At 33.6% G+C, this 57,671-nt stretch carries 53 protein-coding genes (1 of these 53 running past the window's edge); 12 read left to right on the forward strand and 41 right to left on the reverse strand.

Features of this window, described 5'->3' with window-relative positions:
• Nucleotides 1–63: 63 nt before the first annotated feature.
• Genes IW20_RS06850 through IW20_RS06860 form a run of 3 tightly spaced genes read left to right on the forward strand, consistent with a single transcriptional unit; the run spans nucleotide 64 to nucleotide 3,704 of the window.
• Nucleotides 64–1,449 carry an MATE family efflux transporter gene (locus tag IW20_RS06850; RefSeq protein ID WP_035620234.1) on the forward strand — a complete coding sequence of 462 codons (1,386 nt, stop codon included), beginning with the start codon at nucleotides 64–66 and terminating at the stop codon, nucleotides 1,447–1,449.
• Between the two features lie 27 nt (nucleotides 1,450–1,476).
• On the forward strand, nucleotides 1,477–1,704 hold the full coding sequence (locus IW20_RS06855; protein WP_035620235.1) for a hypothetical protein: 228 nt from the start codon (nucleotides 1,477–1,479) through the stop codon (nucleotides 1,702–1,704).
• Between the two features lie 56 nt (nucleotides 1,705–1,760).
• The gene (locus IW20_RS06860) at nucleotides 1,761–3,704 is read left to right on the forward strand and encodes an LTA synthase family protein (RefSeq protein ID WP_035620237.1); all 1,944 of its coding nucleotides are present in this window, start codon (nucleotides 1,761–1,763) and stop codon (nucleotides 3,702–3,704) included.
• A gap of 37 nt (nucleotides 3,705–3,741) precedes the next feature.
• On the opposite strand, the gene meaB is transcribed toward IW20_RS06860, so the two are convergent.
• From meaB to IW20_RS06875, 3 genes are all read right to left on the reverse strand, one after another.
• Nucleotides 3,742–4,863: a methylmalonyl Co-A mutase-associated GTPase MeaB gene (gene meaB, locus IW20_RS06865; RefSeq protein ID WP_051885622.1), complete on the reverse strand. Its 1,122-nt coding sequence runs from the start codon at nucleotides 4,861–4,863 to the stop codon at nucleotides 3,742–3,744.
• A gap of 274 nt (nucleotides 4,864–5,137) precedes the next feature.
• Nucleotides 5,138–5,779, reverse strand: a complete 642-nt coding sequence (locus IW20_RS06870) for an NAD(P)-dependent oxidoreductase (protein ID WP_035620239.1) — start codon at nucleotides 5,777–5,779, stop codon at nucleotides 5,138–5,140.
• A gap of 56 nt (nucleotides 5,780–5,835) precedes the next feature.
• Nucleotides 5,836–6,243, reverse strand: coding sequence for an Rrf2 family transcriptional regulator (locus IW20_RS06875; protein WP_035620240.1), 408 nt, complete (start codon nucleotides 6,241–6,243; stop codon nucleotides 5,836–5,838).
• Between the two features lie 115 nt (nucleotides 6,244–6,358).
• Here IW20_RS06875 and IW20_RS06880 point away from each other — a divergent pair, with 115 nt between their 5' ends.
• From IW20_RS06880 to IW20_RS06890, 3 genes are all read left to right on the forward strand, one after another.
• On the forward strand, nucleotides 6,359–7,270 hold the full coding sequence (locus IW20_RS06880; RefSeq protein WP_035620243.1) for an AEC family transporter: 912 nt from the start codon (nucleotides 6,359–6,361) through the stop codon (nucleotides 7,268–7,270).
• A 32-nt stretch (nucleotides 7,271–7,302) separates the two neighbouring features.
• Nucleotides 7,303–8,520, forward strand: a complete 1,218-nt coding sequence (locus IW20_RS06885) for an MFS transporter (protein WP_035620245.1) — start codon at nucleotides 7,303–7,305, stop codon at nucleotides 8,518–8,520.
• A 99-nt stretch (nucleotides 8,521–8,619) separates the two neighbouring features.
• Entirely contained in the window at nucleotides 8,620–9,258 is a 639-nt protein-coding gene (locus IW20_RS06890) for a peroxiredoxin (protein WP_035620247.1), read from the forward strand.
• A gap of 55 nt (nucleotides 9,259–9,313) precedes the next feature.
• On the opposite strand, the gene IW20_RS06895 is transcribed toward IW20_RS06890, so the two are convergent.
• The 4 genes from IW20_RS06895 to IW20_RS06910 all read right to left on the reverse strand — a co-directional run bounded on the left by IW20_RS06895 (nucleotide 9,314) and on the right by IW20_RS06910 (nucleotide 14,573).
• Nucleotides 9,314–11,551, reverse strand: a complete 2,238-nt coding sequence (locus tag IW20_RS06895; protein ID WP_035620251.1) for a cation:proton antiporter domain-containing protein — start codon at nucleotides 11,549–11,551, stop codon at nucleotides 9,314–9,316.
• Between the two features lie 178 nt (nucleotides 11,552–11,729).
• Nucleotides 11,730–13,076 carry an adenylosuccinate lyase gene (gene purB / locus IW20_RS06900; protein WP_035620254.1) on the reverse strand — a complete coding sequence of 449 codons (1,347 nt, stop codon included), beginning with the start codon at nucleotides 13,074–13,076 and terminating at the stop codon, nucleotides 11,730–11,732.
• Between the two features lie 92 nt (nucleotides 13,077–13,168).
• A complete protein-coding gene (locus IW20_RS06905) occupies nucleotides 13,169–13,861 on the reverse strand; it encodes a sterol desaturase family protein (protein WP_035620255.1) in 693 nt (230 codons plus the stop codon).
• 13 nt (nucleotides 13,862–13,874) lie between these two features.
• The gene (locus IW20_RS06910) at nucleotides 13,875–14,573 is read right to left on the reverse strand and encodes an SIR2 family NAD-dependent protein deacylase (protein ID WP_035620258.1); all 699 of its coding nucleotides are present in this window, start codon (nucleotides 14,571–14,573) and stop codon (nucleotides 13,875–13,877) included.
• Between the two features lie 183 nt (nucleotides 14,574–14,756).
• Here IW20_RS06910 and cysC point away from each other — a divergent pair, with 183 nt between their 5' ends.
• From cysC to IW20_RS06925, 3 genes are all read left to right on the forward strand, one after another.
• Nucleotides 14,757–15,293, forward strand: coding sequence for an adenylyl-sulfate kinase (gene cysC / locus IW20_RS06915; RefSeq protein WP_035620261.1), 537 nt, complete (start codon nucleotides 14,757–14,759; stop codon nucleotides 15,291–15,293).
• Between the two features lie 119 nt (nucleotides 15,294–15,412).
• On the forward strand, nucleotides 15,413–16,384 hold the full coding sequence (locus IW20_RS06920) for a sulfotransferase family protein (RefSeq protein WP_035620263.1): 972 nt from the start codon (nucleotides 15,413–15,415) through the stop codon (nucleotides 16,382–16,384).
• A gap of 104 nt (nucleotides 16,385–16,488) precedes the next feature.
• A complete protein-coding gene (locus IW20_RS06925) occupies nucleotides 16,489–17,151 on the forward strand; it encodes a TrmH family RNA methyltransferase (protein ID WP_035620265.1) in 663 nt (220 codons plus the stop codon).
• Between the two features lie 100 nt (nucleotides 17,152–17,251).
• Here the strand turns inward: IW20_RS06925 and secA are convergent, their stop codons facing one another.
• From secA to IW20_RS06945, 4 genes are all read right to left on the reverse strand, one after another.
• On the reverse strand, nucleotides 17,252–20,593 hold the full coding sequence (gene secA, locus IW20_RS06930) for a preprotein translocase subunit SecA (protein WP_035620267.1): 3,342 nt from the start codon (nucleotides 20,591–20,593) through the stop codon (nucleotides 17,252–17,254).
• A 91-nt stretch (nucleotides 20,594–20,684) separates the two neighbouring features.
• Complete coding sequence (locus IW20_RS06935; protein WP_007138072.1) at nucleotides 20,685–20,906, reverse strand: DUF2795 domain-containing protein; 222 nt, start codon at nucleotides 20,904–20,906, stop codon at nucleotides 20,685–20,687.
• A 149-nt stretch (nucleotides 20,907–21,055) separates the two neighbouring features.
• Entirely contained in the window at nucleotides 21,056–21,625 is a 570-nt protein-coding gene (locus IW20_RS06940) for a cob(I)yrinic acid a,c-diamide adenosyltransferase (RefSeq protein WP_035620270.1), read from the reverse strand.
• A gap of 234 nt (nucleotides 21,626–21,859) precedes the next feature.
• Complete coding sequence (locus tag IW20_RS06945) at nucleotides 21,860–22,552, reverse strand: ABC transporter ATP-binding protein (protein ID WP_035620272.1); 693 nt, start codon at nucleotides 22,550–22,552, stop codon at nucleotides 21,860–21,862.
• A 314-nt stretch (nucleotides 22,553–22,866) separates the two neighbouring features.
• On the opposite strand from IW20_RS06945, the gene IW20_RS06950 reads away from it, so the two are divergent.
• The gene (locus IW20_RS06950) at nucleotides 22,867–23,517 is read left to right on the forward strand and encodes a DUF6565 domain-containing protein (RefSeq protein ID WP_035620274.1); all 651 of its coding nucleotides are present in this window, start codon (nucleotides 22,867–22,869) and stop codon (nucleotides 23,515–23,517) included.
• Nucleotides 23,518–23,593: 76 nt separating this feature from the next.
• Here IW20_RS06950 and IW20_RS06955 read toward each other — a convergent pair whose 3' ends face one another.
• A complete protein-coding gene (locus IW20_RS06955) occupies nucleotides 23,594–24,373 on the reverse strand; it encodes an O-methyltransferase (RefSeq protein ID WP_035620276.1) in 780 nt (259 codons plus the stop codon).
• A gap of 154 nt (nucleotides 24,374–24,527) precedes the next feature.
• Between IW20_RS06955 and IW20_RS06960 the strand changes: the two genes are divergently transcribed.
• Complete coding sequence (locus IW20_RS06960) at nucleotides 24,528–26,078, forward strand: SDR family NAD(P)-dependent oxidoreductase (RefSeq protein WP_035620278.1); 1,551 nt, start codon at nucleotides 24,528–24,530, stop codon at nucleotides 26,076–26,078.
• Nucleotides 26,079–26,201: 123 nt separating this feature from the next.
• Here the strand turns inward: IW20_RS06960 and IW20_RS06965 are convergent, their stop codons facing one another.
• The 27 genes from IW20_RS06965 to IW20_RS07085 all read right to left on the reverse strand — a co-directional run bounded on the left by IW20_RS06965 (nucleotide 26,202) and on the right by IW20_RS07085 (nucleotide 48,851).
• Nucleotides 26,202–26,648 carry a GNAT family N-acetyltransferase gene (locus IW20_RS06965; RefSeq protein WP_051885609.1) on the reverse strand — a complete coding sequence of 149 codons (447 nt, stop codon included), beginning with the start codon at nucleotides 26,646–26,648 and terminating at the stop codon, nucleotides 26,202–26,204.
• A gap of 137 nt (nucleotides 26,649–26,785) precedes the next feature.
• Complete coding sequence (locus tag IW20_RS06970; RefSeq protein ID WP_035620281.1) at nucleotides 26,786–27,256, reverse strand: FKBP-type peptidyl-prolyl cis-trans isomerase; 471 nt, start codon at nucleotides 27,254–27,256, stop codon at nucleotides 26,786–26,788.
• A gap of 170 nt (nucleotides 27,257–27,426) precedes the next feature.
• A complete protein-coding gene (locus IW20_RS06975) occupies nucleotides 27,427–27,795 on the reverse strand; it encodes a four helix bundle protein (protein ID WP_035620283.1) in 369 nt (122 codons plus the stop codon).
• Nucleotides 27,796–28,041: 246 nt separating this feature from the next.
• Nucleotides 28,042–29,904, reverse strand: coding sequence for an ABC-F family ATP-binding cassette domain-containing protein (locus IW20_RS06980; RefSeq protein ID WP_035620285.1), 1,863 nt, complete (start codon nucleotides 29,902–29,904; stop codon nucleotides 28,042–28,044).
• Between the two features lie 143 nt (nucleotides 29,905–30,047).
• Nucleotides 30,048–30,215 carry a MerR family transcriptional regulator gene (locus IW20_RS26195; RefSeq protein WP_165571409.1) on the reverse strand — a complete coding sequence of 56 codons (168 nt, stop codon included), beginning with the start codon at nucleotides 30,213–30,215 and terminating at the stop codon, nucleotides 30,048–30,050.
• 11 nt (nucleotides 30,216–30,226) lie between these two features.
• Nucleotides 30,227–30,535, reverse strand: a complete 309-nt coding sequence (locus IW20_RS25745; protein WP_081912443.1) for a hypothetical protein — start codon at nucleotides 30,533–30,535, stop codon at nucleotides 30,227–30,229.
• 14 nt (nucleotides 30,536–30,549) lie between these two features.
• A complete protein-coding gene (locus tag IW20_RS06985) occupies nucleotides 30,550–31,605 on the reverse strand; it encodes a hypothetical protein (protein WP_035620288.1) in 1,056 nt (351 codons plus the stop codon).
• Between the two features lie 29 nt (nucleotides 31,606–31,634).
• Complete coding sequence (locus IW20_RS06990) at nucleotides 31,635–32,438, reverse strand: hypothetical protein (RefSeq protein WP_035620289.1); 804 nt, start codon at nucleotides 32,436–32,438, stop codon at nucleotides 31,635–31,637.
• Between the two features lie 28 nt (nucleotides 32,439–32,466).
• Nucleotides 32,467–33,312, reverse strand: a complete 846-nt coding sequence (gene traN, locus IW20_RS06995) for a conjugative transposon protein TraN (RefSeq protein ID WP_035620293.1) — start codon at nucleotides 33,310–33,312, stop codon at nucleotides 32,467–32,469.
• A 17-nt stretch (nucleotides 33,313–33,329) separates the two neighbouring features.
• Complete coding sequence (gene traM / locus IW20_RS07000; protein WP_035620295.1) at nucleotides 33,330–34,607, reverse strand: conjugative transposon protein TraM; 1,278 nt, start codon at nucleotides 34,605–34,607, stop codon at nucleotides 33,330–33,332.
• Nucleotides 34,608–34,611: 4 nt separating this feature from the next.
• Entirely contained in the window at nucleotides 34,612–35,106 is a 495-nt protein-coding gene (locus IW20_RS07005) for a hypothetical protein (RefSeq protein WP_035620298.1), read from the reverse strand.
• Between the two features lie 13 nt (nucleotides 35,107–35,119).
• On the reverse strand, nucleotides 35,120–35,728 hold the full coding sequence (gene traK / locus IW20_RS07010; protein ID WP_240478464.1) for a conjugative transposon protein TraK: 609 nt from the start codon (nucleotides 35,726–35,728) through the stop codon (nucleotides 35,120–35,122).
• 30 nt (nucleotides 35,729–35,758) lie between these two features.
• Nucleotides 35,759–36,955 (reverse strand): conjugative transposon protein TraJ, encoded by a 1,197-nt coding sequence (gene traJ / locus IW20_RS07015; RefSeq protein WP_035620301.1) that lies wholly within the window; start codon nucleotides 36,953–36,955, stop codon nucleotides 35,759–35,761.
• A 16-nt stretch (nucleotides 36,956–36,971) separates the two neighbouring features.
• The gene (locus IW20_RS07020; RefSeq protein ID WP_035620303.1) at nucleotides 36,972–37,601 is read right to left on the reverse strand and encodes a hypothetical protein; all 630 of its coding nucleotides are present in this window, start codon (nucleotides 37,599–37,601) and stop codon (nucleotides 36,972–36,974) included.
• A 6-nt stretch (nucleotides 37,602–37,607) separates the two neighbouring features.
• Complete coding sequence (locus IW20_RS07025; RefSeq protein ID WP_035620305.1) at nucleotides 37,608–38,225, reverse strand: hypothetical protein; 618 nt, start codon at nucleotides 38,223–38,225, stop codon at nucleotides 37,608–37,610.
• A 14-nt stretch (nucleotides 38,226–38,239) separates the two neighbouring features.
• A complete protein-coding gene (locus tag IW20_RS07030) occupies nucleotides 38,240–38,929 on the reverse strand; it encodes a conjugal transfer protein TraI (protein ID WP_035620306.1) in 690 nt (229 codons plus the stop codon).
• A gap of 26 nt (nucleotides 38,930–38,955) precedes the next feature.
• Nucleotides 38,956–41,427: a TraG family conjugative transposon ATPase gene (locus IW20_RS07035; RefSeq protein ID WP_035620308.1), complete on the reverse strand. Its 2,472-nt coding sequence runs from the start codon at nucleotides 41,425–41,427 to the stop codon at nucleotides 38,956–38,958.
• A gap of 43 nt (nucleotides 41,428–41,470) precedes the next feature.
• Nucleotides 41,471–41,788, reverse strand: a complete 318-nt coding sequence (locus IW20_RS07040; protein WP_035620310.1) for a DUF4133 domain-containing protein — start codon at nucleotides 41,786–41,788, stop codon at nucleotides 41,471–41,473.
• Between the two features lie 12 nt (nucleotides 41,789–41,800).
• Nucleotides 41,801–42,145 (reverse strand): DUF4134 domain-containing protein, encoded by a 345-nt coding sequence (locus tag IW20_RS07045; RefSeq protein WP_035620312.1) that lies wholly within the window; start codon nucleotides 42,143–42,145, stop codon nucleotides 41,801–41,803.
• A gap of 131 nt (nucleotides 42,146–42,276) precedes the next feature.
• Nucleotides 42,277–42,765: a hypothetical protein gene (locus IW20_RS07050; protein WP_035620315.1), complete on the reverse strand. Its 489-nt coding sequence runs from the start codon at nucleotides 42,763–42,765 to the stop codon at nucleotides 42,277–42,279.
• 329 nt (nucleotides 42,766–43,094) lie between these two features.
• Entirely contained in the window at nucleotides 43,095–44,186 is a 1,092-nt protein-coding gene (locus tag IW20_RS07055) for a tetratricopeptide repeat protein (protein ID WP_035620317.1), read from the reverse strand.
• Nucleotides 44,183–44,707: a hypothetical protein gene (locus tag IW20_RS07060; RefSeq protein WP_035620319.1), complete on the reverse strand. Its 525-nt coding sequence runs from the start codon at nucleotides 44,705–44,707 to the stop codon at nucleotides 44,183–44,185. The genes IW20_RS07055 and IW20_RS07060 overlap by 4 nt, the downstream gene beginning before the upstream one ends.
• Nucleotides 44,704–45,201: a hypothetical protein gene (locus IW20_RS07065; RefSeq protein WP_035620322.1), complete on the reverse strand. Its 498-nt coding sequence runs from the start codon at nucleotides 45,199–45,201 to the stop codon at nucleotides 44,704–44,706. Before IW20_RS07065 ends, IW20_RS07060 begins: the two co-directional genes overlap by 4 nt.
• A 368-nt stretch (nucleotides 45,202–45,569) precedes the next feature.
• Nucleotides 45,570–46,118, reverse strand: a complete 549-nt coding sequence (locus IW20_RS07070) for a hypothetical protein (RefSeq protein ID WP_123869494.1) — start codon at nucleotides 46,116–46,118, stop codon at nucleotides 45,570–45,572.
• Nucleotides 46,119–46,148: 30 nt separating this feature from the next.
• Entirely contained in the window at nucleotides 46,149–46,832 is a 684-nt protein-coding gene (locus IW20_RS07075) for a hypothetical protein (protein ID WP_035620327.1), read from the reverse strand.
• A gap of 109 nt (nucleotides 46,833–46,941) precedes the next feature.
• A complete protein-coding gene (locus IW20_RS07080) occupies nucleotides 46,942–47,802 on the reverse strand; it encodes a helix-turn-helix domain-containing protein (RefSeq protein WP_035620330.1) in 861 nt (286 codons plus the stop codon).
• Between the two features lie 323 nt (nucleotides 47,803–48,125).
• A complete protein-coding gene (locus IW20_RS07085) occupies nucleotides 48,126–48,851 on the reverse strand; it encodes a hypothetical protein (RefSeq protein WP_035620333.1) in 726 nt (241 codons plus the stop codon).
• A gap of 351 nt (nucleotides 48,852–49,202) precedes the next feature.
• Here IW20_RS07085 and IW20_RS07090 point away from each other — a divergent pair, with 351 nt between their 5' ends.
• Nucleotides 49,203–50,888 carry an AraC family transcriptional regulator gene (locus IW20_RS07090; protein WP_035620336.1) on the forward strand — a complete coding sequence of 562 codons (1,686 nt, stop codon included), beginning with the start codon at nucleotides 49,203–49,205 and terminating at the stop codon, nucleotides 50,886–50,888.
• A 73-nt stretch (nucleotides 50,889–50,961) separates the two neighbouring features.
• On the opposite strand, the gene IW20_RS07095 is transcribed toward IW20_RS07090, so the two are convergent.
• Together IW20_RS07095 and IW20_RS07100 are read right to left on the reverse strand one after the other, a co-directional pair.
• Nucleotides 50,962–55,626 carry a hypothetical protein gene (locus IW20_RS07095; protein WP_035620339.1) on the reverse strand — a complete coding sequence of 1,555 codons (4,665 nt, stop codon included), beginning with the start codon at nucleotides 55,624–55,626 and terminating at the stop codon, nucleotides 50,962–50,964.
• Between the two features lie 126 nt (nucleotides 55,627–55,752).
• Nucleotides 55,753–57,671: the 3' portion of a TonB-dependent receptor gene (locus tag IW20_RS07100; RefSeq protein WP_205625902.1), read on the reverse strand. The gene runs 538 nt beyond the window's last position; 1,919 of the gene's 2,457 nt are visible here — the last part of the coding sequence; its start codon lies off the right edge, out of view; its stop codon occupies nucleotides 55,753–55,755.

A 57,671-nucleotide genomic window follows, 5' to 3' on the forward strand; every position in this document is an offset into this window, starting at 1 on the left:
ATTGAATAATAGAGAAAGAATTGAAAGGTTCTAATTATCTTTGCAGACTTAAAAAAATATAAAGTGAACTTTTCTCAATACACCAAAGAATTTTCTTATAATTTAAAATTAGCATATCCCATAATACTAGGAATGGTAGGACATACTCTTATCGGTATTGTCGATAATATTATGGTCGGAAAACTAGGAAGCACAGAACTTGCAGCAGTATCATTAGGAAACAGTATGATTTTTATTGCAATGTCATTAGGAATCGGATTTTCTACAGCAATTACACCTATAGTTGCCGAAGGAGATGCAGAGAAGAATGACAAAAAAATTCGCAACGCATTTCATCACGGATTATTCCTGTGTACTATTTTAGGATTAATGCTTTTTGGAGTAATTGTTTTGGCAAAGCCAATAATGGAATTACTAGAGCAACCAGCCGATGTAATTGCACTTGCAAAACCTTATCTTGATTGGGTAGCTTTCTCATTGATTCCCTTAATCATGTATCAAGGATATAAGCAATTTGCCGATGGACTTTCGCTTACAAAATATTCTATGTATGCTATGGTTATGGCAAATGTACTACACGTAGGTATAAACTATGTATTGATATATGGTATCTGGATTTTTCCTAAAATGGGAATTGTAGGGGCAGCACTTGGAACAGTAATTTCGAGAATATTCTTGGTAATGTTCATGCATATTATGATATCTAGGAGAGAAGAATTAAAGCATCATTTTCAGAATTTTAGTTTTTCAGAAATCAAAAAAGAAACCATCAAAAAAATTATAAGCATAGGATTTCCATCAGCAATGCAAATGCTTTTTGAAGTAGTGTTGTTTACAGCATCAATTTGGCTTTGTGGTAATATTGGTAAAACAAGTCAGGCAGCAAATCAAATTGCGTTGAGTTTAGCCTCAATGACCTTTATGTTTGCTATGGGATTAAGCGTTACTTCAATGATTAGAGTTAGTAATCAGCGAGGATTAAATGATTTTAAAAACTTAGTTGTTGTGGCACGTTCTATCTTTTTGCTTGCCATTATTATCGAAACCGTTTTTGCGATTCTATTTGTAGCTTTCCATGATTTCTTACCACATATTTTCTTGAATATGGAAAACGGAGGACAACTTTTAGACAATAACGAAGTAATTGCTATTGCATCAAAATTACTTTTAATAGCAGCAGTTTTCCAAATTTCTGATGGAATTCAGGTTGTTGTTTTAGGTGCTTTACGCGGATTACAAGATGTAAAAGTACCTATGTATATTACATTTGTGGCTTATTGGATTATAGGTTTTCCTATTTCATACTACTTAGCCGAATACACAGATTTAAAAGCAGAAGGAGTTTGGATAGGACTTTTGGCAGGATTAACAGCTGCTGCTATATTTTTGTATATTCGTTTTCATTACCTGACAAAAAAATTAATCAATAATTCAGTTTCAAATTCTTAAATTTGACACTTAAAATCTAAAATATAAATGGAACTACCTAAATTTTTACTTGGCGACAATACAGACTTTCCTGAAGATATCTTTATCATACATCTTGATTATCCAAGGTTTATCATCAATTTAAAAGACGATGAGGTTGAGTTTATGGAAGAAGCAGAAGATCTTGATGAAGCCGAATTGAATGCCGAAATGGAAGGGTTAATCGTTCTTGCCAATGAGTTTTACGATCGTGAGATAAAACGTTACGAAGAATAAACGCCATAATTTAATTTAAAATATTTTTTTTCAACACTTTAGAAATTCCTTATTAAATGAAAAAATTCGCTTTTTTAAAACCTATTTTTAATTTTATAGCAATTGGATTGCTGATAACTACATTAAGTCGAATATTTTTATTTTTTTTATTTAAGGAGCGAGTAGTTGAAACTCAGGATTATTGGTACATATTCCCGATAGGTTTGCGAATGGATTTGATATTGCTATGTTATATGTCATTTCTACCAGCAGTATTAGTCACTTTTTTGCCTAATAACTGTATCAAATTCACAAACAAATTTTTGGTATTCTATAGTTTTCTATTCCTGTTTCTGATTCTTTTTGTAGAATTAGCAACACCAGATTTTGTAAAACAATACGATACACGTCCGAACAAAATCTTTTTGGATTATCTAATATATCCAAGAGAAGTAGTAGGAATGCTTTTAAAAAGTTATTTAGTTTCTATAATCGTTACCTTTTTAATTTTAGGAGGAGTACTGTATCTTGCTTTCAAGAAAGGAAAAAAATATTTTCATACACATCCTGCAGATTATAAATTCAAATTAATTTTGTTTCCATTAGTAGCATTTCTATTGTTTTTTGGAGCACGTTCAAGTCTTACTTCAAAGCGTCCAATAAATGCTAGTAACGCCGTATTTTCTACAGATCAGTTAACGAATACCTTAGGATTAAATTCATTTTATACAGTTGCTTTCGCAGCATATTCAATCAAAAATGAAGGGAATACTAAGATGTATGGAAAAATGGAAGAAGCAGAAGCAATTGCTCGTGTAAAAAAATACATGACAGTAAATGCAAGTGATTTTACCGATCCAGAAATTCCGTTTCTTCACATTCAAAACCCAGATACACTTTTAAAAAGACCTTATAACTTGGTTATTTTTTTACAAGAAAGTTTAGGGGCAGAATATGTTGGAATTTTAGGAGGTAAACCATTAACTCCAGAGTTTGATAAACTTTCAAAAGAAGGATTACTTTTTACCAATTTATATTGTACAGGTACACGTAGCGTACGAGGGATAGAAGCTGTTGTTACAGGATTCCTGCCTTCACCTTCAGAAAGTGTAGTGAAATTAGGAAACTCACAACAAGGATTTTTTACTTTGGCAGATGCCTTAAAAAGAAAAGGATATGAGACGAGTTTTATCTATGGAGGAATGGCCAATTTTGATAATATGGCTTCCTTTTTTAACGGAAATGGATTTCAGGATATTGTAGATCAGGAAGATTTTGATGGCGATGGACAGAAATATGCATTTAAGGGAACTTGGGGATATTCAGATGAAGATTTAGTTACTAAAGCAAACAATTATTTTAAAGCCAAAGGAGATAAACCATTCTTCTCATTAATGTTTTCTACTTCTAATCACGAGCCTTTTGAGTATCCAGAAGGAAGAATTAAACCTTATGATAAGAAAGCTGCAACGGTTAATAATGCTATGAAATATGCCGATTTTTCGATTGGAAAATTCTTCGAAATGGCAAAAAAAGAACCATACTTTAAGAATACTATTTTCATTGTAATTGCAGATCATAACACAAGAACATACGGAAAAAATTTAGTGCCTATAAACAAGTTTCATATTCCAGCTTTAATCATGGGGCCAGGAGTACCTAAAGGTAAAGCGTATGATAAATTGGCTAGTCAGATAGATATTCCGCCTACATTATTAAGCTATATAGGAGCACAGTTTGAAACACCGATGATAGGAAGAAATCTAACTAAAATAGGACCAGACGTAAAAGGAAGGTCGATTATGCAATTTAATGACATCAACGCATTTAGAGTAGAGAATAAGGTAGTAATCATGCAACCAAACTTAAAACCATTGCAGTTTGAAATTAAAAATGACACTACTTTAGTTCCTGTTAAACTAGACGAAGAACTTGCAAAAGATGCTTTGGCACATGTAGTAACCGCAGGAAATTTATATAAAGAGAATAAATATAAGCTAAGAGATATTAAGAAAAAATAGGCTCAGAGGAGCAAAGTGACAAAGGTTCATAGGTTTTTTACTCTGTACCTTTGGTACTTTGAATCTTTGTACCTTCCTTGAAATATATTCCCAACAAAATACTAGCAGCTGCAAAAGGTGAGATTTCATCATTTTGCACTGCTTTTTTGTTTTTATCAAGTTCAGCTATAATTTCCGGATGATTGTAAAAGTTTGTTTTTAATTGCTCATTGATAGTTTCCATCATCCAGAACTGGTTTTGTTCTTTTCTTTTTTCCTGAAAATAAAGACTGGCTTTTGCCATTTCAAAATAATCAAGAATAGTTTGCCAAACTTCAGGGATTCCTTCATGAGTAATCGCACTACACGTATTCACAGTAGGTTGCCATCCCGATTTTTTGGCAGGAAATAAATGTAAAGCCCTATTAAATTCAGTTTTGGCAAGTCTTGCTTTTTTAATGTTATCACCATCGGCTTTGTTTATGATAATTGCATCAGCCATTTCCATAATACCTCTCTTAATGCCTTGTAATTCATCGCCAGCACCAGCAATTTTTAACAATAAGAAAAAATCGACCATGCTATGAACAGCCGTTTCGCTTTGGCCAACGCCTACAGTTTCTATTAAAATAGTATCAAATCCAGCGGCTTCACAAAGTATGATAGTTTCTCTTGTTTTGCGGGCAACGCCACCAAGAGTTTCTCCTGATGCGCTAGGTCTTATAAAAGCATTTTCGTCTTTAACCAATTCTTCCATTCGGGTTTTATCACCTAGAATACTTCCGTGAGAGAAAGAACTACTCGGGTCGACTGCCAAGACAGCTAGTTTTTTGCCTAATCCGGTGAGTTGTTTTCCAAAGGCCTCAATAAAAGTACTTTTCCCAACACCGGGAACGCCAGTAATTCCTATTCGAACCGATTGATTAGCGTGAGGCAAACAGGCATTAATTATCTCATTGGCTTTAGCCAAATGATTAGGATTAGTACTTTCTATGAGAGTAATTGCTCTGCTTAGCGCAGTAATGTTTCCAGATAAAATACCCGAAACTAATTCTTGAGCAGAAGGTTGAATCCGTCTAAAACGCTGAATTTGCTCAATTGAACTTCCGCTGGTAATTTCGGGTTGCGAAATTCCAGGCTTTTCATTTAAACTACTTTCTTGTTTTTTATGTGCAGACAAACTCTTTTCTTTTTGAAAGGTAAAAGTAATCAAAACAAAAACAGTTTCAAAAAGACTATTTACCTTTTGAAACTGTTTTGTTTTGTCACATCCCTAGGGTAATGTTATTATTTTAAAGATGTATTTACAATACTTCGTCAATAAACCTCTCTTAAAGATGCAAAAGCGCAAAGAAATTATGTTTAAACTTTGCGGCTTTGCGACTCTGCGAGAAAAATTATAGACAAAATGCTAGATTTGATAAAATTGCCCTGAGATTGCGGCGAATATAAAATTAATAGGCTGCCGTAAAACGAACTTGATGATGTTTTGGAGCTTCAACTTCATCAGCAATTACTACTGCTAAATCTTCTACTGAGATAATGCTTCTTTGATTTTCATCAAAAACAGGATTATCTAATCCTAAACGATATTTAGCAGTTCTTCCTGTTGTAATTCCAGGATGCATTTCAAAAGCTGGGCTAAAAAATGCCCAATCCAAGTCTTTTTCTTCTTTAAGTATATTTAAATAATCTCTTGCTGCCGATGCTCCAGCATGGTATTCTTTTGGGAAATCTGGTGTGTCTACAGCTTGTAAATTTGGAGCTACAAATAAACTTCCTGCACCACCAATCGTGATAAAACGTTTTACTCCCGATTGTTTTACTGCTTCCTGAATAGATTTTGAACCAGCTATAAAATCATCATAAAGATTAGGGTTTGTCCAGCCAGCATTATAAGCACTAATTACAACATCGTTTCCTTTTAGTATAGATGCCAATTCAGCTGTGTTTAAGATGTCAGCCTTTACCCAATTAACATTAGTAGAATCTTTCGGATTTCTTGCTATTGCAGTAATTTCATGATTGCGATTTGCTAATTCGTTTAAGATAGTTGAGCCTACAAAGCCAGTAGCTCCAATGATTGCGATTTTCATAATATATAATTTAATTAGTAATAAAAAATGTTACAGTTTTGCGTAAAAAAAATAGATTAGAACTGATTTGAAAAATTTTCTAACGTGATTGTGCTTAATTGCGCATTTATTTTCTCGTTGATATCAGCATATAATGTGTCTAGATTTTCGTTTATTTTCTTTCCAACAGGGCAGTCCGGATTAGGCTGATTTTTAGCATAACCAAGATTTACGGTATCAAAAGTCATTTTAAAAATATCAAGTAAACTGATTTCTGATGCAGGTTTTAATAATCTCGTTCCTCCGTTTTTGCCTTCTTTGCTCTCTACGATATGATTTTTTTTAAGGTTCGAAATTTCCTTTCTTACCAAAACAGGATTCAAATTTATGCTACCCGCAATATACTCTGATGATAGATAATCATTAGGGAATTTAGTGAGTAACGTAAGAATATGTGTTGTTATGGCAAACTTACCTGAAATCATACTGTAATGAAATATGTTACAAATTTATAGATTTATATTGAACTGACAAAATAATTTACTTTAAAATTAAGTAATTTAAGAAGATTTTAAGTGGTATTTTTGTTTTTTTTCAAAGATGATCAACTTTATTTTAATTTTCGTTTTTATTAGTGCGGGGCTTATATTGCAAAATATCAAGGGTTTCCCGATACATATCTACAAAACATTAAACAAACTTGTAATTTATTTATGTCTTCCAGCTTTGGCACTTTATTTTATCCCAAAAATAAAATGGAGTAACGAATTGCTATTTCCTATTGGGGCAGCATGGATTGCTTTTATAATTGCATTTGTTCTTTTTTCTATTTTAGGTAAAAAGTATGGATGGTCTAATAAATTAATAGGCTGCTTGATTCTCACAGCAGGATTAAGTAATACCTCATTTCTTGGTTATCCTATAATAGAGGCTTTGTATGGGAAATCAGGATTAGAAACCGCCATCTTAGTAGATCAGCCAGGATCATTCGTAGTAATTTCGACATTAGGTGTATTTGTTGCAGCATTTTATTCTAAAGGAAGTTCCAGTTCACTTGCAATTGTAAAGAAGATATTAACCTTTCCACCTTTTATCACTTTCGTTATAGCTTGTCTTATGAATGTGTTTAATTATGATTTTGATGAAAACCTTCAGGTTGGATTCCAGAAGATAGGTAGTTTGGTTACGCCACTTGCATTACTTTCTGTGGGTTTGCAGCTTCGCTTTGAAAAGAATAGTAAGCATTGGAAGTTCTTGAGCTTAGGATTGTTTTTTAAACTTATCATCACACCATTATTGTTTTTGGTATTCTATGTTTTTATTCTAAAACAAAATTCATCAGTAATTAAAGTTACCATTATGGAAATGGCTATGGCACCTATGATAACAGGAAGTATTTTGGCTTCGACCTATGGTTTAAAGCCACGGTTAAGTAGTATGATGATTGGTTTTGGAATCCCTATTTCGTTTATCACACTCATTTTGTGGTATTTTATAATGACCTTTATTTAGTTTATATATTAATTTTTTAGTTCAAATTTATTATGAGTTCGTTTAGTAATTCAGCTACAATCGATAGTTCGGTTTTAGTTCAAAAAACAGTTTATTCCGTATTATTCTCAATAGCATTTGCCCATTTACTTAATGATTTAATGCAAGCAGTAATCCCTGCTACGTATCCTATTTTAAAGGATAACTTCAATTTAAACTTTACCCAAGTCGGATTAATTACGTTTGTTTTTCAGCTTACAGCTTCTTTATTGCAGCCTTTTATTGGTTTTTATACCGATAAAAAACCGATGCCATATTCATTAGTAATAGGTATGATATTTACTATTTCGGGATTATGCCTATTATCAATATCAAGTACATTCTGGATGCTGTTAGTATCGGTTGCGTTAGTAGGTATCGGATCATCTATATTTCATCCAGAAGCTTCGAGAGTTGCTTTTTTAGGTTCGGGAGGAAAGCGTGGTTTGGCACAATCTATTTTTCAGTTAGGAGGAAATGCAGGTAGTGCGATAGGACCATTATTAGTGGCTTTGGTAGTTGCACCTTATGGGCAATCACACGTAGTTTGGTTTGTTATTGCAGGAATATTAGGGATCATTATTTTATCTAGAATTGCAGTTTGGTATCAAAATCATATGAATTTGCGTGCTGCCAAAAAAATAGATTTAGAGGAAACTACAATTCCACTATCAAACAAAAAAATCACTATTTCGATTATCGTCTTGCTGATGCTTATTTTTTCTAAGTTTTTCTATATGGCAAGTATGTCTAGTTACTTTACTTTTTACCTGATAGATAAATTCGGAATGAGTATTCAGGATTCTCAATTTTATTTATTCATTTTCTTAGCATCAGTTGCAGCAGGAACATTAATAGGAGGGCCATTAGGCGATCGTTTTGGGCGAAAATATATTATCTGGATCTCAATATTAGGAGCAGCGCCTTTTACTTTGTTATTGCCTTATGCTAACTTATTTTGGACAGGGGTATTGTCTGTAATAATAGGAGTTGTAATTGCGTCTGCATTTTCGGCTATTTTGGTTTTTGCACAAGAACTAAAACCAGGAAAAGTAGGGATGATCTCGGGATTATTTTTCGGATTTGCTTTCGGAATGGGAGGTTTAGGTTCGGCAGTTTTAGGATATGTTGCCGATCAAACAACTATTGAGTATGTGTTTAAAATAAGTTCATATTTACCTTTAATTGGAGTTCTTACTTATTTCTTGCCAAATATCAAAAAGAAAGCCTAATTCTATCAAGTCTATCAACTTTATGATTTTTTTATAGGGCTAGATGTTTTCCTTGTACTTTTTTTACTTATTTTTAAATAAAATTTTAAATAAATACTCATGGCAACACTACGATTAGGAGATATAGCTCCAGATTTTGAAGCAGATACAACGCAAGGTTCTATAAAATTTCATGAATGGTTAGGAGATTCTTGGGGAGTGTTATTTTCTCACCCCTCAGATTTTACGCCTGTTTGTACAACAGAGTTGGGAACTGTGGCTAACTATTACCCAGAATTTGTAAAAAGAAATACCAAAGTTATCGCTCTAAGTGTAGATGGTTTGGAGTCGCATTTAGAATGGATTAAAGATATTAACGAGACACAAAATACAACTGTAAATTATCCTATTATTGCCGACGAAGATAAAAAAGTGGCAAATTTATATGATATGTTACATCCAAATGCTAGTGATAAATTTACAGTGCGTTCGGTTTTTATTATCGGAAATGATAAAAAAATAAAACTAACATTAACCTATCCAGCATCTACAGGAAGAAATTTTGATGAATTACTTCGTGTTATCGATAGTTTGCAATTAACAGCAAATTATAGTGTGGCTACACCGGCAAACTGGAAAGATGGTGACGATGTTGTAATATCTCCATCGATTCCTGATAGCGATATCGCGGCTAAGTTTCCTAAAGGATACAAGCCTATAAAACCATATTTAAGAATGACTCCTCAGCCTAATAAATAGGTTTAGGTATTAAAATAAAAAAAAGGTATAATTTTCATTATACCTTTTTTGTTCGTTATACTTTTTTTGCGAATTGTTTCATTCGTTTTTTGTCTCCTACGACCCAAATAATATCGTCTTTTTCCAAAATTAATTGAGATTCAGGATTCAGAATACGTTTTCCGTTTCGTTCGATTCCGACTACCAGAGCATTTGTTTTATGTCTAAATTCACTGATCGTTTTCTTGATAAATTCATCATCAGATACTTCCAGTTGATTTAAAACAATCTCCGATTCTTCGGTAGTTTTAGGAGCTTCAATTTCGTTTTTGTTCAGATAATTGGTAAATTCACTAACCTGAGCATCTGTACCAATAACACATATTTCGTCCCCAGGAAATAAACGTTCAGTTTTGGTTGGGATCTGTATTGTAATATCACCTCGTCTTATAAAAGCGATGTTAATTCCTAGTTCTTCTCTAATTCTTAATTCTTCAAGAGTTTTACCTGCAAGATTAGATTCTTTGGCAATCTCAAATATCGACATGTGACCATCCCAAGGAGTTAAGTTGGCATATTTTCTATCTATTTTAGTAGTTTCTCTATCATTAAGATTTTTCAGGAAATGACTCTCTATTCTATGATATTGCTCATTAAGTTTTTTAGGGAAAAATTGATAAGCGGCAACCGCAATAACTAAGGCAACAAAAGCAACCAAAGGAGAGAAGAAGATATTAAGCAGGAACCCAATATAAAATAATCCTAACCCGATGCGTATTAATATCATCATCATAATCGGACCACGGTACTTTCTTTCTTCCCATAAAATTTCAACTTCTTTTACAGCAACACGTCTTAGTGAAAGTGCCCATAAAAACGGAGCGATTACAATAAGGGTAATAAGAGCAGCGATTGTGTTTCCAAATCTGGTGTCTTCTACTAATGGAGCAACAAATTTAGAGGATAATAAAATAACTGCAGTTATGATAATAGTATGTATTACGATTTGAGTTATATAAGAGCGCAATACGATCTGCCATGTACTTACAGATTTTATGGCTTGGGTATTAAGACTGTAACGATTGATGTTTTTAATCCATTTGCGAGGTAATTTTTGCTCTAAGTAATCAGAGAACGGACCTGCAAATTTTACCATAAACGGAGTTGTAAATGTAGTTACAGCCGATACAGCAACAACTATAGGATATAAAAAGGCACTCGTTACATTAAGCGACATTCCCAACGTGGCGATAATAAACGAGAATTCCCCGATTTGAGACAAACTCATCCCAGTTTGTACCGATTGTTTAAGCGGTTGTCCAGAAAGTAGGGCTCCAATTGTAGAACTTATCGATTGTCCAAAAATGGTAACAAGAGTTAAAATTGCTACAGGAACGGCATGTGTGATAAGCATCTCAGGATTGATAAGCATTCCCACAGATACAAAGAAAATTGCACCAAATAAATCTTTAACAGGTTTTACTAAATGCTCAATATGTTCTGCTTGAGTAGTTTCGGCAATGATAGATCCCATGATAAAGGCGCCCAAAGCAGGAGAGAATCCAACATTTGAAGCTAAGATTACCATCATTAAACATAAAGCAAGCGAAATGATAAGCAACATTTCATCGGTTAATAAATGTTTTGCTTTTTTTAATAAAGTTGGAATAAAGAAGATTCCTCCAACAAACCAAGCGGTAAGGAAAAACACTAATTTTAATACTGAAAGTAATAAGGCACTTCCCGAAAATTGCTGACTTACTGCAATAGTCGATAGTAAAACCATCATTAAAATCGCAAGAATGTCTTGTACAATAAGGGAGCCGATTACTATACCAGCAAATTTTTGTGCCTTGACGCCCAATTCATCAAAAGTCTTAAGGATAATGGTGGTAGAGGAAATGGATAATATTACACCCAGAAAGATACTATCCATTTGGGACCAATCCATCCATCGGCCGACCAGATAACCTACGGCGACCATTGTTATAATTTGTGTAATTGCTGTTATAGAGGCGGTTCCGCCGACTTTCATTAACTTTTTGAAACTAAATTCGAGACCTAAGCTAAAAAGTAGAATGATTACACCAATCTCGGCCCAAACTTCTACACTTTTATTATCGGTTACAGAAGGAAAAAAATCAATATGATTTCCTGCTAAAAATCCTGCGATTAAGTAGCCCAGAACCAAAGGCTGTTTTAATTTTTTAAAGATTAGCACAGCTATCCCAGCTGTCATTAGGATTAATCCTAAATCGCTAATTAATGGTTCTAAATGTTGAGCGGCATGTGTTACAGTCTCAGTTGGACTCATAGGCGTATACTTTTTTGTATTTATTTTTGAATTGTTGTAAGGTATAAAAAAATAAAAAAAAATGAAAGTAATGAGATTCCTTAACGTGAAATTTAAGATAATATTATCATAATAAAATCCCGTTATTTATAGTAAATGTACTTATAAATAACGGGATTTTTATCTGAAAATCAGTTTTTTAGATGCCTAAAAAGTTGCTTGGCGTAATCTTCATAAGCTCAGCCTTGATTTCTTCAGAAACATCAAGCGTTGCAATAAAACTATGAATAGCATTTTTATCAATTGCTTCGTTCGTTCTTGTTAAACCTTTTAATGCTTCGTATGGATTTGGGTATGCCTCACGACGTAAAATTGTTTGGATTGCTTCAGCAACAACCGCCCAATTTTTCTCTAAATCTTCATGAAACTTAGATTCGTTTAAAAGTAATTTATTCAATCCTTTTAATGTCGCTTCAAAAGCAATGATAGTATGTCCCATAGGAACTCCAACGTTTCTTAAAACAGTACTATCTGTTAAGTCACGTTGCAATCTAGAGATTGGTAATTTAGCCGAAAGGTGTTCGAATATTGCATTTGCAATTCCTAAATTTCCTTCAGAATTTTCAAAATCAATAGGGTTTACTTTATGTGGCATAGCCGATGAACCAATTTCACCCGCTTTGATTTTTTGTTTGAAATATTCCATTGAAACATACGTCCAAATATCTCTGTCTAAATCAATGATTATATTGTTGATTCTTTTTAAAGCATCAAAAAATGCTGCAAAATGATCGTAATGTTCTATTTGAGTAGTTGGGAACGAGTGGTGTAATCCAAGAATATTTTCTACAAAATTACCACCGAATTTTTTCCAGTCAATTTGAGGATAAGCAACATGATGTGCATTGTAATTTCCTGTTGCACCACCAAATTTTGCTGCAAACGGAATATTAAATAACAAACGTATTTGCTCCTCAATACGCTCTACAAAAACACCAATTTCCTTACCCAAACGAGTAGGAGAGGCAGGTTGTCCGTGAGTACGTGCAAGCATTGGGATATCTTTCCACTCTACACTAAGCTCTTTTAATTTAGCAGTAAGTGTAATTAAAGATGGCATATATACTCTTTCAAAAGCTTCTTTTGTAGAAAGAGGAATAGCTGTATTGTTAATGTCTTGAGAAGTCAACCCAAAGTGGATGAATTCTTTATATTCTGATAATCCTAGTTTCTCAAAAGCATCTTTGATAAAATACTCAACCGCTTTTACATCGTGATTGGTTACTTTTTCAGTTTCTTTTATCCAAAGAGCATCTTCAGTAGAGAAATTTTTATAAATGTTACGTAAACTCTCAAAAAGGTCAGAATTTACGGTCGCAAGCTGTGGCAATGGCACTTCGCATAAAGCAATAAAGTATTCAACTTCAATCAATACCCGGTATTTAATTAGCGCTTCTTCAGAAAAAAAAGGAGCTAATGAAAGGGTTTTGTTTCTATATCTTCCGTCAATTGGCGATATGGCATTCAATTCGTTTAAAGTAGTCATTGTTGTGTTGTTAATTTTGAAGATGCAAATGTAAGTTATTGTTAAAACTTCTGAAAGTTAGTTGTGAGTTATTATAGTTAAACATTGCAATTTTAAATGTTTGTTTTAAAAATTTTATCCCAAATAGTAAAATAAAAGCCAAAATTATGGGATTCATTTTTATGATGGTTCGAATGGAATTGTGTGGTCGAAATCCATTTTGTGACAACATTCCTATTCCAGAAATTTGGAAAGATATCCTTGTTTAAATGACCTAATATTCCATAAGATAAATTCAATATTAAATACAGTATAATACTAATACAATTAAATTCGATTACCGAAATTGTAATAAGCCATATCGCGCCAAACCCCAAAGTTTCGATAGGATTAAGAACAAATAAACTATAAACATTAGTATCAACATGCGTGTGATGCAGCTGATGAATAGGATAAAACCAAGTTAATTTATGAGCCAAAAAATGAAAGCAAAACATAAAGAAATCCATCAGAAGAATTAATAACAGTGTATCTAATACAATCGTGAAAAATGAAGTAGAAAAATCTATTTTGATAATTTGATATTCATATAATTTATAACCTACTAAAGTGACCAACGTATTACATAATAAGGTGCTAATAACCCATTTTATATCTGATTTTTCGATTTTTGTAGCCTCACGGTCAACTAATTTTCCGATAAAAATAGCCAAAAGTAGGAGCGATAAATTTTCGATAAGAAAAATTATGACAAGAGTAAATAGGTCACAATAAGACAAAAGGTCAAGCCATTTCTTCAATATCATAAAATTCTATTTGTTATTTAGCTGTTATTTCGGCTAGTTTTGTTTTTAAGATTTCCATTCCTTTAGAAGCAACTTCAGGGATAACTTCAATTTCATTTCTCAGATTCGGAATTTTAATAGGTTTTGGATCGATATAAAAAAGCGGCGCGCTTGCAGGAGTATAAGAGATTAAACCTGCTGCAGGATACACTTGCAACGAAGTTCCGATTACGGCAAAATAATCAGCTTGTTCAGCAATATCTATGGCTTCTTCTAATGCAGGAACTTCTTCGCCAAACCAAACAATATGAGGGCGTAGTTGATTTCCGTTTTCATCCAAATGACTCATGAATAAATCCTCATGCCAGTCTAAAATGTAGTTTGGGTTTTGAGAGCTTCGAACTTTTAATAATTCGCCATGCAAATGTAAAACGTTGGTACTTCCGGCACGTTCGTGCAAATCATCAACATTTTGAGTTATAATATGTACATCAAAATCTTTCTCTAATTCAGCTAAAATTATGTGCCCTAAATTAGGAGTAACCTCTTTGAGTTGTTTGCGTCTTTGGTTATAAAAATCAAGAACCAATTCGGGGTTTTTATACCAACCTTCGGGTGTTGCCACATCCATTACATTATGACCTTCCCATAAGCCATCGCTGTCGCGAAAAGTTTTGATACCACTTTCGGCACTAATACCCGCGCCAGTTAAAACTACCAGTTTCTTTTTCATTTTGATTATTTCTAAAAAATAAAAATAGTCAATTTTTAGCTTAAAACCAGCTTTAGATACTTGTTAAAATGATTTTGTTAAAACATGACTTTTTTTATTATTTTTACAAGTAACAATAACTAAAATAAGGTTTTAGGTTACTGTTGTTTTGAAAATGAAAGTTTAAATAATGATAATTTTTAAATGATATTAATACAGTTTACAGGTTTATCAGGTTCGGGTAAAACGACATTGGCAGAAAATGTTGGACAATTATTATTGAAGAAAGGCTACAAGGTTGAAATAATTGATGGTGATGTTTACCGAAAAAGCCTTTGCAAAGACTTGGGATTTTCTAAAAATGACAGATGCGAAAATGTTCGTAGATTGTTTAGTGTAGGGCAGGATTTTGTTAAATCAGAAATTATCGTTTTAATGTCGGTAATAAACCCTTACGAAGATTTAAGGAATGAAATTGGACAGCATGAATTTGTAAAAACAGTATTCTTAAATTGTTCGATTGATAATCTGATTAAACGTGATCCAAAAGGATTGTACAAAAAAGCATTATTGCCAGATAATGACAGTAATAAAATAAGCAATTTTACAGGAATAAGCGATGTTTTTGAAACCCCTTTAAAAGCTGATTTAACGCTGAAAACCGACTCAGAATCAGTATCGGTTTCTACCGATAAACTTTATTATTTTATAATGGAAAACATACCTAATACTGCTATTTAAAGTATTGTTTATTTCTAACAGTCTGTTATGTAGATTGTTTTTTGTGAAATGCATATATTTACGTTACAATACGATAGAAGCTTAATAATAGATTTTTAAGAAAAATATATTTTATAAAAATGGAAAACGCAGATCATCCCCTTTTAAATTGGATTCCCTATAAATTAGTCGAAACAGATAATGATGTATATTTTGAATGGATTTATCTGGGAGACAAAAGGTATGTAGATCCTTTTTTTGAAGAAACCATTATAAAATGTAAAGTTCATTATAATAATTCAACAAGATACAAAGTGGTAAGCAGTGCCGAAAATCTTATCGATTGGTCTGCAGGATTAGCCACTACAGAGTTAAAATCATTATTATTTCATGTTTCCCGTTGTGGCTCTACAATGATGAGTCAGTCCTTATCGGTTTCTCCACAAAATATTGTAATTTCTGAAGCACCAATTATCGATCAAATATTAAGAAGTAATCTTTTTGATTTTGATAAAAAAAGAGCTCTTATTAAATCGGTAATTTCTTTATTAGGACAGAAACGTTTTCCAGAACAAAAGAATTTAATTGTAAAATTGGACTCCTGGCATATATTCGAGGTTAATCAGTTACGATTAATTTTTCCTGAATTACCTTTTGTTTTACTTTACAGAAACCCAACAGAAGTATTAAAATCTCATGCACAATTAAAAGGAATGCATATGGTACCTAATTTGTTGCCATCGTCTATTTTTGGAATTAGTGACCAAGAGATTCAACAGATTTCTTTTCATCAATATGGAGCAGTAGTTCTGGAGAAATATTTTCAGGCATATCTTGATTTTTATGTAACCGATAAAAATGTTTCGATGTATAATTATAAAGAGGGAATGAAATCTATTATGGAAAGATTTCTGTCTTTTATCGATGCCGATTTTTTTATCGAAGAGATAGATCAAATGTGCGAACGCTTAAATAGACATTCTAAAAATGGAAATGTTGATTTTAAAGGAGATTCTTATGCAAATGATACTCTGGCAATAGATTTTACCAAGGCTAATAGTTTGTATGAAAAATTAGATCAGAGTTTATTAGAACTAGTCAATAAAAATTAGATTTCTTATTTCTAAGCTATAATAAGGTTGTGGTTTTAAAGCTAACTGTTTTTCATAGTCTTAATTGTGCTCTTTTTAGTATTTTTGCCACAAATACTACTGAAATGATTAATATAGATTACCTTAATTTTCTTGAAAATATTCTTACTGAAAATCGAAAAAATAAATTTTTAAAAGTTCTCGAAAACCGTACAAAGCATTTTACTATTGTTGTTGAAGATATCTTTCAGATGCATAATACAAGTGCTGTAATGCGTAGCTGTGAAGTTTTTGGAATCCAAGAGCTTAATGTTATCGAGCAACGTTATGGTAAACGAATCGATAAGGAAATTGCAATGGGAGCTCAAAAATGGGTAGATATTAATACATTTGATAGTATTACTAATTGTATAGATACCTTAAAAAATAAAGGATATCAAATTATTGCTACCACGCCTCATGAAAATGATTGCTTACTTGAGGATTTTGATATTAGCAAACCTAGTGCTTTGTTTTTTGGTACAGAAAGAGATGGATTATCTGAAGAGATTTTACAAAAAGCAGATGGATTTCTTAAAATTCCGATGGTAGGTTTTACAGAAAGTTTGAATATCTCGGTTTCGGCAGCGATAATTATTCAGAATCTAACAAACAGATTGCGAAATACAGATATAGATTGGCAATTATCTGATGATGAAATTTTGGAGAAGCGTTTGGCTTGGGCTAAAAGTTCAATTAAAGACATCAAGCGTATCGAAGCCCGGTATTTTGAAGAGAATCCAGAATAAAAAAATCCCCAATTACATTGTAATTGGGGATTTTTTTTGAGTTTCCAGTTTCGGTTTTCAGTCTCAAAATGATAATGAGACTGAATGCTGAGACTGTAGATTATTTAACGATAACCCATTCGCCAGAAGCGATTAAGTTTTCTGCTTTTTTAAATTTCATCGTTTCAACTGTTCCAGTAGCAACTTGTTGTACAGTAACGTTATCATTACGATTTATTTTAGGCATATCTCTTGTAATAGTTTCAGTAACCTGACGTTGCTGAGTTTCTCCAGCTTCGCGGTTGATGTCTTCACTATTTTCGATTTCGTCTTTACTTAATTTGTAATTTTCTTTCTGACGAACTTCTCTTGCTTCGTGAATTTCAGGAACGTTTTGAGCTGGTAAATCACCTTTGAACAAGAATGAAATTACTTCTCTGTTTACGTTATCCAACATTGAACGGAATAAATTAAAAGCTTCTAATTTATAGATAAGCAATGGATCTTTTTGTTCGTGAACGGCTAATTGAACAGATTGTTTCAATTCGTCCATTTTACGTAAGTGTTTTTTCCAAGCTTCGTCAACGATAGATAAAGTGATGTTTTTCTCGAAATCAGCAATTAGTTGCGCACCTTCAGTTTCGTATGCTTTTTTAAGATCTGTAACAACGTTTAATGTTTTGATACCATCTGTAAACGGAACTACGATACGCTCAAATTGATTGTTTTTCTCTTCGTAAACTCCTTTAATGATAGGGAAAGCTTCTCTAGCACTACGCTCTGTTTTCTCCGTGTAAAACGCTAACGTTTCTTTGTACAGTTTTCCTGTAATTTCCATCTCTGTAAGTTTGATAAAATCAGCTTCAGCTATTGGAGATGTTATAGAGAAATAACGAATTAATTCGAATTCGAAATTTTTAAAATCATTTGTTACTTTGTTTTGGTTCACGATAAGTTCACAAGTATCGTAAAGCATGTTTGCGATATCAAGTTTTAAACGCTCTCCAAACAAGGCATGACGACGACGTTTGTAAACTACTTCACGTTGTGAGTTCATAACGTCATCATATTCTAATAAACGTTTACGAACACCAAAGTTGTTTTCTTCTACTTTTTTCTGAGCACGCTCGATAGATTTAGTCATCATAGAATGCTGAATTACTTCACCTTCTTGTAATCCCATTCTATCCATTACTTTGGCAACTCTTTCAGAACCAAATAAACGCATTAAGTTATCTTCTAGAGAAACGTAGAATTGAGAACTTCCTGGGTCACCCTGACGTCCAGCACGACCACGTAACTGTCTGTCTACACGACGAGAGTCATGACGTTCTGTACCAACGATTGCTAAACCTCCGGCAGCTTTAACCTCTGGAGATAATTTAATATCGGTACCACGACCAGCCATATTGGTTGCAATGGTTACTACTCCAGGTTTTCCTGCTTCTTCTACGATTTGTGCCTCTTGCTTGTGCATTTTAGCATTCAATACATTGTGTGTAACACCTCTCATTTTAAGCATACGGCTTAATAATTCAGAGATTTCTACAGATGTTGTTCCAATTAAAACTGGTCTTCCAGCATTAGATAATTCAGTTACATCTTCAATTACAGCATTGAATTTCTCACGTGTAGTTTTGTAGATGAAATCTTCTTTGTCTATTCTAGCCATTGGGCGATTCGTAGGAATCTCAACAACATCTAATTTATATATTTGCCATAACTCACCAGCTTCTGTTACTGCAGTACCCGTCATACCGCCTAATTTGCTGTACATTCTAAAGTAGTTCTGTAATGTAACAGTTGCAAAAGTTTGAGTTGCAGCTTCGATTTTTACATTTTCTTTAGCCTCAATCGCTTGGTGTAATCCGTCAGAATAACGACGACCATCCATGATACGACCTGTTTGCTCATCAACAATCATAATTTTGTTGTCCATGATAACGTACTCTACATCTTTTTCAAAAAGTGCATACGCTTTTAACAGTTGAGTTAAAGTGTGGATACGCTCGCTTTTTACACCAAAATCTTGAAATAATCTTTCTTTGGCTTCAGCTTCAGCGTCTTTGTCTAATTTTTGTTTTTCAATCGCAGCAATTTCAGTTCCGATATCTGGTAATACGAAAAAGTCTGCATCAGTATCTCCTGAAAGGAATTTGATTCCGTTATCAGTTAATTCAACTTGATTGTTTTTTTCTTCAATTACGAAGTATAAAGCCTCATCAACTTTATGCATTTCACGGTTGTTGTCCTGCATGTATTGATTTTCGGTTTTTTGAAGCAATTGTTTGATTCCTTCTTCACTCAAAAATTTAATTAAAGCTTTATTTCTTGGTAAACTTCTGTAAGCTCTTAATAATAAGAAACCACCATCTTTAGTGTTTCCTTCTTTTATTAATTTTTTAGCTTCAGCTAAGAAACCATTTGCCAATTGACGTTGTAAACTTACTAAGTTTTCAATTTTTGGCTTCAATTCATTGAATTCATGACGGTCTCCTTGAGGAACTGGACCAGAAATGATAAGTGGTGTTCTTGCATCATCAATTAATACAGAGTCGACCTCATCGACAATTGCATAATTGTGTTTTCTTTGTACTAAGTCATTTGGCGAGTGCGCCATATTATCTCTTAGGTAGTCAAATCCGAATTCGTTATTTGTACCGTAAGTAATATCTGCATCATAAGCTTTCTTTCTTCCTTCAGAACTTGGTTGGTGATTATCGATACAATCAACAGTTAGACCATGAAATTCAAATAAAGGAGCTTTCCATGTACTATCACGTTTTGCTAAGTAATCATTCACAGTTACTAAGTGTACTCCGTTACCAGTTAAAGCATTTAAATAAAGAGGTAAAGTTGCTACCAAGGTTTTACCCTCACCAGTTTGCATCTCTGCTACTTTTCCTTCGTGTAATACCATACCACCAATTAATTGTACATCGTAATGAACCATGTCCCAAGTAATTTCTTTTCCGGCAGCATTCCATTTATTAGCCCAGATAGATTTTTCTCCATCTATTGTAATATAAGTTTTTGTAGCCGAAAGTTCGCGGTCTTTTGCAGTAGCAGTAACTTCGATTTGAGAGTTATCTTTAAAACGACGAGCCGTTTCTTTTACTACAGAAAACGCTTCTGGAAGAATTTCCAATAATGTTTTCTCTGAGATTTCGTAAGCTTCTTTTTCTAAAGTATCTATAGCTTCGTAAATGTCTTCTCTTTTGTCGATGTCTTCAATGCTTTCTACTTCTGCTTTAAGAGAAGCAATTTTAGCATCTTTTTCGGCTCTTGCGTCCTTTATCTTTTGCTTAAAAAATGCGGTCCTAGTCCTCAGCTCATCATGAGACAGAGCGGTTAAGCTAGTTTCGAAAGTTTTAATTTTGTTTAAATAAGGTTGTAAAGCTTTGACATCTTTTTGTGATTTATCACCTACAAAGACTTTAATAATACTGTTAATGAAACTCATGATCTGTTGGTATTTCTATAATTTATCTAAATGTGTAAATTTAAACAAAAAAAAAGCCTCTTTTTTGAGACTTTTTCTTTGGGGTTACTTTTTAATATTCATCCTCGTTCCAAAGATAATCTTCGTCTGTTGGATAATCTGGCCATATTTCTTCCATTGATTCATATATCTCACCCTCGTCTTCAATTGACTGCAGGTTTTCTACTACTTCTAATGGAGCTCCTGCTCTAATAGCGTAGTCTATAAGTTCGTCTTTGTTAGCAGGCCACGGCGCATCACTTAAATATGATGCTAATTCTAATGTCCAATACATGTTTTGTCAATTTAGTTTGTGCAAAAATAATTTTTTTACTGAGAAAGACAAGTAAAAAACGATTTATTTTAGTAAAATTTAAGAACGTTTTTGCTGGTATTCAGCTTTCAGTACCAGTTTCTAGTCTTAAAACTTAAAACTGCGACTGTTTACTTTCTCGGAATCCATTTCACTTCATCCGCTTTTAAGTCAGAAGACAACTTTCGTGCCAAGACAAAAAGGTAGTCAGAAAGTCGGTTTAAGTACTGTATGGCTATTTCAGGAACGGTCTCATTATGACTTAAATGTACTGCCAATCGCTCTGCACGACGACAAACACAACGCGCAATGTGACAATATGACACGGTTTGGTGTCCGCCTGGTAAAACAAAGTGAGTCATTTGCGGCAGCGATTCTTCCATAGTATCGATTTCATTTTCAAGTAATTCGATATCCGATGGTACAATACCAAGATTTTTAAGGCGTAATTCTCCGTTTTTTAATACTTCTTTTTCTACCGGAGTAGCCAGAATTGCTCCAACGGTAAATAAACGATCTTGAATTTCGATTAAAATGCTCTTATAATGTGCATCCATTTCCTGATCGCGTATGAGTCCTATATAAGAGTTAAGCTCATCAAGGGTTCCGTAACTATCAATACGGATATGGTCTTTAGGAACGCGGGTTCCGCCAAAAAGCGCAGTAGTTCCTTTGTCTCCTGTTTTGGTATATACTTTCATTTTTTTTGAGGTACTAAGTTTCTAAGGTTCTGAGGTACTAAGTTTTTACTTTTTATTCGTTTAAACAATTAACCAAATAAACAGTTAAACTATTTTTTTTAGTAGCAGTGCCACTTTCTGTCTTATGATTTTAGATTTATAATTGGAATCTAAAATGTTTTAATTGAAGATTTTTAAATTAACATAGATTGACGTAGCACAAGCAATCTAAAATCTAAAATCAACAATCTAAAATTATTTTTTAGTAGAAGCGTCGCTTTCAACAACGCCGTCACGCAAACGGATGATGCGGTGTGCATAGGCAGCAATATCCTCTTCGTGGGTAACCAGAATTACAGTATTTCCTTGCGCATGAATATCATCAAAAAGCTTCATGATTTCTACAGAGGTTTTACTATCTAAATTTCCGGTTGGCTCGTCGGCTAGGATAATAGATGGTTTGTTAACTAGTGCTCTTGCAATTGCTACACGCTGTCTTTGTCCTCCCGAAAGCTGATTCGGCTGATGGTCCATTCTATCGGCAAGATTCACTTGTTTTAATACTTCGGTAGCACGAACTACTCGTTCCGATTTAGAGTAACCAGCATAAATCATGGGTAAAGCAACATTGTCGAGTGCGGTAGTTCTTGGTAAAAGGTTAAATGTTTGAAAAACAAAACCAATTTCTTTATTTCTAATTTCTGCCAATTCATCATCTTTCATCTGGCTTACATCTTTTCCGTTTAGGATATAAGTTCCAGAAGTGGGGGTGTCTAAACATCCCAGTAAGTTCATTAATGTTGATTTTCCTGAACCCGATGGTCCCATTAAGGCAACATATTCCCCTTTATTTATTTCTAAATCAATTCCTTTTAAGACATAAACAATTTCGTTTCCAAGTACAAAATTTCGTTTAATATTAGTGATTTTAATTAATGGATTTGCCATTGGAGTTTATGATTGTTGATTTACAATTTTTAGATTTTAAAAGTACAAAACGCTTTTGAATTAATCATAAGTAGTTTAAAATACATTTTTGTTACACTTATTTATTGTTTGCAAGGTTGTTTGATTGTCTTTTTTAGGCACAAACTACAAACAGATAAAATGTTTTATATAATTACTTTTTAAATTTATATAATTATCATATTTTTGTAAATATTATAATTTTAATTTAATTAAAATCATAATATTTTGATAAATATTGATTTTTATTTAAAAATTGCGCTACATTTGACGAATAACATTAACAAATCAGAATTATGAAAAATACACAATTATTATTCGGAATCGCATTTGTTGCCATGGGATTTACCTCATGTAAAGATGAAAAAGCAGCACAAGCTGAAAAAACTATTGATGCTTACGTAGTATATGTAGATTCAATAAAAAACGTGACTGCAGAAAATGCTAAAACCAATTGGAAATCAATTGAGAATGAATATGCAACACGAGCTGAAAAAGCAGAAATGGCTTTGGCTGATATTAAAGAGAATGCAAAAGATCAAGAAAGAATAGAAGCGAGTAAAGCTAAATATGAAGCTTTTAAAGCTGAACTTACCGCCCTTGCTGCCCCAGATGCAAAACAAAAAACACGCGACGCTCTATTTGGAGTAGGTAAACTAGGAAGTGATATGAATTTTGATTGGGTAAATGCCAAAAATATTCTTAGTGTTTACCAACAATTTGTAGATACTGCCCAAAAGAATAAAGACAGTTATTCGCGAGAAGATTGGGATGAAGTTAAAATGATGTACGAAGCACTTGATAGTCGTAAAAATACTGTCGAAAAAGAAGGGCTTACGTCTGAAGATAATAGAAAAATTGCAGGGTTGAAATTGAAGTTTGCACCAATGTATACATTAAACAGAATGGGAGCAAAATCTGAAGAGACCGCTGAAGCGAAAAAGTAAGTTAATTGAGTATTTTAGAATTAGGTTGAATTTTGAATTTTGAATGAAATGGCAGTCAGAAATGATTGCCATTTTTTTATGCTCTAATTATAAAATGTTCTTTTTCTTGTTCTCGTCTAAAAAATACAAACCCCCATTGAAAAGTATCAATGGTAACTTTTACACTTGGATGATCTTTTATGATTTCCCAGGCTTCTTCCATTTCTGGTGACCAATGGATGTCGTCGAAAATCCAAACGGTATCATTAGAAATTGTTGGAAGTAAAAACTCGAAATAATCTAGAGTTGCTTTTTTAGAATGATTTCCATCAAAATAAACTAATTGATAATTAGTAGTTGATAATTGATAATTGTTCAGATAACTTTCAAATTCTGTTACAACCGATTCTACATTATTATAATTAAATTGTTGCAAACCATTTCTGGCAGCCAATGCTGTTGCAAAGCAGCCTTCGAGTGTAGTAATTTTTGCTTTTGGAGCGCCTAAGGCTAGGGCAGAAGTAGCCAATCCTAATGATGTTCCGATTTCAAGAATGTTGTCAGGTTTAAAATAAGCTGTAATTCGGAATAGTAATTCGGCTCTTTTAGGAGAAATTCCAGCAGTTTTGGCAATTTTAGCGATTTGTCTGGTATTACTTTTAAAAACCCTAGATCCTGCTCCAAAGTCAGTTACTTCAATCGTATTTTTATTTTGTAAAAAAGATTTTCGGTAAGCTCTCAAAGTAGCATATTCGGGCTTTGTTTTTTTGTCATAAAAACATTTAGTCAATAAATTGAACACAAAAGGCGAGTGCACGGCATGTTCATTTTTGGAGTTCCAAAGGAATTTGAGGTATGATTTTATTTGAAATAACATAAGGGCTTTTACAAAGTAGGTGCGAAGATACGAAAAAGTCATAAAGTCGGAAGGTAAAGACTTTATGACCTTCGACTTTATGACTTTCAGACTATAAAATGAGTATATTTGCGGGCTTTTAAAAATGAGCTAATAGTAATATGCATTTTTTATGATGACGAAGGAAGAAATAGAGATTAAGAATACGATAACTTCGGAAGAAATAGACCGATGTATTGCTGTTTTGGCACAATTAAATACAGATACAGATCAGATATTTGATATTCCTAAAGAACAAAGAATAGCGTTGATTAAAGAAGCAGGTATGTTTTCTAGACCTGACAGAGGTGAGTTTTCCAGACGAGTTAAGGATGGGAAAGAAGCGGCTAAACGTAAAAAGGAGAAGAAGGATAAAACGGCTCGTAAAGAAACCGGAATTCGTCATGCTCGTGAAGCAAGTATATTTGTTGCACCAAAATTATTAGCTTATAATGACCTTGCTCATAAGGAACAATTAGAACTAGAAACACCTAGAAACTGTTACGTATGTAAAACAGGTTTTACCAAGATGCATCACTTTTACGATACAATGTGTACCGATTGTGGTGATTTTAATTATGCTAAACGTTTCCAGACTGCTGATGTAAAAGGACAAGTTGCTGTTATAACTGGTTCTCGTTTAAAAATCGGATATCATATTACTTTGATGCTTTTGCGTGGTGGAGCAACTGTTATTGCAACAACTCGTTTTCCTGTAGATTCTGCATTGCGATTTTCTAAAGAAGAAGATTTCATGGATTGGGGACATCGCTTAAAAATTCACGGATTAGATTTACGACACATTCCTAGTGTGGAGATTTTCTGTAATTTTATTGAGCAAAAGTACGAACGATTAGATATTCTTATCAATAATGCTGCGCAAACCGTGAGACGTCCGGCAGGATTTTATACCCATTTAATGGAAAACGAAGAGCGTGCTATAAGTTCTTTGCCTAAACAAGCACAAGAATTATTGCTCGATCATACCAATTGTTTGGATGAATTAAAGGTATTGACTTCGGGAGCTTCTTCTAATCAAAATATGCCAGTAACTTGGCACGGACCAGAGCCTGGAATTGGTTTACGTGCTTCGGCTAAATTATCTCAGATTCCTTATTCTTTTGATAATGCCCTTGTAGCAAATGAGGTTTTCCCAGAAGGAGAACTCGATGCCGATTTACAACAGGTTGATTTACGTAAAACAAATAGCTGGCGTTTACGATTGGGACAAATAGAAACGACTGAGATGATTGAAGTTCAATTAGTAAACTCGGTTGCGCCTTTTGTTTTATGCAATCGCCTTTCGGAAGTAATGAAGAAAGACAACACTGGACAAAAACACATTATAAACGTTTCGGCTATGGAAGGGAAGTTTCATCGCTTTTTTAAAGAAGACCGTCACCCGCATACTAATATGGCAAAAGCTGCCTTGAATATGTTAACGCATACCTCATCGGGAACATTGGCAAAACATGGAATTTTCATGAATGCTGTTGATACTGGTTGGGTAACTGACGAGGATCCTGCCGAATTAGCCAAAAGGAAACAAGAACTAGAAGATTTTCAGCCACCACTCGATATTGTTGATGGTGCTGCACGTGTAATGGATCCTTTATTCGACGGAATAAATACAGGAAAGCATTGGTGTGGGAAATTCTTAAAAGACTATAACCCGATTCCTTGGTAGAATTAGTTTTCAGTCTCGGTTACAGTCTCAGTTTTTTACTTCATAATGAAAAAAGCCACACACAATTAAATTTTGTTGTGGCTTTTTTGCTTGAATAAATGATATTACCTAAATTATAATTAGTTATTTCTTGATATCCAGTTGCATTTTTAAAATAGGATAATCTTTTCCTTCATCATCTTTATCGGTTCTATCGTATGGTAGAAAACCAAATTTGGAGTAAAAATTAACTGCATTATAATTTTGTTCATTAACATCAACTTTGTTAACATCAAGCTCATTGATAGCAAAATTCATCAATGTCTTCCCAAATCCTTTTCCTATGTGTTCTGGGGCTAAGAATAGCATCTCGATTTTATTCTCTGCAATACCAATAAAGCCAAGAACGGTATCAACTTCTGTTAGGCAAAATACAGGAAAAGAGTTAAAATCGATAGACGATACGATTTTTTTGTAATAATCAATGTCAGATGGAACAAGAAAATCATGTGTGGCACGAACAGAATTTTCCCAAACAAGAATCATCTGTTCTTTAAATTTATCATTGTAAGGTTGTATTTCAATGCTCATTTTGTGTTTTTTAGAATAGTTATTTTATAAAATAAAACCACAACAGAATTAGATTTTTGTTGTGGTTTTGTTATTTAATTAAAGCTAGGCTTTTAGTATTCTTTTCAAGGTTTAATAAATAAACAGTGAGACAGTATTTAGTTTACTGAAATTAATTTAATCTCAAAAACAAGTACTGAACCTCCAGGAATGGTATTGTAATCATTGTCTCCATATCCTAAATGAGCAGGAACTAAAAGAATACCAGTACCTCCAGTTTTAAAATAAGGAATACCTTCTGTCCATCCTTTTATAACTTGGTCTAAGCCAAAAGAAATTCCGTCACTACTTTCGTCAAATACTTTTCCATCAAGAAAAGAACCTTTGTAGGCTACCGTTACGTTAGAGGTTGCTGTTGGCTGCGCTCCAGTTCCAGGTTCGTTAATTACATAATACAAACCAGATTCAGTTCTATGTGCGTCTAATTTATTTTTGGTTACATAATCTTTGATTTGTTGCTCGTTTTGGGCAACATTGTCAACAGGAGCATCTGTATTTTCGGCTTTTTTGTTTTTAGCACAAGAAATAAAAAGTGTTAAGGCTAATAGTGCAGGTATAAAGTGTTTCATAGAAAGTAAATTTTTTTAAAGGCAAATATAATATAAATTCAGCCTTAGTATTCAGTCTCAGTTTCAGTTTGCAGTTTATAATCTCGGTATCCAGTTTCAGTATTCACTCTTATTATTTGTAGCAGCTTAATATTCCGCTATCTTGGTAAACTAAAAACTGCGACTGATTGCTAAATTGTGCAACCAAATTTGCTAGGATTGTTTATCATGTAATTGATTAGTTTTCCAATTTCAATACTTCGATCATTTAAATTGTCAAATGTTTCTTTGTTTATGTAGTTGCATTGTAGACAAAATTGTAGCCAAACATTTGTTTCTGAGTTTTCGGCATCGCTATCAGTAAGTTTGCTTATAAAATGATTTACATATCTTCTTTTTCGATATGATTCGGAAATATTAGCAGATACGCTTCTGGATGAACGACGTATTTGGTCGGTAAGAGAGTATTTTTCTTCAGAAGGAAATGATTTTGATAGTTCAAATATTTCCATTGCAAGTTGAAATGATTTTTGATACGCTAATAATTCTTTAAATCCCATTTATTTAATTTTTACAAGTATATTTAAAATAAGATAAAACTTACTATTTTGGTTTGATTTTTTTTTTGATTAAGAATTAAATATAAAAGGGAAATCATAATTACTGGGGGAAAATTAAAAAAGCCACAATAAGATTTTACTTTATTGTGGCTTTAATTTTTATATAAAATAAGAGGTTATACTGTTCAACTCTAACTAAAAGCTACCCCAGAAACTGAAAACCGAGACTGAATACTGTAACTGATCTTATCCTTCTATTTTAGCAGAAAGTTCAAACCAGCGTTCTTCTTTTTGATCTATTTTATTAATGATATTTTGTAACTCATTGGCTTTTTTCTCAATGTCGGCATCGGCTACTTTTCCGTCAGAGAATAATTGCTCAATTTTAGTTTTATCAATCTCTAAATCTTTAATTTCTCTTTCTAGTTTTTGATATTCTTTTTGCTCATTAAAAGTTAAATTTCCAGTTGGATTGTTTTGCTTCCAATCTTTCTTTTCTGCTTTATTTTCTTCTTTTTGAGCTACATCAGCACTATCTTCATACGCTCTAAAATCGGAGTAGTTTCCTGGGAAATCCTCAATAACACCTTGTCCTCTAAAAATGAATAAGTGATCCACAATTTTATCCATAAAGTATCTATCGTGAGAAACTACTAATAAACATCCTGGATAATCCAAAAGGAAGCTCTCAAGAACGTTTAAGGTTACGATATCTAAATCGTTTGTAGGCTCATCGAGAATAAGAAAGTTAGGATTTTGGATTAATACGGTACATAAATACAAACGTTTTAATTCTCCACCACTTAATCTATCTACAAAATCGTATTGTTTTTTGGCATCAAAAAGGAAACGCTCTAATAATTGTGAAGCCGAAATAATCTTCCCTTTCATCAACGGGATATATTCTCCGTATTCCTTAATGACATCGATAACACGTTGTCCCGGTTTTGGGTTGATTCCGCTTTGGGTATAATATCCTATTTTGATTGTTTCTCCAACAATAACTTTCCCAGAATCTAGTGGAAGTGTTCCTGTCAATAAATTAAGGAAAGTCGATTTTCCAGTTCCATTTTTACCAATAATTCCAATACGTTCTCCGCGTTGGAAATCGAAACTGAAATTATCTAAAATAACGTGGTCCTTGAATTTTTTAGAAATTTTGTGAAGCTCGATAATCTTGCTTCCCATACGTTCCATATTAATTTCAAGCTCGACTTTATTTTCGCGACGACGGCTTTGTGCTTTTTCTTTAATTACATAAAAGTCATCCTGACGAGATTTAGATTTTGTCGTTCTCGCTTTTGGCTGGCGACGCATCCATTCTAATTCTTTTACAAATAAGTTTTGGGCTTTATCTACACTCGCATTTTCAGAAGCAATTCGTTCTTCTTTTTTCTCTAAGTAATAAGAGTAATTTCCTTTGTATTGGTATAATTTTCCGTTGTCTAATTCTATGATTTCATTACAAACACGCTCTAGGAAGAAACGGTCGTGCGTAACCATAAATAAGGTAATATTTTCTTTGGCAAAATAACTCTCTAACCATTCGATCATTTCTAGATCTAAGTGATTGGTAGGCTCATCCAGAATTAATAAATCAGGACGATTGATAAGAATAATGGCTAATGATAAACGTTTTTTCTGACCCCCAGAAAGACTTTTTACTTTAAGTTTAAAGTTCTCTAGTTTTAGTTTAAACAGAATTTGTTTGTATTGCGTTTCGAAATCCCATGCATTATGTTGATCCATTCCGTCAAAAGCTTTTTGATATGCTTCCTCGTCTTCTGGATTTTCTAATGCTTTTTCGTATGCTTCAATAACTTTTAAGGTTTCATTATCCGAAGCAAATATGCTTTCTTCGATAGTAAGTTCTTCTTGCAAATTATTGTTTTGCGAAAGAAAAGCCATCCTGATTCCTTTTCTTAAAACTACCTGACCTGTATCTGGTTCTTCTAAACCATTGATAATACTCATGATAGTTGTTTTTCCAGAGCCATTTTTGGCAATGAAAGCAATTTTTTGATCCTTATTGATTCCAAAAGAAATGTTGTCAAATAAGGTTCTTTCGCCAAATGACTTGGATATGTTTTCTACAGATAGATAATTCATTGTATTAATACGCTTAAAATCAAGCTTTTACATTTTTAAAAAACAAAGAGGTCTCTAATTAGGTCTCTAATTTTAAGTAGAGGAAAATACAGACGGCGCAAAGATAGCTTTTTGTGTCAAACAAAAAAAAGATAGCTTCACAACTATCTTTTAGACTGAATTTTTAGCAATTCACTTACTTTATATCTTTTTCTGTTACTGAAGGGTCTATATACTTTAATCTTCCCGTCTGTTTCATATTTTCCAATAGTAGTTTGACTTCTTATACCTAGAATCACCATTGCTTCTTTAGTGTTTACATATTGTTCCATACTTTTATTTTTTAAATGCGGTCGACTTTATTGTCTTTGATATGAAAATAGATTGTACTTCTTTGGTTTCTGTTGCGAGTTGATACATATTTAATGTAGCCGTATTCACTTAATTCGTGTATACATCTGAGGTATGTTTTTGGTGAAGAAACCATAGCTATCTTCATAATTTCATAGCTATATACTTTAATAGGATTGATAAAACCCTTATCAGTTCTGAATTGAAGCAATGCAGCATATATACCAATATGAGTGATACTGATACGATGATCTTTTTCTATTGCCTTAAAGAAATCAGATAAAGGTTGTAGTGTTTTCATTATTTCCTGGATTATCAGCTTACACGCATACCATTTTTTTTGGAATGGTTCTCCTGTTGGCTCTCATTTGTCTTTTGCAGCTGTTTTACAGTTTCCATTGGTTTATTACCTAATGCTGTTGAGAGTGTTATTTTTCTGGAGTGCTCATCATAAATGTTTACCGATTTAAACTGAGGATTGGCTTCAATATAAAAACGATGTTCATTTCCGTTTTTGATCAAGGTTACGGGCTGCCTATTCCCTTGTTTTAATGCATCCTTTAATTGATCAGCTTCAGTTTTATTTGATAATTTCTTTAAAGGAAGTTGCTGCAGAGCTTTCTCTAGGTCATAACCATAACCGGAGTGAAATTCTTTAATTCGATGATTGTTATCAGCATCCTTGTCGTTCAGGTCCAGTTGAATCCAAGATTTTTCCTTTTGAACTGCACGTCCTACTAGTAAATTATAAGCCTGTGTTGTATCAACAGAATTTCTTTCGTGCACTTTAAAGTATTGATTTCTGTCTTCTTCAGGTTTTGATTCGTTTTGCAAAGTGGTTTTATACCCTTCGAACTGATACTTTCCGCTCTGGTCTTTTGAAAAAGATAACTCATGATTCAGTCGTTCCTTTTCGTTGACGTAATAAGAAGTTGGAATAGTAAACTGCTCATGACCTTGTTTAATCTGATCTTCAATTTTACCCGACAAATTTGTAAAACCAATACGCTGCACCTGTTCGTGCAGCGATTGGTTGTTCTTTTCCTCTTCTTTTGTATCCTTACGTACCGTAATTTGGTCAATAAGTGGCGCAACGACCAGCTTACGAACAAGTCGTATTAATAGATTAGGGTAAAGCTGTTTTAGTATTTTGCTCTTTTCTTGTTTGAGCATTTGCAAAGCAAAACGTTCCTCTATATTTTTAGTTCCCTTATATTTTGTTCCAATACGTTCGTAGTGGTGCAGCTTTTCTTTAAGCAATGACCTATTGTTGGAAAGACTAAAGTTAAACAGCTTACTAAACCGCTCTTCCCTGGAGCGCCATTGGTTTAATTCCATCTCTACTCTGTTCATGGGAAGTTGTTCGTTCATAATTTAAATTTTATTTATTACATTTTGCACTACATGGAACTGGATTGACTTTTCCTTTTTCTTTTAGCTTCCTTTGGCACTTCAGGTCCATCGTCATCGGCACTTTGATTTTGCTTTTTGCTGCCTTGCTTTTCAGATGCTTGCAGGGTTTCGGATTGCTTTTCTTCTTTGGAATGGCGGTTGTCAATGCGCTGCATATTGCTGTCATACACATTAATCGTTTTGAATTGTGGACTAGCCTCAATATACTGTTTCATCTCCTTACCGTCTTTTAAAAAAGTTGCAGATTGCAGGTTTCCCTTTTTCATGGAATCCATCAAATCTTCTTTATACTTAGGGGTTTCCAGTTCCTTAATTGGATGTTTTGCAAGTGTTGCTTCCAAATCATAGCCATAATTTTGATGGTACTGATTTAGCTTAAAATTTCCATTAGTATCACTTTGTTTAAAGTCCATCTGAAGCCACGAATTGTATTTTTCTCCCTCTTTATTAGTAAGGTCTTTATTTACGGATCTTCCCTCCATAAGATTGTAGGCTTCTTTCATAGTTATGTTACTGCCTTTGTTGATATAGAAGGTTTGCTCCAAAGCTTCTTTGGAATTCTCTTTTTGCAATTCCACTTTATAAGAATTAAAAAAATACATATCACTCTGATCTGATTTTTTAAAACTCAGCGTAGCTATAGCAGTATCATTGCCATACTTCACTGTATGGTTCAAAGTAAAATCAGGTTCTTCTTTCTGCATTTTTTCTTTTAATTCTCCCTCTAACGCATCTCCAAAACCAGTGTATTTTACCTGGTCGCGTAAGTATTCAAAATTTTTCTCGTTCATGACTCAATTTTTTAAATGATTAAATATTTTATAGTTTTGGAAGTACAGTAACCTGCACCAGCTTTGAATTCCTTACATGCAATTCTAAATGTCTGCCACCATTTTTTTCCATGATTTGAATCGCTAAGTATTTTTTCTCAGGAATTGTAAATTTCGGAAGAGCGAATACAAATATGTTTTCCGCTTCACTATCAATTTTAGCTACATTATTCAAGATGTAGATTGGTGTAATTTCGATTTCCTGCGAAGCCGTTCGTTTTACTTTTTTGGTATCTCGGATAAAAAAACGTAGCTGGTCGATATCATAATTTATCGTAGAATGGTTGGTTACCTTTATCCTGTAGTACATAACTTCATCACGAATAAAAATTCCATTGAGTACAAAATCAATATCATAATCACACTCTTTTTCTCCTCGCAGTTTTTTCTTATCGTAAAAAGCCAATTTGGAATATTCCTGTACATCCTGATCATTTATGTTTTCATCCGAAAAATAGATTTCCTGTCCAGTTGGTTTTGTGTTATTCAAACTGAAATTCAATTGTGGTGATTCTTCATTGTAATTCAGTACAAAAGAATAAAGCTTACCATCGGCAGTAACTACTGTAAGATTGGTTTGAAAAAATCCTTTTTGGGCTGCTTTGATTTGAAGAATGTTTTCCAGACCTTTTGCCTTTTGTACCAGTATATCGGGACTTCCTTTGTCCACGCTTTTAATAGCAAAAGGAAATACGATATTGGTTGTTTTTGAGTACGCTATCATTAAAGAATCGGGCTCAATTTTAGAAAGGTTGTTTTTACTTGTTTGTTGTGCAAATACACCGATGGTCATTAATAATAAATACCCCATCACTAACACATTAAATTTTTTCATAGCAATATTTTTAGTTTTTAATTGGAATCTTTTTGTTTTTCATCACGAAGCAGTACTTGATAGCCTGCTTTTACAATCACTTTAATCATCTTTACTTTTTTACTCAAAAGACTTTTAGCCGCTTCAATTCCAGCCCCAGCTGCCTGAGCACCCCAGGAATCATCCAGACTTGCAACGCCCAAAGTCTGCATGGAGCGGTCAGCGGATGCTTTGGCGACATCACGATTGATAGCTCCCGGAATATAAATACCAACGAGTCCATCCAAATCATACACCGATAAATCAACTGGAAATAAAGAGTTGTTGTATCTAATGCTGTTTATTTTGATTGTTAGCCTTTCTCCTTTTAAGGATGCTATTCCAAACAAGAAATTGTCCTTTGGTATCTTAACTCCGCTTATAAAAATGTCATTCATCAGTCGGAACTTAACGGTAGCTGCATTTACAATAGTTTGGGTTTCGTGGATGACTGCTGCCACCGCATTTTGTATTAAATCTATATTTTCAGGTTCATCAATAGAGTAAAATCTATTAGCTCTGGAATCGGTCCCATTTCCTGATTTGTTTTGTAAAGAGGAAACAGGGTTTTCTTGCTCCCCGGTAGAGATCGAAAATACTTGCCCTCGCTGAGCCTCGGAAGCTTTTCTTAATTTTTCCTGTATTCTGTCAGGGTGTTGAATGTCCAATATGTTTTCTAACATTCCACCGAGTTGTTGCAATTCCGGATCTGGAGTATCCTGCCCAGTATTCATGGACTGCATCATCTGTTCAAGTCTTTCTACATCATTGGAATGCATGGCTGACTCATTTGACTTTGCATATCTACTAACATCCCTATTTTGTACCGGAACAGGTACCGGTGCATTGATTGCTTTTTGTAATGCTTCTAATTTCTGATGTACTTTTAATTCGTTTGGATCCTGATAGGCGGATGTATTTAATCCAGTTCTTCCACTTTTAGAATGTATATTACTACTATCTTCGGTTGAGTCAATCTGAAAAGACTGGCTCAAATAATTAGGATCTTTCTTGATAAGTTCATTAAGTTTTGCCGAATCAAGAGCTGCCATATCGTAGTAATTCATTTTATCCAGCAGTAGTCCCTCTTTAAGATTTGCTTTGGGCAGTTTGATATTAAAGCCTTTTTGCTCTGGAGTTGCTAAGTTTGCCGCATCCATTTTTCCACCGCCCAATGCCCAAAATATTGCCGTTATAAACGGAAGAGCCAATATGGGTAATACCAAGAGCATTTTACGCTGTTTTAGTGTTTTTAATGATTTTGTCTTTTGTTCCATGATATCAATTTTTAAGATGTAAGTAATAATAGTTTTCTAGTATTACAAGGCTGTCCAGAAGTCCCGGACGGTGTTGTATAATACTATCATGTGTTTTTTTACCTGTGGGACTGTGTCCCAGACTATCCATATACCTGCGAAAACGAATTGTTTTTTCCAATTCCGTTTTACTGATTATTGTATTGGACTCAATGTGCTTTTCTTTTAAGAGAACCGAATTGGTTGGTTTAGTAATTGGAATTACAGTGATATTTTTAGTTGTATTTCCAGAAAAGCTCGTTACAATCAGATACATGCTGCACCCCCCTGTAAACACTACAAAAGTGAATAGAACCACAATCCAGTTGAGTCGTGAATAATGAGCCGTTTTGCGCTCCAGCCATTGTGCACAGGTATGTTGCAATCGAAGATTGGCCTGCTCAAATTTCTGCCATAGACTGTTTTTAATACTTTCAATAGCATCATTTTTTCTATTGTTTTTTCTAAAATAAAATCTCATAATCAATAGTTTATTATTTTCTATTTTCAGTGCCTAAATCCCGATTTTCAATGGTGTTCCATCGCTCGATTAAAAAACCATGCGGATTATTGTCGCTTCGTGATACATTGCGAAGATTGCCTTGCGTTATCAGATTTCGGTGTGCAATACTGGTGGTACGAATGATATTTTGAGTAGCATAACATCGGAACCCATACGGATACGTATTGATGTCAATTGTGATACTGTCAATCTTTATGGTCTGGCTGACATTCCCTGAGATGATACCAGAGTAATAGCCGTTTTCTTTTAAATCGTCATAAATCCGTTTGGCACTGTCATCAGCCAGATAAAGTGCTTTGGTAACATTACTTTTGATTACTTTATCATCGGGATCAAGGGTAAAGAAGAATTGGTGAAATGTCTTTACATGGTCTCGCGCCTCAATGGGTATGTTGTCTTTCCGGTCTGAAGCGTAAGCTTCCAATGCCTTCCCATTAGCCAGTATATAAACCTTGTTCTGCATTTGTGATACCAGTGTAAAACTTTTGTAAAGGGAAAAACAGCTAATTATAATGCAGCCTGTAATGACCAGTATGGTAAAACCGCGAACATGACGAAAGGCAGTGTCTATATTTTTCATTTTGCTAAACATGATACTTCTTTTTAGAGATTATGAATTGCCTTTTAATTTATTGCCCATATAACCGTCTTTATCCTTAAAATAAGGAGCTGACTTGCCAGCGTCTGACATACTTTGGTACATACGCCCTGCAGCATTTCCCATTGCATCTGCTGCCATTCCGGCTCCTTGAGATGCAGTACTCACAGCTGAAGTTGTAGAATTGCTGAAGATACTTGTGACTTTCTGCCCCAATGCCCCGCCACCACCTGCGTGAACAATGTAATTAGCTACAGAGGGCACAGTGAAATACCCCACAATACCAATAATCATAAACACCAGATAAGCAACATCAGTCCTGCTAAAGAAAGTATCTCCGTATTCACCCGCTTGCGCGATATCAATTTTCAGCATATTCTCCTGAATCTTTCCGATGATACTGCCGAATATATTGGCAACGGGAAGCCATAGGTAAATGTTGATGTATCGTGCCAGCCATACGGTAAGTGTATGCTGGAAACCATCGAAAACCGATATGCCAAACACCAGTGGCCCCAAAATAGACAGTACCACTAGTTGAAATGTCCTGAGCGTATCAATACATAGGGAAGCAGATTCAAATAATACACGTAGTACTTCGCTCATCCATTCTTTTACTGAATTCCTAAAATTGTAAGAGGCTTTACTCATAGCAAATTGGATATCATTTCCAATACTGGCAAATTTTCCTTCTCCCTCAGGATTGGCATCATCATGAGTGTACTTGTACCATTTGTCTCGATCACCACTTCCGTCAGCACCAACATACATCTGCCAAGGATTAGTACTCTTTAATGCTTCTTCTTTTTCTTTAAGCAATCGCTCAATTGCTTTGTTTGATCCTTCCACCATTGCAGCAGTGGCTGTAACAGTAGGTTTCATGACGCCATTAATCATATACAATACCGATGGGAAAATCATGATGCAAAATCCAATCACAAATGGGCGAAAGAGAGGGTAGAAGTCTATTGGTTCTGCGCTGGCAATATGCCTCCAAACTCGAGAGGCGATATACCATATAGCTGCAAAACCGGCAAGACCTTGCCCAACCCCGAGCAGGTTATTGCACAATGGCATCATCTCATCATATAACTGTTCCAGTACACTATGCAGGCTGTTCATTTCGTCTGCCACTCCTTGTGCTTGGCTAGTAAAAGGCAACAGGCCCCCTAGGATAGTCAATAGAACTTCCTTATTTATATTTATCATAACTGAGGATATTTAGTTATTTGGTGAACATGTTGCGAATCGCATTTACATCATTACGCTCCTTGGCACGTTGCAAAGCCAGTATTGAAGTATTGTTATTGAAGTTTCTCAGAAACATAAGTTTATCTTGCATATCTGTGTATATCTTGTCAATAGATGCCAGTCGTTCGTCATCAGACATTCGCATTTTATTAGCGGTAACCACTGAAGTAAGCTCGTCAAGATTTCTAAGACTTTGTTGGAATAAATTATCATACACTCTTTCTAAGTAAGCGATTTCATTGGCATTGAAATTTTGACTATCTCGAAAGTGGTTAAAAGCGGACTTATATTCTTTAACCAATTGCACCTGATAACTAATAATATCACCAATACGTCTGTAATTCCGTACGGTGGGACTGACTTGCATGAGCGCATCAAGAAAAGTTTCATGCAGGCTGAAATTACCTTTGGACAAATCTTTCACCGTATTGTATCCACCGTTAAGCATTTCATACCCCTTTTTCATATCCTTAAGGATTTGTTTAAACTGGGTCAGTTTTTCGATGTTCAAAATCAATTGCTGGATTTCCTGTTTTTGGGCTGCAACTTTTAAAGGGAGCAGTAAAACAATAGATACAATTCCTATAATCAGTATTTTTTTCATAACACATCAGTTTATGCCGTGCAAGACACGACTGGTTTTTGCTTCTTTCAATTCTTTCGCTTTTGATACAGCCATCAGTTTGGTTTTATTACCGAAGCTTTCGCAAAAGGCATAGCTATCAAGCATGTTCTGGTAAACTGTATCAATTCGTTTGATTCGCTCGTCATCTTTCATCTCCAAGGTTCCGTCTGAAACGATCGTGAGAAGTTCATCCAAATTGTCGTCACAATTATCTAAAACCCTTTCAAATACTCTTTTGATATAGTCAACTTCATCTCCGTGAAATAAATCATCCTGCCGGATTTGCGGGTACAAGCTTTTGTAGCTTTTTATGATTTTTATCTGAAGGGCTATAATTTCAGTAATCCTTGCATACTTTTTTATCTTTGGGTTAACCTGCTTGAGCGAAGTGAGATAATCGGTATGAAGTTTAAATTCTCCACGCTTAAAATCATTTATAGTATTCAGCCCTTTTTTGGCTACCGAATAGCCTTTTTGAGCATATCCTATATAGGTTTGCAGTGCTGCAATTTGCTGTAAAAGCATCCTCTGCTGTTTTGCCTGTGCGTGCATATTTCCCGAGATGAGAATGGCAAAAAGCAATAGTAAAAATATCTTTTTCATGATTTTTTGATTTATTACGGAATTCCGTAAAATTTCTTGAGCGATTTGACATCATGTTGTGTTTTGGCTCTTTGAAGACTGAGCAGTATGTTCTGTCTATTGAAGAGTGTCAGGTCATTATAATTAGTATCGATTTGATCCGCAGCAGCATTTATAATTTCCAATCTCTTGGCATCACTCATCTGGGTGGTAAAAGAATCAAGTACTAAAAATATTTGGTCGATATTTTTTAGACTTTCGTTCAATATCCCGGAATAAACGCTGTGCATATAATCCAATTCGCTTGCATTAAAATGAGCATCCTTTTGAAATAAGTTCCAGGCTCTTTCATACTCGTCCACCAAACGAACCTGTTTTTGGCTAATGTCCTTGATACGCTGGTAATAGGTAATAATAGATTTAATTTTTGCCAGTTCCTCATAATAATCCTTGTAGAGGTCTTTTTGTTTTTGTGTCCAATCAGAAATCTCATCCAGTTTTAGTTTAGATAAAATATTTTCTATTTTCTTCTGTGCGTTCTGTAACCAGATGGTTTTGTTTTGTAGTTTTTGTATTCTAAGGTCAATGGCTTTGATTATCTTTTTGGCAACTGCTTTTACCATTTCTAAAATTGGTATTGCCGCAACCTTTTCTGCTGGTCGGGTAGGAGTGCTTATCAGTAAAAAACAGAACAGGCAAATCATAATTTTCATTTTTGTTTTCATAATTAGTATAGTTTAGTTTGCGTTTTTCATGATGCTTGGGCGCGTAAGTCAATAGCGAGTGCCGCAATACCTTTTCTAATGTCTCCATCAAATTTCTTAGCGTAGGCTTGTACTTTTACTTTTTCAGTTTCTTCAGTGGTGTAGGCGAGATATTCTTCCAGAGATACCTCGGTGCGATATACTTTTGATTGCATGCCTCCGAGTGAGATAAACACTTCTTTGTATTTCTTATCAGGATCATTAGCTTTGTTTACCGAGAGCACGAGTGCTTTTTCCTTTTCTGTAAGTCCAAGCAGTTCTTGGATTTGTTCGAATTTATTTTGATATTTACTTTGATCCAGTAGTATCTTACAATCACTGTTATTGATAATGGCTTGTTTGACTATAGGTGAGGAAATAATATCTTCTACTTCCTGGGTCACTACAATGGCTTCACCAAAAAATTTACGCACGGTCTTGAATAAATACCGAATGTAATCTGCCATACCTTCTTTGGCAATTGCCTTCCAGGCTTCTTCAATAAGTATCATTTTACGAATGCCTTTGAGCTTGCGCATCTTGCTAATGAATACTTCCATAATGATTATGGTTACTACAGGAAAGAGTATTGGATGGTCTTTGATATTATCGAGTTCAAAAACAATAAAGCGTTCTTTTAACAGATCCAGGTTCTCGGTTGCATTGAGCAGGTAATCAAATTCTCCTCCTTTATAATAAGGACGCAATACATACAGAAAATTGTTTACATCAAAATCCTTTTCCTTTACCTTATCGCCCTCCAGTATGGTTACAAAATCATTTTTTAGAAATTCGTAAAAACTATCAAAACAGGGAAATAAATCCGAATTACCATCTAACTTTTCATAATACAATTGCAATGCATTGGATAGGGCTACATATTCACTTCGATTAAACGTTTCATTGTCTTTTTTCCAAAGTGCCAATAGCAGTGTTTTGATGCTTTCTTTTTTCTCGGTATCGAGTGTATCACCTTCACTGATATAAAATGGATTGAATCGGATGGGATTCTTTTCATCATAGGTAAAGTAGTACCCGTTTACCATATCACACAATCCTTTATAACTGTGTCCCACATCAACAAGTACAACATGTGTCCCTTGCTCATAGTAACTTCTGACCATGTGGTTGGTGAAAAAGGATTTTCCACTTCCAGATGGTCCAAGAATAAATTTGTTCCGATTGGTACAAATTCCCATCTTAACAGGCTCATCACTAATGTCCACATGAATTGGTTTGCCGGTCAAACGGTCTCCCAATCTAATTCCAATCGGACTTAGGGAAGAACGGTAACCAGTTTCTAAATTCAGAAAACAGGTTGCTTGTTCTGTGAAAGTGTCGAAAGTATCATTCATTGGGAAATCTGCGGAATTCCCAGGAATTCCTGCCCAAAAAATCTGTGCGGCTCCTACTGTTTCCTGTTTAGCAACGGCATCCATCTGAGCGAGTGCTGAAGACACTTTGTTTTTTAAATCTTTGAGTTCTTCTTTATTATCTGTCCAAATCAGTACATTAAAATGAGCTTTAACCGGTAATCTTTGCTGGCCAATTGCTTCATTAAGAAAGTCATTGGTGGCATCGCGCGCAATAAGGTTCTCCCTGCTATAGGCTGAAAGGGATTGCAATCGCAGTCTTTTACTTTCTAACTTTTGTAATGTTTTCTGGAAATCCTCTATAAAAATATACTGGTTATAGATATGATTGCAGGAAAGTAATTGACCAAGAGTTGAGGCAAATCCGATACTAAACTTGGTTTTATCAGTGGAATATCGATCATAATTAATTCGAGAACCACATAGAGCAGGCAGGTCAGCGGCATCGCCTAAAGTATAAATTTGGCAATGCTTGTCTCCAACCTGCAAACCATCATCGAAAGCAATATCCTTAAATACAAATGAATTTTCCTTTTCAGAAAGGAAACAATACTTTTCTATAATCCCAATCTTTCTACTGTGGCTTCGAAGGTCATCATTTCCCAGACGAGTTAGTTTCACAAAACCACTATCTTCCAAAATGCGTCTGAATTGTCCGGTACTATCAATAAATTCCTGACGTAATTGTGCTTTTAATGTTTCGTGTGGGACGATAGAACTTCTGAGCAAATTGGAAAATAAGGAGCTGGATGTTTTCCTTCCGGCTGGTTTCTTGGTCAGGAAAATATAGCATGAATGATCCAGAAAAGGGCGCTCATTAAAAAAACGATCACTGCTACGGGTCAGGAAACTAGAATCTTCACTTGTGAAATCTGGCTCAAACTTACTATCGATAAACCAGTCCTGTTTGTGAAAGACGCTAAATTTTGGAAGTAGTTTTATGGCTTTGAGCCATGCCTGATGGAACGCTTCGTATTCCTGATCTGACAAAGTAAATATCTCAGGCAGTTCTGCCTTGAATACCACTGTTACATCTCCTTGTTTGGACAGGATGCAATCATGCTCTACATCCATAATCGGTAAAATATCATCTATCATCTTTTCCATCTTCTTCTTTTTTACCTACCAGTCCTTTACTTTGAAATAAATCTCATTTTCGCATCATAAATATCTTTCTACTCTGAGATTTTACAGCTTTAGGAATCTGTCGTTTCGCTAAGGCTTTCATCATGCCATGTTCCCCGTATTCATGGCTCATCTTATATATTTTCAAAACCCACAATGTCCCTGAAATACCAATTATTCCTATACAAATAAAGGATGGTAAACCAGCGATGTATAGGATTGCAAACAGTATCATAAGAACAATAACACCGCCACCCAGGTACCAGATGTATTGTGCTTTTAACCCTTTAAACTCGATGCTTTGGTTAATTCCTTTGTTGATCTGATAGACACTATTTGACATGGAGTTATGATTTTAAATCCCAAAGAAGGATTTGATTACCGTAGCAACGACCACCAGAAAAACACAACTGCCAAACCAGGCGGCAGCCACTTTTCCCGTATCGGGATCACCTGCATTCCATTTTTGATATACCTTGACAGCGCCTATGAGTCCTAGTAATGCTCCAACGGCATACATTAATTCTGTTCCTGCATCAAAGTAACTTCGTACCTGCTGGTTGGCTTCATTGATTCCTGCCAGCCCGTCCTGAGCAAAAGCCTCATAGCTTATTACAAAAAGAATTTGCGCCAAGAGAATACCGATACGGTTTATTTTTTTTGGTATAAACTTTTTAAAATTCCAGTTCCACTTTTTCATCACACATTATTTTTAAAGTTTAAAAATTCAGATAAAAAACGGAGGTGTTGCCGCTGTCGCAGTTCCACTTTCCTGTTACATCTGCCATACTGCGCCGGGACGGACAGGGACAGCTCCTCCGTTATATTGTTTTAGATTTTTTCGTTCCATAACCCTTCCGCTTCTGTCTGGGTTACAGATATTGAGGCAAGTGTTTTGCACTCTGTAACAATCAACTCACTTACAGAGGAGCGCAATGCAGAATCTTTTACCGAAGGATATTCTTTAAAAATCAATTGGATATAGTCCAGAAATTCTTGTTTGTGTAGTTTTCTTTTTGCTGCATCGGCTATAAAACTTTTTAGTCGGGCTACAAGGGTATCAACGTCCTGAAAGATGGTGTCAAATTCTCCGAACGTAGGCTGGCTGGAAATAGGTTCAGGAGTATCCTGATTGTTTTCTTCGGATTGAAAGTCTCCATAATCCGGATCTCCTAATCTGCGAAATTGAAGTTTCCTCTTTCCTGATATGACTTCCTTGAGGTCATCAAAATAAAATCGAAATCCAACAAATAAATACCAACTTGCCAATAGCAGAATAACTACAACTATGTAATTACCCCATGAAATGTTTGTAAACATACCTTCTTTATTTTATCGTTCTACATTAGTTTCTCACAATCCAGGTTTCTAAATCCAGATCTTCATCATTACAAGGCAAAGGAACAATAGATAACAAACTGCTACAAGTACAACTTTTTGTTGTACCCCTGTCGTACCCCGTTGCACCCCCAGTAAAATCAAGGAGAGAAAAAATAAAAAAAATGTAAAAAAATAAAAAAAGCCTCCCGAGTGGAAGGCTAATTAAGAGATAAAATGAATTATTTTTAGGGTAGTTTTTAGTTCGAAAATTCCACTAAATTTTCAAATGACTACAAAAGTGTGTTAGCGGTAGTTTTTTTACGTTTTACTTATTTACAATATTCTGAAAATACTTTAATTACGTTTTTATTTCCTAATTCAATTGCTTTTTTTAAATCGGAACATCCATCTTGTCCCAATGAAATTTTAGCAATTCCTCTATTTCCAAACGCCATATTTGAAAAATCCGTGTTTGAATTATCATACTTTATTGTCATTGTAAAGTCCGTAATTGCTCCTAAATAATCTTCCATTAACAGTTTTACATAACCACGATTATTATATGCCTTGTAATAATCAGGTCTTAATTTTATCGCTAAAGTGTAATCATTTATAGCTTCTTTAAAATTATTTAGATGGCGTTTGTTTAAAGCTCTATTATAATATGCTTCTGAAATCATATAGTTATCTTCAATAGGATAGTTTTCAATTGCTTTTGAATATAATTTGATTGCTTCTTGTTTATTTCCTGCATCAGATTGTATTTTTCCGTCATTAAAATACTTTATTGCAACATCATGATTTTTTAAGTATTCATTTAAAGATATTTTCATTCCTTTATCTTTAATAGAATATATAATATCTAAAAACTCTTTTTGGTCATACTTAAATTCATCTTTGTAACTATAACAATAAGTTGCTAAAGTTGCATTTTTTCCAAAATAATATGCGAAAATACCAACCAAATTTCCTTTTATGCTTATTCCTGCATCATAAGTAATTATTAAAATTTTATTTACTTTGTCATAATAATTTTGACCTATTTTTAATTCGAAACCGAAATTTCCATTAGTTACATTTTGAATAGCTTTGTCAATTTCTGATTGGTTTGTATAATATTCTTGTATTTTTTTTATTTCATCTTCATCTGTCGTTGTTCCGTAAATATTTTTAAAAAATATATACGGATAATCCATATCAGCATTTCCAATTTTTTGATAACAAGCTTCAAAATGTACATCACTTCTATATTCTAACAAGTTTTTTACATCTTTCATTTTTTGTTGCATAACTTCTTTTGGTAATCTTTTCCAAGTATTATCAAAATTCAAGCTAAATCCAAGTGGACTTTCATATACTATTTGGGCAAACGAAAAATTACCAATGATAAAAATCGAAAATAATAATATATGATTTTTCATTTCTCTGTAGTAATAAAAATTGTTTTAATATAAACCATATTGCTGTCAAAAATTCGCCAATCGCCTCTATGATTAATAACTAAATATGAGATGAGATTATCATTCATATCGTAAATTGAAAACGTTCTTTCGTCTTTGATTATTAAGTAGCAATTATAATTTCCCTTTTCATCTTCAATGTATGTTCTGTTTTTAAATTTTATTGGGAGAGTTGAATTTGTTGCATATTCGGTTTGAGTTGTTTTTGAGTTGTACGAATAAGTATCATAATAAAAAGTATTGTATTTACTATCCGGTTCAATCCAACCTGGTTCTCCTGTATATGTGTTTGTATTACCTTTAGTAGAAAAGTTATCTCTATTTGTGGAATTTGGTGCAGTTCGGAAATATGGCTGAACGTATGTTCCATCACTTCGGGTATATCCACTAACTTTTACGTGATTATTGTTAACCTGCGATATTGCTGTTAGACAAATGAAATAGGTTAAAATTATAAGAATATGTTTAGATAATAATTTCATTTAATTATTATTCTACGAATTAATTCATTGATTTCGTTGCTTTTATTTAAATTGTTTGTTGTAATATTTACAATAAAACTTTTTTGTTTGTAAAGAAAAATAATTGAAACATTTTTGATTTTTTGTTCTCCGTATGTTAAATATGAAATACTACTTAATGCTTGAATTCCATTTGTTAATTTTAAATGTTTTGTAGTTTCTCCAGCATTTTTATAGTTACTTTCAGCAGTTTCAAAGAAGGAAGTTTTAAAAGATTTTAAAGTATTTTCATTTAAACCATTCATATCATTTTGAAGATTTGAAACAGTTACGGAATAATTATCAATTTTTCCATTTCTATATTGTAAAGGACAACTATAATTATTTTGATTTCCAGCATTTCTTGTAAATTTTAATTCACAAGGTACATTTATAGAAATTTCTTCTATTTTATTACTAATTTGAGCATTTACCGCACTAAAAGATAAAATAAGAAATAAGAAATATTTTATCATTTTTTAGATTTTAAAGTTGTTGGTTTTCCTGCGGTTCTCGAAAATTAACGCTAACTCATTAATACATCTATAAAATTGCACAAAGACAACTTTTTTTACTTGTCTTTGTGTAATAAGTCGCTTTTCTTCAAGCGAATATAAGAAATATTTTTACTACAATTTATTAACTTTTGAATTAAAATAAAATGATTTATCAGTTTTATCTTGTTGAATTTTCTTTAGATCATATCATAGAATGGTTCACAAAGAGATTATTAAAGATTAATAAATGGTAGACCCAAACAGATTCAATTTGATACATTTCTGAGCCATGAAAGTATATAAGTTTGTAATAGGATTTATGGTTGCCTAAGTAACTTTTGTATATTCTAATAAGATAAAAATTCAATTTCTGACTTTTTATCCAGGAGCTGCCAGTCCTCATCGGTTTGTATAAAATAAACTTCATGACTAATTGTGTCTTTTAAGCCATTTTTAATTACAGCCGCAAAAACATTCTTTTTTCGAATTGTAGTGTATTCCACAATTGCCTTATTACCAGAGCTCATAATCCTTATTGATGTAATTGCTCCAAATTCTTCATCTGCTACTTTTACACGTTGAATTTTATGTTTTTTATCCGTTGCAGGTGTTGGTAGTAAGTACGGTTTTGCGGCAGGGGTAAAATTAACGGAAGCTGTTGTATCACCAAATTTCTTGGTTTGAAGTATTTTTACAAATCCTTTTTCTACAAGTCCAGACTTCAAAATGGTATAAGCATGATTGGGATCATTGCAGTAGATATCATGGTCTACAATTATAGGATAATGATATTTTTCTAGAATAAGGGCAGTAGCCAATTTCTCATCTAGTGTTATGGACTGACAGCCTGCAAACATCAGAATTACTGTAGTCAAAATATAGGATAGCTTTTTCATGTTTTTAAATTTTAAAATAGTACTATTTAGTTAATACTCTTTAATCTGTTTAATCATTCGTTCCAATGTTTCAATTGCTATCTCCTTATCTCTTTCTTCGGCAACGTATGCTTTGCCACGCATAGCATTATAAGAAAGATTTACTTTATTTGGAGTCGATAGAAATGGAACTATTGTTTTAAATAAATGATTCATTGATTTTGAAATAAGAATTTTCAATTCATCAGATGCCCTTAATATTAACGCCGTCTGATCTGTTGAAAGTTTGCATAAAATTTTATTAGAAGGATTATTCATTACAGCAGGACTATTGTACTTTCTTTTAATAATTTCAAAGTTGCGACCTCCTAAATAGTTGGCAAATCGTGATTCTATAAAAGTTATTAATTCATCTAAACAAGAAATTAAGGTAGCTGTAACTTCTTTCAGATTGTCTCTGTGTAGTTCATTGCTATTATTTATTTCTGTGATTCTATCCAAAAGAAATAATAATGATGAATAATAATTTCCAACTAGAATCTTAATTTGTTTCTCGTTAGTAAGCGAAAAAACCTGTACCGTAAACTGTGACTGAATCAAAAATGTTTGCTCTGTTGCTTTTTTGATAATTGCTCTTGATTGTAGTAGAGTAATCATAGTAAGATCAGTTTTGTTGGGATTAAGGGTTGAGGTTACCGTTAAATCCATCCATTCTAAAAGATAGGCTTGAGTCATTTTTTTTACTTTTACTTAGTAAATATTTCTCTCGACTTGCAATCTACAGTACTCTAAATCAATGCTTATAGAACATTCTTAACCCAGTCAAAACATTTTTTTGTATTATTTAATGGGGGTTTAATTGTGACCGATATTCAGAAGGTGACAGGGAAGTATGCTTTTTAAAAAAAGTACAAAATGAAGAAGAATTGGTAAATTGTAATTCTTCTATAATATATAGAATTGTTAATTGATTATCTTGAAGTAATATTTTCGATTCCAGGACAATGGATTGAGTAATGAACTCCTTTGCTGTTTTCTGGGTAACTTTCTTAACTATTTTAGTAAGATGACCTGCAGTAATGTGCAAGTCGTCCGCATAGAATTTTACATGGTGTTGTTTCCTACAATTCATTTCTAGTATCTTAAAAAACTGTATGACTAATGCTTCCTTTCGTGGATGTTTTATAGATAAGTGGCAAGATGATCTATGATAGATACCTGCTAATTCATACAGCAAAAGATTAAAACTAAATATGAGTATCTCTTTTTTATAAACATGAGCGTTATTACGTACTATTTTACTATTTATCAAGGTAAGCAAATCAATTATCTGAGTTACTTCTTTTTTCTTGAGAAGAATTTGTGAAGAAATTTGAGTAATAAAAAATTCAAAATGCTTGATATGCGGCCATCTAATACTATTTTCAAAAGCAAAATCTAATGTAAATGATATTTGAGAAATTTGTAATTGGTCACTAATAAAATCAATTTCGCATATAGCTTGTTTTGGAATTATGATGAGGTCGTTTGTTGCCAAATCAATTTTTCTATTATTTATTTGAAGATTTAGAGCCCCTAAATTTACTAACAGTATAGAAAAATGGTCTATCTTAAGTAGTTCACTAAGAGCAATTTTTGATATGAATTTCTCAAGGATGTAGACTTGTAAGCCAGGATGACGATATTTTGAATTTTTATTTACCACTATAATATTTTTTTATAGAATTATAATTAATCAGTTAATTCAAATTTACTTTGATGTAAATTTTTAGGGAATTTACTTAGGTAGTGATCTAGTCATTAATGACCCAAAGACAAAAAGTAAATTTGACATGCTACTCAAAAAAAGTAAGTAAAACACATTATGTGGAGGAGTTTTTCTTATCTCATCAGTTGTGAGATAGTCTATTATTTCATCATAGAATAAAAGATCTACGATGAAATAAAGACCAATAAGATTGAAAAGAATCAAAAACACGATATATGTATAAACTATTTTTTTTTCATGGTAATAGATACAGTACATCATTAGTCTGCAACAAGATTATTTATCATGATTCCAGTTACAAGTGATCTCATGATGGCTGTTGTTGAATTATTAATAGCACCACTGAGCCCTCCAACACGATGACCAATAGAAGAGCCCCAATCTTCATCTTTGCGCCCACTTGCAAAGTAGAGTGAGTACCTGATTATAGAAGAAGTAGTAAGGATAATTCTCTTTTCTTCATTATTAAATTCAGGATGATTTATTACTGACGATTCATAGGATATTATAGATTGATAAATTTCTTCATATGGTGTGCTTTCTAAAACATGAATGTCGTTCATAAAATTAGAAAGACTTTCTTTTGCACTATTTGTCATTATAGAATTTTCAATAACATGATTTAATTTTGTTTGAGGATTATTTACAATCTCTTGTATGAGGTTAGGATCAGAAGATAGATTTGTTTCTACGTCTAAAATCATTAAATCATTGTTGGTTAACGCAATGGCTTCTATTTCCTGACTGATTTGTGCAATTGTGGTATGCTGGTAATTAGCTGCCAGGTAAATATTAAGGATGTCATTATGAAGCTTACCTGCAAAATCATAAATATTTGCAGGATTGGAAGGGTTTACGTTTTGCACCAAACGTACGTTTTTTTTAGATTTCTGGTTGCTGATTTTGTTATCATTATCAACAGTATCAGTTGTACAGGAAACGATTAGTAATTGTAAAAGGGCTAATCTTAATGAAATATTTTTCATAATCAAAATATGTTAAATGTTACCGACTAGTTTCGTAGTCAGTTCATTTCACCCGGGTAAGCAGAACTTTTAATTTAGCACGATACTAAACGTTTTTGCTTTTGAATTCGAAGCAAATCTAAAAGTCAATTTTTTGCCTCGCAACACTTTGTGTGTGGATTTCCGAGAATATTAGTATGGATTTTCCGAAAATCCATACCCCTTTTATATGTAAATGTTGTTCATTATCAATTGTTTGTGTTATATTTGATTCGATTTCTTGCAAAATATATCCAAGACTTTTTATAAGTTGACAACATGGCTCTCAAAATGATTTTGCAGAGGAAATAGTGTCCCATTTTAATTCGAACTATGATTAGAAAGTACCTTGTTTTACTCTCTCTTTGTTTGGGAGATCAAATTTGCGCTCGGGGAATCCATTTTACAATCCATGATACGCTCCGTAATAAGGATTATGAATATCTCTTTGAAAGGATAAAGGAATCAGAAAGGAGTTCAACAAAAGAATCGTTTTACCTTCAGTTTTTTTTAGCTAAAGCTAAATCAGAAAAAAACTCACTAGAGATACTAAATGGTTATAAAAATTATCTCCATCGCTCTCCTGATATTTTAAAATTGGTATATGCAGACAGTATGATCTATACTGCAAAAAAATCAATGGATGATGCTTTGATTGGCTCTGCCTACTTATCAAAGGGAATTGTTTATTACTCGCAGAAAAAACATAATTATGCTTTAGATAATTACCTCATAGCAAACAATTATATTTCTAAAACCAATGACGACTATTTAATCTATAAGGCTAAATATAATATTGCACATATAAAATACTATCTTGGATTCTATGACGAAGCTATTTTGTTGTTTAAGGAATGCATCGAATATTTTAAAGAGAAGAATGACAATAGTGGCTATTTGACTTCACTGCATTCGCTTGGTTTATCCTATAATCGTATTGGTAATTATGGTTTATGTACTGATATAAATGAAAAAGGTATTGCAGAAGGAGAAAGGCTTGCAGATAAAGAGATTGAGAAATACTTTATCCACTCAGAAGGAGTGAACCAATATTTCAGAGGTAATTATGCTTTAGCTATAAAAAAAATAACCTATTCGCTATCAGCTATTCGAAGAAATAAAGATTTCGCAAGTGAAGCTGTTGGGTATTTTTATATAGGAAAAAGCTATTGGGATCTTAAAAATCCCAAAAAGGCAATTCCCTATTTCAAAAAAGTAGATGCCACTTTTAATGATAAAGGATATATTCGTCCAGATCTTCGAAACAATTATGAATTATTAATCAGCTATTTTAAGTCAAAAAATGATCTGGCTGCAGAACTTTACTATATTCGAAAATTACTTAAAGTCGATGGTATAATAAATAGTAGGTACAGATATCTATCGGGCAGAATCCATAAAGAATATGATACTAAGGGATTGTTGACGGAGAAGAGAAAAGTAGAAGAGGTGCTCAAGAAAAGAAAGTATAATGATTACATTTTTGTGAGTGTAATTCTTTTTTTATTTTTAGTTGTACTATTCCTTATTTATAGGCATATCAGAAACAAAAGTATCTATCGGCAAAGATTTGATATATTGATGGAAAAAAACGGAACTGCAACTAAAGTCGAATCCAAAAAATTAACCGGAGGGATTGACGATATAAATCAAGATACAGTAGCATCTATGTTGAAACAATTAGAAAAATTTGAAAAGGATAAAATGTTTCTGGAAAAAGACTTGACGGCGGCTAAACTTACTGTATCATTTGACTCCAATATAAAATATCTTTCAAAAATAATTACTCATTACAGAGGGAAGAAATTCGTGACGTATATCAATGATTTAAAAATTGACTATTTAATTGGCTTATTGAAGGAGGATAAAATGCTTAGAAAATATACAAACAAAGCACTTGCTGAAGAAGTAGGTTTTAGCAGCACGCAACGTTTTGCAAAAGCATTTTATTCCAGAGCAGGGATGCCAACCTTTTATTTTATTGAAGAACTCCAAAAAGAACAGTCTAATCTTAGTTAAGGTTAATATTATGGTCAAGATATTTAAAAAAAATCCATCTCAAAGTTGCTATTGAGATGGATTTAATTTGTCATTATCTAAAATTATTATTGTTTTTATACTTGTACGTAAACTCTGTTGATTTCTTATCTCCCGGCAAATTGTATTTCATTACTATTTCATAATTGCCATAGCGCATAAACAAGAAATTACTATTTAGAAAACGGTTTGCAATTGATTCAATACCTGTATCACCATCAATATAGGCATTTATGATCTGATTATTTAAATCAACCCAATCCTGTTTGTAAAGCAATGGCATATTATATTTAAATGGAAAATTGCCTTTTGTCCATGATTGGTTTACATTATTCTCAATACTGGTCATATAATAGGCATTGAGTGGTATCGCTTTTGCTGGAATCACTCCTAATTCACTAGTATCTCTGTCACTTATAGAATATTTACCATTTAAAGGATAATCTTTATAGAGATACGGATAGATATCTGTTGTATAATACGCATCATTTAGTTTAGATTGTGCTGTTATCATAGGTTTACTATCGCTATAGGTTACTCCTTGCAATTCAACTATATCAAATGCTTCCTGACTTGAGATTGTATTTGTTAAATAGATAACATCTGAATACAATACTCCAAAATTATAACTCTGCGTATTTATCGCATTCATTTTAGAAGTAAAGGTTTTGTACTTACTGGTGTTGAATGAATAAGATAGACGATCAATACTACCCTCTGCTTTAGATAATTGATCAGCTTGGTTCTCTCTTACTTGTATGTCATTACCTGCATCACTTATAGTATTCGTTTTTGTTGCAGCTGTTGAATCTCTCGTCGGAGTTTGTTTCAAACTACTTACTATCGAAACGTTATATTTCTTGTCCTGATTAATATCAGGTAAGTCATAAAAAACTTCATTAGAATTGGTGTTATAATTAAAAGTCGTAGCTTTTGCATTAGAAACTCCATCTTCATTTACCTTAATACTAGTTTCCCAATTGGTATCTTCAAACAAATAATCCTGACCACGTTTAAGCTGAATGTATCCTTTTGAATATTCTTCTTCAAGGAAATATTTCTGATCTACAACCGGATACGAATATTTTATATTGGTAAGTGGAATATGATCTGGAGCTCCTCCAGTAGTAAAGAGTCTCTCTTCATATTCTGTTGCTACTTTTCCATCTACTGTTATGGGTTGAAAAACGCCATTTATCATTTTTTGAAAACTAACCTCAACCTGAATTTTTAATTCCTTGTTCGGAGGCAGAATATCTGTTGAAACAAAATTTACTCTGTCTTTCATAGAAGTCCATTCAAAAGCTCCAGGTATTTCTTTTGTACCCTCAAGGACCTTAAATTTTTCTAGTATCACCTTATAGGTAACATCACCAGCATCTTCCGGAATCACAAAAGCTTCATTTATCTTCATTGAAAAAGCGGCTTGAGGTACGGCAAAAACATCAACATCAGTTGAACTTTGTTTTGGAGTAACATCTGTTATGAGTTTAAGGCCTCCTAATGGCGAGGCGTTTTCAAATTTACATTCCTCTCCAAGTTCAAATTTAAAGCGAAATTTCCCTTTGATTAGTCCGCCCAGAATATTCATGTTTCCACCTACATACCCTCTCATCCAAACTGGATTTGGTAATTTTGCCTGTAATAAAACCGCAGCCCCTCCTGAAACAATTGGAATCTTTAATTTCAAGAATGATAATTTGATTCTAATTCCCAATTCTCCTTGCAGGTAGGCATACGATTGTCCGTTGGCATACCAGCCATTTATACCAACTCGATCTCCTGTATTAGAACATCTGGCCTCTTGATAATCTTTTAGCATGATATCAAATCCCATTCCTGCCTGAAAACGGGCATAGAAAAGTAAGAAACTCAAATCCCCTGTATCAAAATCTAAACTTGCACCAAAGGCTATACCTCCTCCATTTGCCAATGCATTTTCGTCTCGCATATAATCTAATTGTTTGACATCGACACCCAGAATCTGAGCCACAATAGGAGGTGGGGGTGGGCTTCCAGGCAATAATGTACCTGCCATAAAATAACTGGTTGTTTTAAGGTATAAACCGGCAACTCCTATTTTTATACCACATCTTTTATCTGGAGTTCCCATGTACATATACCAATCTTTCGGGTCTTTATGAAATACTCCCCAAACTGCCTGTCCACCAGGTCCAGTACCTGACAGAAAATTTCCAGGAGTATTAATATATACATCTGTTGTAGCATGCATAGAATTATTCGCAAAATCAAATTCAATTGCTGCAGCCATTTTTATGCCTACCGCAGCTGATAAATCTCCCGGAATTGCAGCTTTTGCCTCAGGAATATATTTACTGGCGAAAGAACCTTTAAGATCGCTTTCAGTTATGCCTAAAAAACTTTTCTTTGAAGTAACATCTGACGCTACTTTTCCCATTAAATCAGTAACGTTTTTAAGTCCTGGTATAGAAGCCATAACATTTGCTTTCCCAAAAATAGCTAATCTATTGATTCCACCTTTTGAGTTAAAAGCCATTTCAAATCCAGCTTCACCATCACAGATGCTTTCTGAGCCGATATTAAAATAAATTAAAGCTTTAATTCCTAAACTTATTTTTTCATCTGGAGTATAACTTAATCCTGATGGTGAGAAATCTCCAATGGCTATATCTTGATTTCTGTGCATTTTATAATAGGCACCTCCACCAAAACCAGTAATCATAAACGGTGATGGTACTGGAGGAAATTTTACCGCAGCATCAAAATACCAATATCTAAAAGTAGTACGTCCAAAAATAGCCTTAGCCTTTACATTGACAATTTTTGCCACATCCACCTCTAAATCAGCATTAAAACCATCTCCATAGATGGGGTCTTTTTCCATTAGGATAAGACCTCCCTTAATGGTGAGTCCACTAAACTGACAATCAATATTTATGGCTGATAAATCTAAACCATCATATCGGCTTCGCTGCCTGTAACCGTCATCATACATTTTACCTTTTATCCCAATTCGGGCTGTGGCACCTGCGCCAACGGCATCCATCAAATTAATCCCTAAATCAAAATCGATTCGGGAATCATTTCCGTTAATGGCAACATTTATATTACCAATGGAAACAGGGAAATTCCCAAAGGCAACTGTACCTTTATAGCCCATATTTCGAACAGAAATAATAGGAGAGACGGTCTGTAATTGTAGATTTTCAAAAGAAATTCCTTTAAAATCAACCGTACGTTTTCCCTCGACGTCTTTATCATCTGTTGCTCCTTTATTGGTACCAAAAGAAACTGTTCCGTTTAAATTAGCCTTGGGCAAAAACCGTCCATTGACTAATTTTAGTTCAACAGAACTATTAGGCAGCAGCAACGCTTTTGCTTTCCAAATATCAAAAGCTATGGAATCTTTTGTAACTACAATTAGCTGCTGTTCATTCATGGATATAAAACCATTATATGCCAAACCTGCTCTATTGGTTTGTGCTGGTTTATCCGGAGTTGTTCCAGTACTTGGTGTTGGGGGAGCTGAAGTTTCTTTTTTCTCTGTTGAGGCTTTAGTTATTGGTAAAAGAATCTGACCGCTTAAATTTGCTTTTACAAAAGTATTTGCTGCAATAGTTACATCGATATGATCTAAGGAATAAGCCCATGATTTTTCCTGACTGGTTATGCCTCGATCCAGAGGAAACACATTATCGGCATAAAAAGTGCCTGAAACCCCATATTTATCAATAATAAGATTTTGAGCACCTACACGAAGCCTCTCTTTACTTGATGCCGTATCTGTAGTCTGAAATTCTTTAGGCAGACCTACTTCAAAAGCTTGAATAAAAACTCCTTTCCAAGCTTCTGGACTTGGTACTAAAAGTGCATTTTTCGCATAATATTCCGGAAAGACGACTGTGGGGTCATTTTTTAAATCACTTAAGTCTAATACCGCATTACTTACCCAAAACTCAAAATTACCATCAAAATCTTTTCCGTTTCTTTTGTCTTTTAGGGTAAAAGGCTCTAAACTTACATTGACTAAAATATCATTCCAACTACTTGCCATGAAGCTAAATTCACCTCTAACTCTGTTTGGTATCTGAACCGTTTTTCCGTTATAATACGTTTTAGGAACAGTTATCTTTGCTTCGTCGACAGTTTTAGTTATAGGATCAATTGGTAATATCAGGTTTCTTGAAAACTCAACGGCTCCCGAAATTTTCATTTCTTTAAAACCATCGCAATCAATTGTTACATAGGTCAAATCATCGACATTTCCGGTTGCCATATCAAAACCGCCGTATAATGAAACCTGCCATTTATTATCACTAAACGGAATATCAACATTACCCAGTAATACCAATTTGGCCTCTCCCATGATACCTCCCTGATGTGATAATTTTACATTATCAGCACCAAAAAATAATTGCATTGGTTGCCCGTCTGGCCCTTTTTGTGGAATATCTACTCTACAAAAAACTGTCAAAGTGGTATACTCTGGTAAAAAAACAGCTTTTGTAATTCCAATAGAATATTGAACATTATTTACGGTATTACGAATCCCTATTGGTAATTCTACCAAATCTTGATTTGAAAATTTATCTACCCAACGCTCAGACGCTTCAATCTTTTCGATAGCGCTCGAAGCTGCTCCTAATTCTTTTGGAGGTGTAGCATTCTGCCCATAAGAAAATACAACCGAAAGGATGATAAATAATACCGATAAATGTATTCTGTAAAACTTTTTCATAAGCAAATAATCCTGTTTTTTGTAAAATAAAGCATAGTAACTTCTTTAATATTGTAGCCAAGCTTCTTTTTGAAACAATCTGTATTGCTTTGGCTTACATTAAAAAGAGGCATACTCTTTTGATTCTTAATTATTCTTTAGATGTTTAAAATCAACCTCGTCGTCTTTAACCTTTTTCGTTGCTAAATCATGGTAAAACGGAATTAGTTTTATTTTTAACTCTTCTATTATTTCTGTATCTGTTTTATTCTCTTTCATCATTTTAAAGAAGTGATTTAATTCTTGTTTATTAAAACTGGAAAGATTTTCGTTTTTATGAATATCATCTGCAGAAGTATTGGCAAGTATTGAAATCTCACTAAGCATCCATCGATGTATTAATAAAGGTTGTAGCTTTTTATTTTTTCTTTCGACTAATTTTAAATAAGATTTATAGCTAATTTTATCGGTTGCATCTTGTTCACTCACCCCATGCATCTTATGTTTATTGACTCTTCCTAATGCCATAACATAATCATTTTCAAACCCTGCGTCTTTGCGAATCATTTCTTGATCTAAACTCTGTACCGTTTCAAGAATATATTTGTTGTATTTGTCTAAGATGTCATTATTTAAATCATACTTTTTCAGATAAATCAAAGCTTTTTCTTTAAAACTTTCATCATCTGGAGTTAGAGTTGTAAGTGTTAACAGATGTTGCAATTCATCCGAATCTTCCTTCGGGATCGGTCGTAATGCAAGTTGAAGTTCTTCTAACTGCTTTATGATTTCATTTCTGGTTCCTTTATAAGTCTTGTCTTTGTGTTTTATTTCTAAAATAGGATCTGAAACAATTTTCACTTCTTCTTTAGGCTCTTTTTTGGTTGGTAATTTTATTTTATCCAGTGAATAAGAATAATTCAACGTAGCAGTTAAATCATTAAATTTCTTCGCATTAGAACTACTTCTAAACATTGAAATAATACTCATATTAAAGTTGTGTTTTTCGAGCAGCATATAACTATTGTTAAACTTAACTCCAAATACAGAACTTGAATTCATATTCCCCTGAGAATTATTATACAGCACTCCAAAATTTGTATTTAGCTTATCTTTGAACAACTTCTTAGAGGCTCCAACGGAACCTCCAACCGAAGAATTACTATTTTGGCCAACTTCATTATTGGTGTAATTAAGAGAGCTGTTTAATGCTACTTTAGTTCCGATAAAATTTACAGAATGGGTTAAATTATAATTCTGTACTGTGCTGGCTTGGCCTTTTCGTATTATCCCACCTTGCTCATTTGCCTGACCAGCAATGCTATAATTGAAATTGAAGTTTTGATTTCTCTTTTTCCCAAAAGCATAGGACATATTTATATTGGCATTTTGAGATAATTGTCTATAATCTAAAGTATCAGATTGCACTACATTTGGATTATTTATAAGCTCAAACTGATCTAATTTTTTATTCGTGTAAGTAGAGAAATTCGAATAACTACCCGTAATAGTAAGTTGATCTGTTACTGTGTAATTCATATTAATGGAGCCTACAACCCGCTTAGTATCCTGTTTTTTCGCTTTTGCTAAATCATCTCTTTGAAACCCTAAACTGGTAGATACCGTAATTTTATCCTGATAAAAAGGACGTGAAAAACGAAAAGCAATGTTTTCTAAATCATTATTAAAATATAGTGCCCCCAATGTATTATAATTAGGATCAATACGCTCGTACGTTAATCCTATGATACTCTTCTGGATATTATAATCAAAATTGATATTTAAAGCGTTCATGTAACTTGTACTTTCTTTGGCAGAAAATAATTTGTCTCTAAAATTTCCTCCTGAAAGATTTTTACTTCGAGTATCATCCGTTAAAACAGACAAAGCATATTCAACATTAAAATTTAAATTTTTTAGTAAAGAGGTACTAAAGGTCAAACTGTTTACAAAATTTTCTTTTGGCGTTACTCCTTTATCATTGGTCATGCTTAGAGAATTAACATTGTCTTTGGCATAAAAACCAATCCAGCCAATTTTATATTGTGGTTGCTCAAAACCTATTT

Source organism: Flavobacterium hydatis (genome assembly GCF_000737695.1).
Taxonomy (GTDB): domain Bacteria; phylum Bacteroidota; class Bacteroidia; order Flavobacteriales; family Flavobacteriaceae; genus Flavobacterium; species Flavobacterium hydatis.

Coding starts and splice junctions, on each gene's coding strand:
- IW20_RS06950 (WP_035620274.1), top strand. CDS start 22,867: ATGAAAAATACACAATTATTATTCGGAATCGCATTTGTTGCCATGGGA.
- IW20_RS07075 (WP_035620327.1), bottom strand. CDS start 46,832: ATGACTCAAGCCTATCTTTTAGAATGGATGGATTTAACGGTAACCTCA.
- IW20_RS26195 (WP_165571409.1), bottom strand. CDS start 30,215: ATGGAACAATATGTAAACACTAAAGAAGCAATGGTGATTCTAGGTATA.
- IW20_RS07070 (WP_123869494.1), bottom strand. CDS start 46,118: ATGAAAAAGCTATCCTATATTTTGACTACAGTAATTCTGATGTTTGCA.
- IW20_RS06875 (WP_035620240.1), bottom strand. CDS start 6,243: ATGATTTCAGGTAAGTTTGCCATAACAACACATATTCTTACGTTACTC.
- IW20_RS06945 (WP_035620272.1), bottom strand. CDS start 22,552: ATGGCAAATCCATTAATTAAAATCACTAATATTAAACGAAATTTTGTA.
- IW20_RS06870 (WP_035620239.1), bottom strand. CDS start 5,779: ATGAAAATCGCAATCATTGGAGCTACTGGCTTTGTAGGCTCAACTATC.
- traJ (WP_035620301.1), bottom strand. CDS start 36,955: ATGATAAATATAAATAAGGAAGTTCTATTGACTATCCTAGGGGGCCTG.
- IW20_RS07030 (WP_035620306.1), bottom strand. CDS start 38,929: ATGAAAACAAAAATGAAAATTATGATTTGCCTGTTCTGTTTTTTACTG.
- IW20_RS06925 (WP_035620265.1), top strand. CDS start 16,489: ATGATTAATATAGATTACCTTAATTTTCTTGAAAATATTCTTACTGAA.
- IW20_RS07095 (WP_035620339.1), bottom strand. CDS start 55,626: ATGAAAAAGTTTTACAGAATACATTTATCGGTATTATTTATCATCCTT.
- IW20_RS06885 (WP_035620245.1), top strand. CDS start 7,303: ATGAGTTCGTTTAGTAATTCAGCTACAATCGATAGTTCGGTTTTAGTT.
- traK (WP_240478464.1), bottom strand. CDS start 35,728: ATGAAAAATATAGACACTGCCTTTCGTCATGTTCGCGGTTTTACCATA.
- IW20_RS07085 (WP_035620333.1), bottom strand. CDS start 48,851: ATGAAAAATATTTCATTAAGATTAGCCCTTTTACAATTACTAATCGTT.
- IW20_RS06965 (WP_051885609.1), bottom strand. CDS start 26,648: ATGAGCATTGAAATACAACCTTACAATGATAAATTTAAAGAACAGATG.
- IW20_RS07065 (WP_035620322.1), bottom strand. CDS start 45,201: ATGATAAAATATTTCTTATTTCTTATTTTATCTTTTAGTGCGGTAAAT.
- IW20_RS07055 (WP_035620317.1), bottom strand. CDS start 44,186: ATGAAAAATCATATATTATTATTTTCGATTTTTATCATTGGTAATTTT.
- IW20_RS06855 (WP_035620235.1), top strand. CDS start 1,477: ATGGAACTACCTAAATTTTTACTTGGCGACAATACAGACTTTCCTGAA.
- IW20_RS06890 (WP_035620247.1), top strand. CDS start 8,620: ATGGCAACACTACGATTAGGAGATATAGCTCCAGATTTTGAAGCAGAT.
- IW20_RS07090 (WP_035620336.1), top strand. CDS start 49,203: ATGATTAGAAAGTACCTTGTTTTACTCTCTCTTTGTTTGGGAGATCAA.
- IW20_RS06935 (WP_007138072.1), bottom strand. CDS start 20,906: ATGTATTGGACATTAGAATTAGCATCATATTTAAGTGATGCGCCGTGG.
- IW20_RS06940 (WP_035620270.1), bottom strand. CDS start 21,625: ATGAAAGTATATACCAAAACAGGAGACAAAGGAACTACTGCGCTTTTT.
- IW20_RS25745 (WP_081912443.1), bottom strand. CDS start 30,535: ATGAAAACACTACAACCTTTATCTGATTTCTTTAAGGCAATAGAAAAA.
- IW20_RS06990 (WP_035620289.1), bottom strand. CDS start 32,438: ATGAACGAGAAAAATTTTGAATACTTACGCGACCAGGTAAAATACACT.
- purB (WP_035620254.1), bottom strand. CDS start 13,076: ATGACTACTTTAAACGAATTGAATGCCATATCGCCAATTGACGGAAGA.
- cysC (WP_035620261.1), top strand. CDS start 14,757: ATGATATTAATACAGTTTACAGGTTTATCAGGTTCGGGTAAAACGACA.
- IW20_RS06910 (WP_035620258.1), bottom strand. CDS start 14,573: ATGAAAAAGAAACTGGTAGTTTTAACTGGCGCGGGTATTAGTGCCGAA.
- IW20_RS06880 (WP_035620243.1), top strand. CDS start 6,359: ATGATCAACTTTATTTTAATTTTCGTTTTTATTAGTGCGGGGCTTATA.
- IW20_RS06955 (WP_035620276.1), bottom strand. CDS start 24,373: ATGTTATTTCAAATAAAATCATACCTCAAATTCCTTTGGAACTCCAAA.
- IW20_RS07020 (WP_035620303.1), bottom strand. CDS start 37,601: ATGAAAAAAATACTGATTATAGGAATTGTATCTATTGTTTTACTGCTC.
- IW20_RS07035 (WP_035620308.1), bottom strand. CDS start 41,427: ATGGAAAAGATGATAGATGATATTTTACCGATTATGGATGTAGAGCAT.
- IW20_RS06985 (WP_035620288.1), bottom strand. CDS start 31,605: ATGAACGAACAACTTCCCATGAACAGAGTAGAGATGGAATTAAACCAA.
- IW20_RS06960 (WP_035620278.1), top strand. CDS start 24,528: ATGACGAAGGAAGAAATAGAGATTAAGAATACGATAACTTCGGAAGAA.
- IW20_RS06920 (WP_035620263.1), top strand. CDS start 15,413: ATGGAAAACGCAGATCATCCCCTTTTAAATTGGATTCCCTATAAATTA.
- IW20_RS06895 (WP_035620251.1), bottom strand. CDS start 11,551: ATGAGTCCAACTGAGACTGTAACACATGCCGCTCAACATTTAGAACCA.
- IW20_RS06980 (WP_035620285.1), bottom strand. CDS start 29,904: ATGAATTATCTATCTGTAGAAAACATATCCAAGTCATTTGGCGAAAGA.
- IW20_RS06860 (WP_035620237.1), top strand. CDS start 1,761: ATGAAAAAATTCGCTTTTTTAAAACCTATTTTTAATTTTATAGCAATT.
- IW20_RS07060 (WP_035620319.1), bottom strand. CDS start 44,707: ATGAAATTATTATCTAAACATATTCTTATAATTTTAACCTATTTCATT.
- traM (WP_035620295.1), bottom strand. CDS start 34,607: ATGGAACAAAAGACAAAATCATTAAAAACACTAAAACAGCGTAAAATG.
- IW20_RS07025 (WP_035620305.1), bottom strand. CDS start 38,225: ATGAAAAAGATATTTTTACTATTGCTTTTTGCCATTCTCATCTCGGGA.
- IW20_RS06905 (WP_035620255.1), bottom strand. CDS start 13,861: ATGATATTGAAGAAATGGCTTGACCTTTTGTCTTATTGTGACCTATTT.
- IW20_RS07005 (WP_035620298.1), bottom strand. CDS start 35,106: ATGAGATTTTATTTTAGAAAAAACAATAGAAAAAATGATGCTATTGAA.
- secA (WP_035620267.1), bottom strand. CDS start 20,593: ATGAGTTTCATTAACAGTATTATTAAAGTCTTTGTAGGTGATAAATCA.
- IW20_RS07040 (WP_035620310.1), bottom strand. CDS start 41,788: ATGTCAAATAGTGTCTATCAGATCAACAAAGGAATTAACCAAAGCATC.
- IW20_RS06970 (WP_035620281.1), bottom strand. CDS start 27,256: ATGAAACACTTTATACCTGCACTATTAGCCTTAACACTTTTTATTTCT.
- traN (WP_035620293.1), bottom strand. CDS start 33,312: ATGAAAAAATTTAATGTGTTAGTGATGGGGTATTTATTATTAATGACC.
- IW20_RS06975 (WP_035620283.1), bottom strand. CDS start 27,795: ATGGGATTTAAAGAATTATTAGCGTATCAAAAATCATTTCAACTTGCA.
- IW20_RS07050 (WP_035620315.1), bottom strand. CDS start 42,765: ATGTTTACAAACATTTCATGGGGTAATTACATAGTTGTAGTTATTCTG.
- IW20_RS07045 (WP_035620312.1), bottom strand. CDS start 42,145: ATGAAAAAGTGGAACTGGAATTTTAAAAAGTTTATACCAAAAAAAATA.